Annotated in this window: 54 protein-coding genes and 1 pseudogene (1 of these 55 only partly in view); 24 read left to right on the forward strand and 31 right to left on the reverse strand. The window is 67.3% G+C overall.

The annotated features are described in order from the left end of the window. Window positions 1-74: 74 nt before the first annotated feature. On the forward strand, window positions 75-806 hold the full coding sequence (locus KK141_RS15270; protein WP_214571423.1) for a hypothetical protein: 732 nt from the start codon (window positions 75-77) through the stop codon (window positions 804-806). Window positions 807-1035: 229 nt separating this feature from the next. Here the strand turns inward: KK141_RS15270 and KK141_RS15275 are convergent. Together KK141_RS15275 and KK141_RS15280 are read right to left on the reverse strand one after the other, a co-directional pair. Further along, a pseudogene (locus tag KK141_RS15275) lies at window positions 1036-2733 on the reverse strand (monovalent cation:proton antiporter-2 (CPA2) family protein); the annotation flags it as partial. 108 nt (window positions 2734-2841) lie between these two features. Beyond that, the gene (locus KK141_RS15280; protein WP_214571425.1) at window positions 2842-3078 is read right to left on the reverse strand and encodes a hypothetical protein; all 237 of its coding nucleotides are present in this window, start codon (window positions 3076-3078) and stop codon (window positions 2842-2844) included. A gap of 258 nt (window positions 3079-3336) precedes the next feature. On the opposite strand from KK141_RS15280, the gene KK141_RS15285 reads away from it, so the two are divergent. Then, window positions 3337-4950 (forward strand): family 43 glycosylhydrolase, encoded by a 1614-nt coding sequence (locus KK141_RS15285; RefSeq protein ID WP_214571426.1) that lies wholly within the window; start codon window positions 3337-3339, stop codon window positions 4948-4950. Here KK141_RS15285 and KK141_RS15290 read toward each other — a convergent pair. Continuing rightward, window positions 4925-5836, reverse strand: a complete 912-nt coding sequence (locus KK141_RS15290) for a LysR family transcriptional regulator (RefSeq protein ID WP_214571427.1) — start codon at window positions 5834-5836, stop codon at window positions 4925-4927. The two genes, KK141_RS15285 and KK141_RS15290, sit on opposite strands and share 26 nt — an antisense overlap. A gap of 105 nt (window positions 5837-5941) precedes the next feature. Between KK141_RS15290 and KK141_RS15295 the strand changes: the two genes are divergently transcribed. Further along, complete coding sequence (locus KK141_RS15295; RefSeq protein WP_214571428.1) at window positions 5942-7012, forward strand: alkene reductase; 1071 nt, start codon at window positions 5942-5944, stop codon at window positions 7010-7012. Window positions 7013-7070: 58 nt separating this feature from the next. Here the strand turns inward: KK141_RS15295 and KK141_RS15300 are convergent, their stop codons facing one another. Next, window positions 7071-7526, reverse strand: coding sequence for a helix-turn-helix domain-containing protein (locus tag KK141_RS15300; RefSeq protein ID WP_214571429.1), 456 nt, complete (start codon window positions 7524-7526; stop codon window positions 7071-7073). 206 nt (window positions 7527-7732) lie between these two features. Here KK141_RS15300 and KK141_RS15305 point away from each other — a divergent pair, with 206 nt between their 5' ends. Together KK141_RS15305 and KK141_RS15310 are read left to right on the forward strand one after the other, a co-directional pair. Then, the gene (locus KK141_RS15305) at window positions 7733-8653 is read left to right on the forward strand and encodes an alpha/beta fold hydrolase (protein ID WP_214571430.1); all 921 of its coding nucleotides are present in this window, start codon (window positions 7733-7735) and stop codon (window positions 8651-8653) included. A gap of 140 nt (window positions 8654-8793) precedes the next feature. Further along, window positions 8794-10011 (forward strand): serine hydrolase, encoded by a 1218-nt coding sequence (locus KK141_RS15310; protein WP_214571431.1) that lies wholly within the window; start codon window positions 8794-8796, stop codon window positions 10009-10011. Between the two features lie 10 nt (window positions 10012-10021). On the opposite strand, the gene KK141_RS15315 is transcribed toward KK141_RS15310, so the two are convergent. Continuing rightward, the gene (locus tag KK141_RS15315) at window positions 10022-10597 is read right to left on the reverse strand and encodes an ABATE domain-containing protein (RefSeq protein WP_214571432.1); all 576 of its coding nucleotides are present in this window, start codon (window positions 10595-10597) and stop codon (window positions 10022-10024) included. A gap of 66 nt (window positions 10598-10663) precedes the next feature. Between KK141_RS15315 and KK141_RS15320 the strand changes: the two genes are divergently transcribed. The 4 genes from KK141_RS15320 (at window position 10664) to KK141_RS15335 (ending at window position 15950) form a co-directional block, all read left to right on the forward strand. Beyond that, entirely contained in the window at window positions 10664-11545 is an 882-nt protein-coding gene (locus KK141_RS15320; protein WP_214571433.1) for an EamA family transporter, read from the forward strand. 11 nt (window positions 11546-11556) lie between these two features. Then, entirely contained in the window at window positions 11557-12528 is a 972-nt protein-coding gene (locus KK141_RS15325) for an aldo/keto reductase (RefSeq protein WP_214571434.1), read from the forward strand. 390 nt (window positions 12529-12918) lie between these two features. After that, window positions 12919-13422 (forward strand): hypothetical protein, encoded by a 504-nt coding sequence (locus KK141_RS15330; RefSeq protein ID WP_214571435.1) that lies wholly within the window; start codon window positions 12919-12921, stop codon window positions 13420-13422. Beyond that, window positions 13419-15950 (forward strand): XVIPCD domain-containing protein, encoded by a 2532-nt coding sequence (locus tag KK141_RS15335; protein ID WP_214571436.1) that lies wholly within the window; start codon window positions 13419-13421, stop codon window positions 15948-15950. The genes KK141_RS15330 and KK141_RS15335 overlap by 4 nt, the downstream gene beginning before the upstream one ends. Window positions 15951-16013: 63 nt before the next feature. On the opposite strand, the gene KK141_RS15340 is transcribed toward KK141_RS15335, so the two are convergent. Further along, window positions 16014-17216, reverse strand: coding sequence for an aminotransferase class V-fold PLP-dependent enzyme (locus KK141_RS15340; protein ID WP_214571437.1), 1203 nt, complete (start codon window positions 17214-17216; stop codon window positions 16014-16016). 126 nt (window positions 17217-17342) lie between these two features. On the opposite strand from KK141_RS15340, the gene KK141_RS15345 reads away from it, so the two are divergent. After that, window positions 17343-18071 carry a hypothetical protein gene (locus KK141_RS15345; RefSeq protein ID WP_214571438.1) on the forward strand — a complete coding sequence of 243 codons (729 nt, stop codon included), beginning with the start codon at window positions 17343-17345 and terminating at the stop codon, window positions 18069-18071. 181 nt (window positions 18072-18252) lie between these two features. After that, window positions 18253-19326: a serine hydrolase domain-containing protein gene (locus KK141_RS15350; RefSeq protein WP_214571439.1), complete on the forward strand. Its 1074-nt coding sequence runs from the start codon at window positions 18253-18255 to the stop codon at window positions 19324-19326. A 23-nt stretch (window positions 19327-19349) separates the two neighbouring features. Here KK141_RS15350 and KK141_RS15355 read toward each other — a convergent pair whose 3' ends face one another. The 15 genes from KK141_RS15355 to KK141_RS15425 form a co-directional block, all read right to left on the reverse strand. After that, a complete protein-coding gene (locus KK141_RS15355) occupies window positions 19350-20075 on the reverse strand; it encodes a hypothetical protein (RefSeq protein WP_214571440.1) in 726 nt (241 codons plus the stop codon). 44 nt (window positions 20076-20119) lie between these two features. Next, on the reverse strand, window positions 20120-20845 hold the full coding sequence (locus KK141_RS15360; RefSeq protein ID WP_214571441.1) for a LytTR family DNA-binding domain-containing protein: 726 nt from the start codon (window positions 20843-20845) through the stop codon (window positions 20120-20122). Next, entirely contained in the window at window positions 20842-21936 is a 1095-nt protein-coding gene (locus tag KK141_RS15365) for a histidine kinase (RefSeq protein ID WP_214571442.1), read from the reverse strand. The genes KK141_RS15360 and KK141_RS15365 overlap by 4 nt, the downstream gene beginning before the upstream one ends. A gap of 62 nt (window positions 21937-21998) precedes the next feature. Continuing rightward, the gene (locus KK141_RS15370) at window positions 21999-22499 is read right to left on the reverse strand and encodes a nuclear transport factor 2 family protein (RefSeq protein WP_214571443.1); all 501 of its coding nucleotides are present in this window, start codon (window positions 22497-22499) and stop codon (window positions 21999-22001) included. 99 nt (window positions 22500-22598) lie between these two features. Then, window positions 22599-23234, reverse strand: a complete 636-nt coding sequence (locus KK141_RS15375; RefSeq protein ID WP_214571444.1) for a paraquat-inducible protein A — start codon at window positions 23232-23234, stop codon at window positions 22599-22601. Next, entirely contained in the window at window positions 23231-23830 is a 600-nt protein-coding gene (locus KK141_RS15380) for a paraquat-inducible protein A (RefSeq protein ID WP_214571445.1), read from the reverse strand. Before KK141_RS15380 ends, KK141_RS15375 begins: the two co-directional genes overlap by 4 nt. A gap of 13 nt (window positions 23831-23843) precedes the next feature. Next, window positions 23844-24479, reverse strand: a complete 636-nt coding sequence (locus KK141_RS15385) for a DUF3313 domain-containing protein (protein ID WP_250901799.1) — start codon at window positions 24477-24479, stop codon at window positions 23844-23846. A 183-nt stretch (window positions 24480-24662) separates the two neighbouring features. Beyond that, on the reverse strand, window positions 24663-25808 hold the full coding sequence (locus tag KK141_RS15390; protein ID WP_214571446.1) for an ATP-binding protein: 1146 nt from the start codon (window positions 25806-25808) through the stop codon (window positions 24663-24665). Continuing rightward, window positions 25805-26467: a response regulator transcription factor gene (locus KK141_RS15395; RefSeq protein WP_214571447.1), complete on the reverse strand. Its 663-nt coding sequence runs from the start codon at window positions 26465-26467 to the stop codon at window positions 25805-25807. Before KK141_RS15395 ends, KK141_RS15390 begins: the two co-directional genes overlap by 4 nt. 76 nt (window positions 26468-26543) lie before the next feature. Beyond that, window positions 26544-27344 (reverse strand): alpha/beta hydrolase, encoded by an 801-nt coding sequence (locus KK141_RS15400; RefSeq protein WP_214571448.1) that lies wholly within the window; start codon window positions 27342-27344, stop codon window positions 26544-26546. Window positions 27345-27363: 19 nt separating this feature from the next. After that, window positions 27364-28791 (reverse strand): nitrilase-related carbon-nitrogen hydrolase, encoded by a 1428-nt coding sequence (locus KK141_RS15405; protein ID WP_214571449.1) that lies wholly within the window; start codon window positions 28789-28791, stop codon window positions 27364-27366. Next, complete coding sequence (locus KK141_RS15410) at window positions 28775-29356, reverse strand: TetR/AcrR family transcriptional regulator (protein ID WP_214571450.1); 582 nt, start codon at window positions 29354-29356, stop codon at window positions 28775-28777. Before KK141_RS15410 ends, KK141_RS15405 begins: the two co-directional genes overlap by 17 nt. 156 nt (window positions 29357-29512) lie before the next feature. After that, entirely contained in the window at window positions 29513-29905 is a 393-nt protein-coding gene (locus KK141_RS15415; RefSeq protein ID WP_214571451.1) for an STAS domain-containing protein, read from the reverse strand. Window positions 29906-29919: 14 nt separating this feature from the next. After that, window positions 29920-32226, reverse strand: coding sequence for a SpoIIE family protein phosphatase (locus KK141_RS15420; RefSeq protein ID WP_214571452.1), 2307 nt, complete (start codon window positions 32224-32226; stop codon window positions 29920-29922). Between the two features lie 122 nt (window positions 32227-32348). Further along, window positions 32349-33248 (reverse strand): helix-turn-helix transcriptional regulator, encoded by a 900-nt coding sequence (locus KK141_RS15425; RefSeq protein ID WP_345777586.1) that lies wholly within the window; start codon window positions 33246-33248, stop codon window positions 32349-32351. Window positions 33249-33302: 54 nt separating this feature from the next. On the opposite strand from KK141_RS15425, the gene KK141_RS15430 reads away from it, so the two are divergent. Further along, a complete protein-coding gene (locus KK141_RS15430) occupies window positions 33303-34208 on the forward strand; it encodes an SDR family oxidoreductase (protein ID WP_214571453.1) in 906 nt (301 codons plus the stop codon). 114 nt (window positions 34209-34322) lie between these two features. Next, the gene (locus KK141_RS15435) at window positions 34323-35582 is read left to right on the forward strand and encodes an MFS transporter (protein WP_250901780.1); all 1260 of its coding nucleotides are present in this window, start codon (window positions 34323-34325) and stop codon (window positions 35580-35582) included. A 48-nt stretch (window positions 35583-35630) separates the two neighbouring features. Here the strand turns inward: KK141_RS15435 and KK141_RS15440 are convergent, their stop codons facing one another. The 4 genes from KK141_RS15440 to KK141_RS15455 form a co-directional block, all read right to left on the reverse strand. Beyond that, window positions 35631-36563, reverse strand: coding sequence for a DUF2268 domain-containing putative Zn-dependent protease (locus KK141_RS15440; RefSeq protein WP_214571455.1), 933 nt, complete (start codon window positions 36561-36563; stop codon window positions 35631-35633). Between the two features lie 150 nt (window positions 36564-36713). Continuing rightward, window positions 36714-40181 carry a methylmalonyl-CoA mutase family protein gene (locus KK141_RS15445; RefSeq protein ID WP_214571456.1) on the reverse strand — a complete coding sequence of 1156 codons (3468 nt, stop codon included), beginning with the start codon at window positions 40179-40181 and terminating at the stop codon, window positions 36714-36716. Window positions 40182-40275: 94 nt separating this feature from the next. Beyond that, complete coding sequence (locus KK141_RS15450) at window positions 40276-41406, reverse strand: PepSY-associated TM helix domain-containing protein (protein WP_214571457.1); 1131 nt, start codon at window positions 41404-41406, stop codon at window positions 40276-40278. A 164-nt stretch (window positions 41407-41570) separates the two neighbouring features. After that, entirely contained in the window at window positions 41571-42500 is a 930-nt protein-coding gene (locus tag KK141_RS15455) for a transporter (protein WP_250901781.1), read from the reverse strand. Between the two features lie 173 nt (window positions 42501-42673). Between KK141_RS15455 and KK141_RS15460 the strand changes: the two genes are divergently transcribed. Then, window positions 42674-44149: a PLP-dependent aminotransferase family protein gene (locus tag KK141_RS15460; protein ID WP_214571458.1), complete on the forward strand. Its 1476-nt coding sequence runs from the start codon at window positions 42674-42676 to the stop codon at window positions 44147-44149. Window position 44150: 1 nt separating this feature from the next. On the opposite strand, the gene KK141_RS15465 is transcribed toward KK141_RS15460, so the two are convergent. Further along, window positions 44151-44777 (reverse strand): YceI family protein, encoded by a 627-nt coding sequence (locus tag KK141_RS15465; RefSeq protein ID WP_214571459.1) that lies wholly within the window; start codon window positions 44775-44777, stop codon window positions 44151-44153. Between the two features lie 27 nt (window positions 44778-44804). Between KK141_RS15465 and KK141_RS15470 the strand changes: the two genes are divergently transcribed. Beyond that, window positions 44805-45854: a hypothetical protein gene (locus tag KK141_RS15470; RefSeq protein ID WP_214571460.1), complete on the forward strand. Its 1050-nt coding sequence runs from the start codon at window positions 44805-44807 to the stop codon at window positions 45852-45854. A 21-nt stretch (window positions 45855-45875) separates the two neighbouring features. Here the strand turns inward: KK141_RS15470 and KK141_RS15475 are convergent, their stop codons facing one another. Together KK141_RS15475 and KK141_RS15480 are read right to left on the reverse strand one after the other, a co-directional pair. Beyond that, the gene (locus tag KK141_RS15475; RefSeq protein WP_167254100.1) at window positions 45876-46652 is read right to left on the reverse strand and encodes a LytTR family DNA-binding domain-containing protein; all 777 of its coding nucleotides are present in this window, start codon (window positions 46650-46652) and stop codon (window positions 45876-45878) included. Then, the gene (locus tag KK141_RS15480) at window positions 46649-47707 is read right to left on the reverse strand and encodes a histidine kinase (RefSeq protein ID WP_214571461.1); all 1059 of its coding nucleotides are present in this window, start codon (window positions 47705-47707) and stop codon (window positions 46649-46651) included. The genes KK141_RS15475 and KK141_RS15480 overlap by 4 nt, the downstream gene beginning before the upstream one ends. Window positions 47708-47893: 186 nt before the next feature. On the opposite strand from KK141_RS15480, the gene KK141_RS15485 reads away from it, so the two are divergent. Next, window positions 47894-48244, forward strand: coding sequence for a hypothetical protein (locus KK141_RS15485; protein ID WP_214571462.1), 351 nt, complete (start codon window positions 47894-47896; stop codon window positions 48242-48244). Between the two features lie 91 nt (window positions 48245-48335). Here the strand turns inward: KK141_RS15485 and KK141_RS15490 are convergent, their stop codons facing one another. Both KK141_RS15490 and KK141_RS15495 read right to left on the reverse strand, forming a co-directional pair. Then, window positions 48336-49277 (reverse strand): alpha/beta fold hydrolase, encoded by a 942-nt coding sequence (locus tag KK141_RS15490; RefSeq protein WP_214571463.1) that lies wholly within the window; start codon window positions 49275-49277, stop codon window positions 48336-48338. A gap of 18 nt (window positions 49278-49295) precedes the next feature. Next, on the reverse strand, window positions 49296-49898 hold the full coding sequence (locus tag KK141_RS15495; RefSeq protein WP_214571464.1) for a TetR/AcrR family transcriptional regulator: 603 nt from the start codon (window positions 49896-49898) through the stop codon (window positions 49296-49298). A 112-nt stretch (window positions 49899-50010) separates the two neighbouring features. Here KK141_RS15495 and KK141_RS15500 point away from each other — a divergent pair, with 112 nt between their 5' ends. From KK141_RS15500 to KK141_RS15510, 3 genes are all read left to right on the forward strand, one after another. Further along, entirely contained in the window at window positions 50011-50814 is an 804-nt protein-coding gene (locus tag KK141_RS15500; RefSeq protein ID WP_214571465.1) for a M48 family metallopeptidase, read from the forward strand. Between the two features lie 142 nt (window positions 50815-50956). Then, window positions 50957-51286: a YXWGXW repeat-containing protein gene (locus KK141_RS15505; RefSeq protein WP_214571466.1), complete on the forward strand. Its 330-nt coding sequence runs from the start codon at window positions 50957-50959 to the stop codon at window positions 51284-51286. Window positions 51287-51360: 74 nt separating this feature from the next. Then, window positions 51361-51711 (forward strand): YXWGXW repeat-containing protein, encoded by a 351-nt coding sequence (locus KK141_RS15510; protein ID WP_214571467.1) that lies wholly within the window; start codon window positions 51361-51363, stop codon window positions 51709-51711. 12 nt (window positions 51712-51723) lie between these two features. Here KK141_RS15510 and KK141_RS15515 read toward each other — a convergent pair whose 3' ends face one another. Then, window positions 51724-52452 carry an AraC family transcriptional regulator gene (locus KK141_RS15515; RefSeq protein WP_214571468.1) on the reverse strand — a complete coding sequence of 243 codons (729 nt, stop codon included), beginning with the start codon at window positions 52450-52452 and terminating at the stop codon, window positions 51724-51726. A 140-nt stretch (window positions 52453-52592) separates the two neighbouring features. Between KK141_RS15515 and KK141_RS15520 the strand changes: the two genes are divergently transcribed. The 5 genes in view from KK141_RS15520 to KK141_RS15540 are tightly spaced (each overlapping or abutting the next) and all read left to right on the forward strand, a layout consistent with a single transcriptional unit that may run on beyond the window. Further along, window positions 52593-53534: a 4-hydroxyproline epimerase gene (locus KK141_RS15520; protein WP_214571548.1), complete on the forward strand. Its 942-nt coding sequence runs from the start codon at window positions 52593-52595 to the stop codon at window positions 53532-53534. Further along, the gene (locus tag KK141_RS15525) at window positions 53531-54637 is read left to right on the forward strand and encodes an FAD-dependent oxidoreductase (protein ID WP_214571469.1); all 1107 of its coding nucleotides are present in this window, start codon (window positions 53531-53533) and stop codon (window positions 54635-54637) included. Before KK141_RS15520 ends, KK141_RS15525 begins: the two co-directional genes overlap by 4 nt. Next, on the forward strand, window positions 54634-54879 hold the full coding sequence (locus tag KK141_RS15530; protein ID WP_214571470.1) for a 2Fe-2S iron-sulfur cluster-binding protein: 246 nt from the start codon (window positions 54634-54636) through the stop codon (window positions 54877-54879). The genes KK141_RS15525 and KK141_RS15530 overlap by 4 nt, the downstream gene beginning before the upstream one ends. After that, window positions 54872-56161: an FAD/NAD(P)-binding oxidoreductase gene (locus KK141_RS15535; RefSeq protein WP_214571471.1), complete on the forward strand. Its 1290-nt coding sequence runs from the start codon at window positions 54872-54874 to the stop codon at window positions 56159-56161. The genes KK141_RS15530 and KK141_RS15535 overlap by 8 nt, the downstream gene beginning before the upstream one ends. Then, window positions 56158-56474: the 5' end (the start) of a dihydrodipicolinate synthase family protein gene (locus tag KK141_RS15540; RefSeq protein ID WP_214571472.1), read on the forward strand. It continues 589 nt past the right edge of the window; 317 of the gene's 906 nt are visible here — the first part of the coding sequence; it begins with the start codon at window positions 56158-56160; its stop codon lies off the right edge, out of view. The genes KK141_RS15535 and KK141_RS15540 overlap by 4 nt, the downstream gene beginning before the upstream one ends.

A 56474-nucleotide genomic window follows, 5' to 3' on the forward strand; every position in this document is an offset into this window, starting at 1 on the left:
TCCAAGCTGGACTGGCGGAAACCCACCGTCCCCACCCCACGCTTCCGCGCATGCATACCCACAAGGAGAGCGTTATGCACAAGACGTTCTGCGGTCTGCTGTTCGCCTGTACCACCCTGGTCACGGCGCAGGCGGCCGAGCCGCCGGGCAACGACCTGCTCGGCTTCGGCCCCAATCCCCAGCTCTACCCCAAGGACTCGCGCCCGTTCGGCAAGAGCATCTATGGCTGGGCCGATCGTTCGATCCAATGGCTGTATGCGCAGCCGGATGCCAGCAACCCGCTGTTCGACAGCACCGGCGCGTTCTGCGCCTCGGGCCAGGATGGCCCGGTATGGAACCTCGCACCCGCCGCCATGCCGATGATGATGGCCGGCGACGTCGCACGCACCTGCACGGTGCCGCACAGCAAGGCGCTGCTGCTGATGGTCGGCTTCGTCAGCGATACCTTTCCATGTCCGGATCCGAACTTCGGGCCGAAACCGGGACAGTCGCTGTACGACTTCCTCGTCGCGGATGCGAAGACCTATCCGATGATGGGCAATATGCAGGTGACGCTGGATGGGCGCCCGATCCGCGCCGTCAACGATTATCTCTACACCTCGGAAAACCTGTTCTCGCTCAAGGGCGATCCGAGCCTGCAGAGCACGCTCGATCCCTGCATCACTACCGGCTGGCAACCCGTGGTGAACTACGGCTACTACCTGATGTTCCGGCCGCTGCGTCCGGGTCAGTACACGCTGGTAAGCCGCATGACCGACATGACGGGCATGACCAGGTCGCTGACCTATTTCCTCACCGTGCAGTAGCGGTACGGCCGTGGGGGGGGGGGGGGGGGGCCGCCCCCCCCCCCCCCGCCCGCCCCCCCCCCCGCGCGCCTGGCGCCGGCACAACCCGGTCGCGGACCTATTTCCTCCCCGTGCAGTAGCGGTACGGCCGTGGCGCGGCGGGACATGCCGCGCCACGTCAGCTCTCGCCGGCATCCGCCGCATGGCGCTTGCCGCGGAATAACGCGCGTCCCGCGAACATGCCGCCGGTGAGCTCCAGCTGCAGGCGTTCGCGGTCACGCTCGCGCAAGCGCCGCGCGATCTCTTCGATCTCTTCGCGGTCGACGCCCAGTTTCTCCAGCGCCGCCTCGCCCAGCAGCACGGCCGACTCGAAGGTCTCGCGCACTTCCAGGTCCGCACCGGCCTTGATCAGGTCGATGCTGTGGCGGCGGTCGATCGCGCGTACCAGCACCGGCACCAGCGGGAACTCGGCCTTGACCAGCTCGGTGATGCGCGTGCCCTCGTCGGCCTTGTCCACGCATACCAGCACCACGCCGGCACGCCCCGCGCCGGCGGCTTCGAGAATGTCCAGGCGGGTGCCGTCGCCGTAATACACGTTGAAATCCAGGCTGCGCGCGGTGTCGATCATCTCCACGTCGGTGTCGATGATGGAGATCTCATAGCCGCGCTCGAACAGGAACTGGCTGGCGATCTGCCCCACCCGCCCGAAGCCGATCACCAGGGCCGCGCCATTCAGGCCGTCGGGGCGCTCGTAGCCCTCGGTGGACGGATGCATGCGCGCGCGGATCGCACCCATCGCCGCGATGGCGATCGGCGTCAGCACCATGGAAAGAATGATGATGGCGGTGAGCTGCGCATTCTGTTCGGCATTGATGATGCCGGCCGCCGCGGCCGCCGCGTACAGCACGAAGGCGAACTCGCCGCCCTGCGCCATGAACACCGCGCGATCCACCGCCTCGCGATGCGAGGAACGGAACAGCCGCGCCACCGCATAGATCACCAAGGCCTTGGCGGCCATGTACAGGAACACGTAGCACAGGATGCTGCGCCAGCTCACCGCCACCACCCGCAGGTCCAGCGACATGCCCACCGCGATAAAGAACAGGCCCAGCAGGATGCCGCGGAACGGTTCGACGTCCGCTTCGAGCTGATGCCGGTACGAGGACTCCGACAGCATCACGCCCGCCACGAACGCGCCCATCGCCATCGACAGGCCGCCCAGCTGCATCGCATAGGCCGAGCCGAGCACCACCAGCAGCGCGGCGCCGGTCATCACTTCGCGTGCGCGTGCATTCGCCAGCAGGCCGAAGAAGGGATTGAGCAGATAGCGCCCGGCCAGCAGCAGGCCCGCGATCGAGGCCGCACCGATGCCGATCGCGCGCCAGTCGATGCCGTGATGCGCCACCGGACTGCCAGGGGCGATGGGCGCCAGGAACGCCACCGCCGCCAGCAGCGGCACGATCATCAGGTCTTCCAGCAACAGCACGCAGACGATGCGCTGGCCGCTCGGCTCGTTCACTTCGCGCCGCTCTTCCAGCAGCTGCATCACGATCGCGGTGGAGGTCAGCACGAAACCCGCGCCGGCCACGAAGGACGGCGCCACCGGATAACCGGTGAGCACGCCCACCGCAGTGAGCGCCACCGCACAGACCGCTACTTGTGCCAAGCCCAGGCCGAAGATCTGCCGGCGCAGGCTCCACAGGCGCGAGGGATGCATTTCCAGTCCGATCAGGAACAGGAACATCACCACGCCCAGCTCGGCCACCTGCAGGATGGCCGCCGGATCGGTAAAGACTTTCAACCCGAACGGCCCTATGGCCAGGCCGCCGGCCAGATAGCCCAGCACCGCACCCAGACCCAGCCGCTTGAACAACGGCGCCGCGACGACACCCGCCGCCAGCAACGTAATGACCGGCAGCAACGCCACCCCTTGGTGTTCCACCGCCATGCGCCTGGCTTCCCCTCGCCGGAATCGTGGGCGGAGCGTAGCAAAGCAGGCCGCGCGGCAGGTGGCCAGGTCACGCCGGGCGTGACATGCCACTCGTAGTTGACGGGCTTACAGCAGGCCCAGCGCGCTCGCCGCGGACTCCGCCGCGCGCATGGCCGATGCGCGGCTGAGCGCCACGTCGCCGCGGATATAGGCGTCGGCGCCGGAAGCCAGCACTTCCCACTCCCAGGCCGAAGGCTCGCGAGCCGGCCACACCGCCAGCGACAGCGCGTCGGCGCCGAGTTCGCGCAGCCACACTTCGCGTCCGGCCAGGCTGGCCGCATGCCAATCCAGATTGCCTCTCATCGTTCACCTCGCAGGGGATGCGCCAGCCGCCATGCACCGAAGCGCACGGGCCAGCCGATAAGCTAACCACGCCCGCGCGAGGCGACTAGCCGTCCATCGCTGCATAGGCTTATAAGCCTGGCTCATCAATCCAGCCCCGTTGCGCGGTGCTTTGCGATATCCGCCGTCGCTGCTTACGTTTTTCCCTCTTGCCGCTCCCTCGCGCGATGGGCATCGATACGATCCGACGCCACCGCCCCTTACGAGCGAGACGCCGCCATGGTCGATACCCGCCGCCGCCAGACGCTGCAGCTGATGCTGGCAGGTGTGGCATCCGCACCTTTCGCGCTGGAAGCCGCTGGCGTGCGCAAGGCTGCCACCGCAACCGCAACGTGGCGCCAGGGTGTCGAAGGCCAGCGCCAGGCGGATCTGGGCAACGGCACTTACCGCAACCCCATCGTCGCCGGCGATCACCCGGACCCCACCATCCTCAAGGACGGCGACGACTACTACATGACGTTCTCGCCGTTCTCCGCCTGCCCCGGCCTGCTGATCTGGCATTCCACCGACCTGGTGAACTGGGCGCCGGTGGCGCCGGCGCTGACCACGCCGGTCGGCTCGGTCTGGGCCGTCGATCTGTGCAAGCACAACGGCCGCTACTTCATCTATCTGCCGGCCGCGCCGGAAGGCAAGCCGTGGTCGCTCTATGCGATCTGGGCCGACCGCATCGAAGGACCATGGAGCGAGCCGGTGGACCTGAAGATCCCCGGCTGCATCGACCCTGGCCATATCGTGGGCGAAGACGGCAAGCGCTATCTGTTCGTCAACGGCATCCGCAAAGTGCGCCTCAGCGACGACGGACTTTCCGCCGACGGCGAACTGCAACCGGCCTACAACGCATGGCGCTATCCGGACGACTGGGTAGTGGAAACCTTCGCGCCGGAAGGACCCAAGCTGCTGCGGCGCGGCGAGTGGTTCTATCTGATCACCGCGGTGGGAGGCACTGCCGGCCCGCCGACCGGGCATATGGTGATCGCCGCGCGTTCGAAGTCCGTGCACGGGCCATGGGAGCACTGTCCGCACAACCCCCTGGTGCGCACGAAGAGCGCGGACGAACCATGGTGGTCGCGCGGACATGCCTCGCTGGTGGAAGGGCCGGCGGGCGACTGGTGGATGGTCTATCACGGCTATGAAAACGGCTTCCGCACATTGGGCCGGCAGACCTTGCTGGAGCCGATCGAGTGGACCGACGACGGCTGGTTCCGCGCACTCGGCGGCGATCTCTCCAGGCCGCTGGCGAAACCCAAAGGCGGCCGTGCGAGCGCGCAGGGCATGAGCCTGTCGGGCGGATTTTCCACGCAACGGCTCGGCATGCCCTGGTCGTTCCACGACGCGACGCCGACGGAAATGCAGCGCGCCAGCGATGTCGCCGGCGGCCTGCGGCTTGCCGCGCAAGGCCAATCGCCCGCCGACAGCACGCCGCTCGTGTGCACGGTGGGCGATCGCTCGTACGAAGCGGAGCTGGCGCTCGAACTGTCCGGCCACGCGGAAGGCGGCCTGTTGCTGTTCTACAACGCCAAGGCCTTCGTCGGCGTCGGCTTTACGCCGGAGACGATGAAGACCTTCGAATATGCACAGGAGCACCCGTGGATCCGCCAGCCCATGTCCACCTCACGCGTGCGTATCCGCCTGACCAACGACAGCAACGTGGTGACCTGGCATTACTCGCATGACGATGGGCGCACGTGGGTGCTGCATCCGCTGCGCATGGAGGTCTCCGGCATTCACCACAACGTGTTCGGCGGTTTTCTGGCGCTGAAGATCGGGATCTACAGCGCGAACGAAGGAAGCGTCGTGCTGCGGGATTTCAGGTATCGCGCGCTGGAGGCTTAGGCGTTTCGCCCTGCCCCAGACGCTCCTTCAGGAACTCCAGAAACCGCTGCGCCTTCGCCGGCAACAGGCGGGTTTCCGTCATCGCATAGACCGGAACCGCCGCCGAACGCCAGGCGGGCAGCACTCGCTGCAGGCGCCCGTGGGCCACATCTTCCGCCGCCAGCGCATCCGCGAGAACGGCAATGCCCAGGCCTTGCCGCGCCAGCCGGTGCACCATGCCGACGCTGTTGACGCGGATCCGGCCCTGCACGTCGATCCGCTGCACTTCCGCGCGGCGATGCAGGATCCATTCGTCGGCACGGCCGCCCAGAAAACGCAGGCACTCATGCTTGGCCAGATCCGCCGGCCGGCGCGGCGTCCCCGCGCGCTCCAGATAATCCGGCGCGGCGAACAAGGCCTGCGGCACGCGCGCCAGCAATCGCGCCACCAGGTTGGAAGCCGGCTGCTCGCCCATGCGGATGGCGATATCGAAAGGCTCGGCCACCAGGTCGACCTTTCTCGGCGTGAGATCGAAATCGAAACCGATGCCGGGATAGCGCGCGGCGAATTCGGGCAGTAACGGCGCAAGGAAGAACGTGGCGAAATCCACCGCCGAAGACACCCGCAGCACGCCGCTGGGCTGCGCCAGCATGTCGCCCAGTTGCTCGTGGGCCAGCCTGGCCTCGTCGACGATGCGCTTGCAGCGCTCGTAATAGAGCTGTCCCGCCTCGGTCAGCTCGACCTTGCGCGTCGTGCGATGCAGCAGCCGCAGGCCGATCGCTTTCTCCAGCAGCGCGATGCGGCGCGACAGCGTGGAACTGGGCATCTCCAGCGTTTCGGCGGCGCGGCGGAAGTTGCGTGCTTTGACCACCTCGACGAACAGGCCCATGTCCTTCAGCAGCTCCATGATGATTGCTCCATCAATGGATCAATGTTTTCGATTCTACCGTCTTTATCCCACGGCCTGGGTGGCGGAGCATGCCCGCCAACACCCCCTTTCGAGGATTTCCCCATGAGCCGTTTGTTCACCCCCGTCCAGATCGGCCGCTACACGCTGCGCAACCGCCTGGTGATGGCGCCGATGACCCGCTCGCGCGCCGACGACACCGGCGTGCAGAGCGAACTGGCCGTGACTTACTACGCCCAGCGCGCCGAGGCCGGCCTGATCGTCACCGAAGGCGTATTCCCCGATGCCGCCGGCAAGGGCTATGTGCGCACGCCCGGCATCGCGACCGCGGCCCAGGTCGAAGCGTGGAAGCGCGTGACCGCTGCCGTGCATGCGCGCGGCGGCCGCATCTTCATGCAGCTGATGCATGCCGGGCGCATCTCGCATCCGTCGATGCAGCCGGACGGCCGCCTGCCGGTGGCGCCTTCCGCGGTCAAGCCGGCCGGCCAGGCCTGGACCGACCAGGGGCAGCAGGATTTCGTCACGCCCCGCGCGCTGAGCACCGACGAAGTCGCGCTGGTCATCGAGGACTATCGCCAGGCCACGCGGCGTGCGCTGGAAGCCGGCTTCGACGGCGTGGAACTGCATGGCGCCTCCGGCTACCTGCCCGAGCAGTTCCTTTCCTCCAGCACCAATCATCGCGACGACGCGTACGGCGGCACGGTCGCCAAGCGCGCCCGCTTCATGCTCGACACGCTGCGCGCCATGGTGGAGGAAGCCGGTGGCGATCGCGTGGGCCTGAAGATCTCGCCCGAGATGAATTTCAACGACATCGTCGATGCCAACCCGCAGGAGACCTACACCTACCTGGTGGAGCAGCTCAAGCCGCTGGGGCTTGCCTACCTGCACGTGGCGCTGTTCTCGAAGGAAGTCGATTACCACGCGCTGCTGCGGCCGCGCTTCGACGGCGCCTACCTGATCGGCGGCGGCCTCGATCAGTCGTCCGCCGAAGCGGCCCTGGCCAACGGACGTGCCGATGCCACGGTCTTCGGCAGCGCCTTCCTGGCCAACCCGGACCTGCCGCAGCGCTTCCGCCAGGGCGCCCCGCTCAATACGCCGGACCGGGCGACCTTCTTCGCACCTGGCGCGGCGGGCTATATCGACTATCCCGCTTTGGCCGAAACGGCAATCGCCTGACCGTCATGCACGAGCCCCGAATGCGATCCGGGGCTCGTGCACAGGCGCCCTGCGGCCGTCAGCGCCGACGAGCAGGCATGCGCACTTCCGTATCCTCGGGCGCCACTTCCCGCCCATCCAGTGCGCGCGGCTGCAGCTTCTTCAGCGGACGCCCCGTCTGCTTGTCCACCAGCATCACGCGCGCCTCCTTGCGCTCGAACAGAAAGTCTTCGCCCCACTGCCGCAGCGCCACCAGCACCGGGAACAGGCCTCGCCCCTTCCCGGTCAGCACGTACTCCTGGTAAGCGCCGCCATCGGCGGCGGCCACTGCTTCCATGATGTCGTGCGCCACCAGGTGGCGCAGCCGCGCGGCCAGGATGTTCTTGGACAGCCCCAGGCTCTTCTGGAATTCGCCGAAGCGGCGCATGCCATTGAACGCATCGCGCACGATCAACAGCGACCAGCCATCGCCGATGGCGTCCATCGGGCGAGCGACGCCGCAGAGCGAATCTTCCTGAGTGACGCGTTTGACCATGCCGGTATCCAGGCCGTCCGCCGGCCGAATGGTTGCAAGATAGAACCTGCGCTGCTACAAAGGCAATGGGTTTCAATTTGAAACCAACGCCACCGCCCCGAAGGCGTGCGATGGCGCGCGACTCATTACGCAACCGACAGCATCCGCGGCGGGTGAGGCTGAGCCGTGCCCGCGCGGATGTCCCTGCCCTCTTCCGAGACCCGCTCATGATCCGTCCAGACGAAACTTTCGATGGCAGCTTCCCGTTCGCCCCGCATTTCACCGACGCCCCCGGCTTCGCCATGCACTACGTGGATGAAGGCCCGCGCGATGGCGACATCGTGCTGTGCCTGCATGGCGAACCCACCTGGGGCTATCTGTTCCGCCATCTGATCGGCGCGCTGCGTGCCACGCATCGCGTGGTGGTGCCCGACCATATGGGCTTCGGCAAGAGCGCCACGCCGCCGGAGCGGCGCTACTGGATCCAGGACCATATCGACAACCTCGAACGCTTCGTGCTCGCCCTGGACCTGCGCGGCATCACCCTGGTGCTGCACGACTTCGGCGGACCGATGGGCATGGGCCTGGCCGCCCGCCACCCGGATCGCATCCGCCGCATCGTCTCCGTCAACGGCCCGACGCCATTCGGCCATGCCGGCCTGGCGGACCGCGTGACCGCCAACGCACAGGTGGCGCCGTGGTTCCGCTGGATCGTCCAGGCCCACGCGGAAGGCCGGCTGGAAGGCGTGCTGGACGAACTGGGCTACAACATCCTCAGCACGCTCAAGCTCAACGGCTTCGAGAACAACGCGCTGATCGACGACACCTGGCTGCGTGCCTACGGCGCACCCTTCGCCACGCCAGCCGAATGCGCCGGCGCGCTGGGATGGGCCAAGGGCTTTGCGCTCGGCGCGCATGAGTTCCCCGTAGCGGATGAAGCCGCATGGCAGGCGATCAGTGCCAAGCCCGCCATCGCGATCTGGGGCATGGCGGACCGCACGCTGCACGCGGAACACTTCCTGCCGCTGTTCACCGAGCTGTTCCCCGGGGCGCCGGTACATCGGTTGCCGGACGCGGGACACTACAGCTTCGAGGATGCGCCGGACGAGATAGCGCAGCTGGTAACCGCCTTCCTGCAGCAGACCTGAGTACGCCATCCCGGGGGGCGCTTCGCATCGCTTTCACAACGGCCATCGCGAAGCGCCTCGCATGGGTCGTCAGTCACCTGTTCATGCCGCCGGCCCAGCACCTAGGATGCACGCCATCCAATGACGTAGGGAAACGGCAGATGAAGCGGCTCGGCTCGTTGTTCGCGCTCACCGTGTTGGCACTGTCCGCGAGTTCCGCCTTTGCGGGCAGCAGCGACAAGGCGCTCAAGACCATCGTCGACAACGCCAAGGCCGCGCAAAGCGATACGCTGCTGGTGGTGCACGACGGCAAGACCCTGGTCGACTACCGCCGCCCCGGCGCGCCCGCCGGCCCGATCGAAATGATGTCGTCCACCAAGTCGCTGATCGGCCTGGCCGTCGGCCGCCTGGTCACGCAAGGCAAGCTCAAGTCGATCGACGAGCCGGTGAGCGACTTCTATCCGGAATGGAAACAGGGCAACAAGGCGAAGATCACCGTCCGCATGCTGCTCAACCACACTTCCGGCATGCAGAACGTGCCGATGGCACCGGTGGAGATCTATCCGGCGCCGGATGTCTACCAGCTCGCGCTCGCCGCGGAACTGAGCGATCCGCCGGGCACGAAGTTCAGCTACAACAACCAGGCCATGAACCTGATCGGCGGCGTGATCGAGAAAGCCTCCGGCAAACCGATGGACATCTATATCGCCGACGAGCTGCTCGCCCCCATGGGCATCAAGGCGGCGCCGTGGAACCCGGATAACCGCGACAAGGCCGGCCACCCCATGGCCATGGCCGGCTGGATGTCCACCGCGCAGGACGCCGCCAAGATCGGCCAGCTGGTACTCGACAACGGCCGCTGGCAGGGCAAGCAGCTGATCGATGCGGATTACATCAAGCAGATGGTCGGCCAGAGCACCCCGCTCACCACTGGCTACGGCCTGCTCTGGTGGCGGCGCGGCGACGGCACTCGCTTCAACCCCGCCGTGGTCGAGCGCGTGCGCGCGGGAGGCGACACCGCCCTTGCCGACAAGCTGGCGCGCGTCGCGGCGAAGGTCTATCCGACCGGGCGCGACGTCGTTGCGGCCATCACCGCGGAAGGTGTGTCCCGCGCGGATATTCACGACATGATGAAGGCTAACCATGTCACCGAAGACGACCTTTTTGCCAATACCCCGATCGTCGCCTGGGAAGCCAACGGCTATCTCGGCAACTACATCGTGATCGTGCCCAAGGCGCATCTGGTCGCCGTGCGGCAGATCGCCGAGCGCAAGGATGCGGACGAGGACCACTGGCCGTATGGCTATGCGAAGTTCAGCGCGGACGTGATCGGGCTGGGGCACACCTACGCCAAGGATCTGACGGTCGACGCCCCATAGGCAGACCAGGCTAGCTCTTCGTCCGGTGGTAATACCGCCGCGCCTTGTCGCGGCTGCCGCAGTCCGCCATATCGCACCAGCGGCGCTGGCCGTTGCGCGTCTGGTCCTCGAACAGCCAGTCGCAGGACGGGCAATAGCGCAGGCGCTCGTGATCGGCGGCCGTCACCAGTTCCGCGGCATCGAGCAGCAGCGGCGCCAGCGCGTCCTGCGCCGTGGATGGCTCCGGCCAATGCCAGGCGAGAGTGCGCGGGTCGATCGTTCGCGACTGATAGGCCTTGGCCACCGCCTTGCTGAGTTCGGCCAGCGCGGCTTCGGACACCGTCTGCTCATGCGCCAGCGGACGCAGCACGCGCGTCAGCAACTGGCGCGCCTTGTATAGCGCAGCGATATCGATCGCTTTGCCGCGCGGAAACGGCAATTCCATGGCGGCGAACCAGCGCCGCGCATTCTCCGGCAGCGCCAGCCAATCGTGCTCGCGCTCGGTGTCCGGCCAGCTGATCGTGTTCACGAAATCCAGGCTGGGCCGTCCGCCGACCAGCTTATAGGTGCCGCCGTAGCCATCCGGGTTCAGGTCGAGTGCGTCCATGCGGCGCATCTTACCAGCTATTCGATTTTGACAGGTGAGTTTCGCGAGCGTATAAACATCACCATCATGAATACGATAGATGGTAAAAACGAAACCAGGCTGCCGCTGGCCGAACGGATCCCTCCGCATGCGTTCTTCGTCGGCAGCGCGATCTTCCATTACCTGGGCCCGTCGTTCGCCGTGCTGCTATTCGCACGCGTACCGGTGACGGGCGTGGCCTGGCTGCGCATCGTGTCGGCGGCGCTGGTGTTCGCCTTGTGGCGCAGGCCGTGGCGGGCGTTCCTGGCGTCGACGCGGCGCGCCCAGGCCACCATGGTCGCGCTGGGCGGCGTGTTCGCGCTGATGAACTACTCGTTCTACAAGGCCATCGCCGCCCTGCCCCTGGGCACGGTGGCCGCCATCGAATTCATCGGGCCGGTAGCGCTCGCGCTGGCCGGGGTGCGTTCCCGCCGCAATATCGTCGCGCTCGGGCTTACCGCGGCCGGCGTGTCGCTGCTGACCCAGGTGCGTTTCGGCGGCGCACCGGAGGCATTCTTCTGGGCCTTCGCCAATGCCGCGCTGTTCACGGCGTACATCGTGCTGGCACATGCGGTATCCCGCGCCGATCCGGCCACCAGTCCGATCGACCGCCTGGGCGCGGCGATGATCGTCGCCGGCGTGGCGATCTCCCCGCTCGGTTTCCGCGACGCCGCACCGGCGCTGCTGGATCCGATCGCACTCGGTGCGGGCCTGGCAGTGGGACTGAGCTCCTCCGTCATCCCCTACGTGTTCGACCAGCTCGCGATGGCACGCCTGCCGCGCGCGACCTACGCCTTGTTCGTCGCACTGCTGCCGGCGACCGCGGTGATCGTCGGCGTGCTGGTCCTGCGCCAGATGCCGACGCCGGTCGATATCCAGGGCGTGGCACTGGTAGCCGCTGGAGTTGCGCTACACCGGCCACCGGAATGAGCGAGGCAGCCATGCAATACGTCAATCTCGGCCGCAGCGGCCTGAAAGTATCGCGCCTGTGCCTTGGCGCCATGAGTTACGGCAACCCGCAGGCCAAGCCGTGGATTCTCAGCGAGGAACAGGGCCGCCCCATCCTGCGCCGCGCGCTGGAACTGGGCATCAATTTCTTCGACACCGCCGACATGTATTCCGGCGGCGACAGCGAACGCGTACTGGGCCGCGCACTGCGCGACTTCGCACGGCGCGAGGAAGTGGTGGTAGCGACCAAGGCCTACTACCCCACCGGCGCAGGCCCGAACCAGCGCGGCCTGTCGCGCAAGCATCTGCTGCACGCCATCGATGCCTCGCTCGCGCGCCTGGGCATGGACTACGTCGATCTCTACCAGGTCCACCGCTGGGACGACGACACGCCACTGGAGGAAACGCTGGAAGCGCTGCATGACATCGTGCGCAGCGGCAAGGCGCGCTACATCGGCGCATCGAGCATGTATGCCTGGCAGTTCCAGAAAGCGCTGATGACGTCGGAGCGGCACGGCTGGACGCGCTTCGTTTCGATGCAGAACCACTACAACCTGGCGTACCGCGAGGAAGAGCGAGAGATGCTGCCGCTGTGCCGGGATGCGGGGGTTGCGGTGCTGCCGTGGAGTCCGCTGGCCCGTGGGTTTCTGGCCAGGAAGCGGGACGAGGCGGATACAAAGCGTGCGCAGAGCGATGCCTTTGCGCAGGGGTTGTATTACAGCGAGGACGATTATCGGGTGGTGGATGCGGTAGCGCAGGTCGCAGCGGAGCGCGGTGTGACGCAGGCGAAGATCGCGTTGGCGTGGCTGCTCGATCGGGCCGAGGTGACGGCACCGATCATAGGAGCGACGCGAATGGAACATCTGGAACAATCGGTGGAGACCTTGGCGCTGAAGATCGCGCCGGAGGAGCGACCCAGACTGGAGGCTCCTTATCGGCCACATCGGGTGCTGGGGCACGAATAGCGCGATTTATCGGGAGCTACATTCATCCCACGCCCCGACCAGCAGGAACTTGCGAATGTGATCGGCATCGCACCTAGCCAAGATGGCAAGGCTAAACACCCCGACCCCACCGGCGCACACCCGCCTGAAACCCGCGCCAGAACTGCTTTCCAGACAAATCACTAGGCAGTACTACAGCGTTGCACCGCCCCCCATAGCGGCGTACCTTCCTGCTCCAGGCCGGCCCAAGGAACCGCCGATCCCCGCTTGCAGGAGGCGAGCCCCATGCTCAACGCAGCTCTCCCCGATCTTCAGACCGAAACCTCGCATGCGACCGAGGACGCACACCCGCGCCTGCAGCTTCTGAAGGCAAGCCCCTGACCCGCCCCGCGCCCCCACCGGATCATCGCCATGTCATTCACCCCCTTGTGCTTCGAAGCTAACGACGGCTCGGCCGTGGATCGCCAGCACGGTATCGAGATCTTCGAATCCCGCATCCAGCCGGCCGAACAGGCGGGCGAGACGGAATATCAGTTCGGCGTCTACCAGGGCGACAAGCGCTTCGGCTTCGGCTGCAACGGCACGCAGCGGATCGCCCAGGAGGGTGGGCGTACGCAGCGCACGTTCGTGCTGAACCTGGGCCAGGACGCCACCTTCGAATGGGCGTTGCAGCTCAAGGGCTGGCTGGAGTTTCCGGGCGACGACCGGAGCTTCCTGTGGGGACTGGCCGATGGCCTGGTCAAGACCTTCCAGGACCGCACCGACAACTACGACGAAGACGTCCGCTACGAAGTGGTGATCGACGCGGGCGCCCTGCAGCGCCATGGCATCGCGGCGCCGCAGGATGCCGGGCAGGAAATCCTCGTCGCCGCGGTCGACATCCCGATGCATCCGCTGTCGGGAGTGCGCTCATGACGACGCCTCCCTTCGTGTTCGAGGACGTGGTGCGCACCACCATGGGCGGCGCCACCAATGCCCATGGCAACAAGCTTTCGGCCGCCGAGATCGACCGGGTCATCGCCTATCTGAAGTCGCCCGGCTCCGGCCCCGACGCCACCAGCAGCTATGCCGACTACGTGGCCAAGGAGATGGCGGCGCATCCGCCCAAGCTTCCCGCGGGCGTCGATTACGTGGCGTTCTCGGGCAGCGATGCGGCCGGCAAGAGCAACTACAAGAACGCTTCCGAATACGTCGCCGACACCAAGGGCCGCGCGGACATCATCGGCCACACGCCCTGGGGCGAGTACATCGAAAGGTGCAAGGCCACCGCCGAGTTCAAGACGGTCAACCAGGAGTTTACGAAGTACCTCGCCTCCGAAGGCATCGAGGTCTACGGCAAGAACACCGCCGGCGCGCTGCAGGACATGATGTGGAATGCCGGCAGCGCACCGTATATGGAGAACGCCGTCCATAGCGGCCGCCCCATCGTCGCCTTCGTCGAGAACGCTCCGCCGAATCGCGGCTTCTCCAACTTCGAACTGCCCGAAGCACTGAAGAGCCCGAAGACCATCGTCAACGGCCATCCGATGAGCGACTTCGGTCCGGATCCGCTCACCTACGCGAGCAAGTCCGCCGCTGAATTCCAGAAGCTGGAGAAATCGCTGGCCGACGTGACGGTGAAAGCGAACGGCCAGCCGGCCTCGCTCGCCGAGTTCCGCGCCAACGTCAACCTCATCAACGACTACAACGCCGCGCAGAAAACCGTGTTCGGCCAGCCGTTGAGCGATTTCTCCAAGCTCAACCTCGACCAGATGTCGGCGGCGAGCAAGGCGTGGAAGGTTTCGCATACCGGCGTGGTCGTCCATCCGCCGGCAGAACCGAAACTTGGCGAGACGCGCACCAAGGCTACGGAGATGCATCCGCCCACCGGCCCACCCAAGGGCGTGGTGGGCGAAACGGAAACCAACGTCCGCATCCGCCCCGGCGAGGCCGCCAAGAGCGCCGCCCGCGGCGAAGTCAGCGCCGGCTCGGTAGCGAAGGGCGCGCTGGGCGTGGTCGGCACCGCGGCCGTGCTGTACGACGCCGCGCACACTGCCTCGCGCGCTTCCGATATGCGCCAGCAAGGCAACGTGGTCGGCGCGAATTCCGAAGTAGGCCATTTCTACGCACGCACCGGCGGCATGCTGGCTGGCGCCGAAGCGGGAGCGGCCGGCGGCGCGCTGGTGTTCTCGGAGACTGGCCCCGGCGCGCTGATCGCCGGCGGACTCGGCGGCATCGTCGGCGCGATCGGCGGCGAGAAAGTGGCGCAGGCCATCGACTACCACCACATCTACAACCAGTCGGACAAGCAAGGGAATCACTGGCATTTCGATCCCAAGCATCCGGACCAGGGCTGGACGCGGCTGCACCCCACCGGCGAGCTGGACTACGAGGCCATGCGCTACAGCGAAGGCATGCCGGTGCAGAAGTACGAAACGCTGACCGCCAGCCCCGCGCTGAAGAACGAGCTGGACTACAAGGCCTCCAATGTCGCCATCGGCCTGACCCTGGCGCACCCGCCGACGCCGCGCGATCCCTACACCCTCCCGGCCAGCGAGCACGACACGCACAGCCTGCGCGAAGCGCCGTGGACGCGCAGCCCCGACACGCACCAGTGGAGCCGCACCGTGGCTTCCGGCCTGATCGACTACCGCGTGATGGACTACCGCACCGAAGTCGCCAGCCCGCAACGCGCCGCGGAACTCGAACGCACCTCGCAGCAGATCGTGAAGGACAACCTGGCGCATTCGGCCCAGCACATCGCGCAGGACTACAAGACCGCCTACGAGCAGCGCGGCTGGAACCAGTTCGGCGGCGTGCCGCCGGTGGTGAACAACACGCTGAAGACGCAGGGCAGCGTGCTCGAAGCTTCCGACGGCCACACTTATACGCGCGACGCCAAGGGGCAATGGAATACGCCGGGGATGCTGTGGGGCACGAATGCCGCGGAAGGCAATATCAAGGAGGAACTGAACGCCACGCGCCAGGCGCAGCAGGCTCCCGCTGCAAGCACTCCCCCTGCCCCGACGACCACCTCGACCACCGCACCGACTGCACCGGCGGCGCCACTGCGCCTGGACGATCCGCAGCATCCCGATCACCAGCTGTTCGGCCAGACGCGTGCACAGGTCGCCGCCATCGACCAGCAGCTGGGCCGCAAGCCGGATCAGCACACCGACAACATCACGGCGGCCGTTGTGGTTCAGGCCCGCGCGGATGGACTGAGCCGGATCGACCACGTCGCACTGAGTCCAGACCACAGCAAGCTATGGGCGACGCAGACCACGCCGGGCGCGAAGGATCATTTCCTCGACCGGCAGACCAGTGTGCCTACCGCCGCGGCCAACATTCCGTTGGAACAGAGCTCGGCGCAGTGGCCTAAGGCGATGCAGCAGCATCAGGAAGCGCAGGCGCAGCAGACGCAGGCGCAACCGAACCAGCAGCAGGCCGGGCCAGGGCGATAGCGGACGCTTTGCCCGCGAGCACTCAGTGCGTGTCCGGCGTAGATGCCGGACACGCCGCCGGCATCAGTCCGCCATCAGCCACGCCGCACAACGCTCCACATCCTGGCCCGAATGCCAGCCATGGAAAGCCACGCGCAGATAACCTTCGCGGATGCTGGTGCTGATGCCGTTCGCCTCCGCATCTTTCAGCAGCCGGTCGTAGCGGTCTGCGGGCGGGACGAACGAGAGGATCGATCCCAGGCGGCCTGCCTGCAGCAGATCGCTTAAGCGCGCAGCCTCGCCCTTCCAAGCTGCGGACGTCGCCAGCTCGATCAACAAGGCTCGCTGCAACTTTTCGACATGAGCCTGGACGGCAGCCACACCGCCATGATCGAGCAGCACCTGGATCGAACTCGCCAGCACCGCGCACGACAGGATCGAGGGGCTTCCTGCCTCCAAGCGGCGACCATCGGCCGCCCATGGCGAACTTGCCTTGGCCTGCGTGCCCGACTGCGAAAACGCATCCGGCGCCGACAGCCAGGTTCCGACCGGCATCAGCTGCTCGCGGAACGAGGCATCGGTCCACAGCAACCCCTGCCCTTGCAGGCCGAGCAGGCCTTTATGCCCACCCGTCGCAAAGGCGCTGACGCCCTCGAACGACGGCACAGCCGTACCGCCCCCCTGGATACCATCCACCACCAGATGGACGCCGCGTTCGCGGCAGCCTCGCCCGAGCTTGGCCAGGTCGAGACGAAGGCCGTCCTGGTAGCGCACCCACGATACGGAGACGATGCGGGTGTTCGGCGCGATGGCGTCGAGCAAGCGCTGCTCCGGTTCGATATCGGCATGCGGCGGCATGGCCGCGTTGACAGCCTGACCGGGCCACAACGCCACTTCCCTGCAACGCACACCGCGCTGCGCCAATGCCAGCCACGGCAGCCGGTTGCTGGGAAATTCGCCTACGGGGATAAGCACCTCGTCGCCGTCCTTCCACGGGTAGCCCAGCGAGATGGCTTGCAGGCCGGTGGAGGTGCAGGTGGTGAGGCTGATGTCCTGCACGTCCGCGCCGAACAAAGCTGCGCCGGCGTGGCGCAGCGATGCCTGGATGTCGAGGAAATCTTCGTTCCAGCGGAGTGACCAGGGCTGCAGCTCGGTGTCGAGAAGACGAGTCAGCTGCTGTGCCGCCACACGGGGAATCGGGCCGTCCTTGCAATGGGAGAGCCAGAGAATATCGGGTGAGAGGTCGAAGAGATCGCGCGGAAGCAAGGGAGGGATGGCGAGCGTCACGACGCGGATTTCCTGGGCGAGAGGGTTTCAACGCTGGCGATGTCGCCTCGTTGCAAGTCCCCGATGATACTCGCCGGCAGCCCGGCGAAGGGCGCTATGCTGGAAGCACGACAGGGGAGAAAACGCATGGATCGGCAAGCCGAGCTGACGTTCAAGGCATTGAACGAGCGCATTGATCAGCTACCCGAACACCCGAGCGTAGCCGTAGGGTTCTCTACGAAGGAAAAGTATGGCTACGCCACCGCCTTGCTGGCGATTGCCTGCTATTTTCTTTCCATAAAAGCGCTGCCCGATGGCCGGTGGTACACGCTCGCCATAGCTGCCTCCTTCGTCGTAGTGGAAGTCATTGCCGTGGCGTTCGCCATCGCTTCGAGCTGGCCGCTGCATTTGCCAAGCTTCAAGGAGGAACGCGCCGAATATGCCGAACAACTCGACTACGACTTCGGACACTACAGAGATTTAATTGCGTGGATCGTGCAATTCCCGCGCGACGAGATCGCGGAATTGGCGGACTATGCAGAGATGCGGCAGGAGCGTTTCCGCGAAAAACAGCCGTTATTGGTGGGCGGCGTTGAAAAGCTTGGAATCCTCCCGATCCTGATCGCCATCGCCGCGCAGTTCAAAGGCGTGCACTGGCCGCCCGACATCAGCTGGCCCGAAATCGTTATCTATCTGGTGCTCGCCTGGTTCTACTGGCTTTGCCTGATCAGCATCGGCGCAAGACACCGCGGGCGATTTCTCGAAATCGCACTCAAACGCGCGCTGGCTATCAAGGACAGACAACCCGTGGAAGCTACGGCCACGAAAGAAATCGCGCCGACAGTGAGCGACAAAGCTTCGACGGCAGCCGCGTGACCCATAAACCCCGCCATGACCTCCGACACAAGGCCAGGCGCCGGCCATAAGAGACGATGGCGTCGCCCCCCGTCCCCCGGAGCAGACCATGCGGCCATCCCCTCAAACCAGGCAGCTGTTCGGCCTAGCCGCCTTGCTATGCGCTACCGCGCTGGTCGCAGGTGAACCGGCTCGATCCTCCGTGCAGAGCGACAACCCGCATCGCTCGCCCCTCGATCGTGCCGTCGACGATGCCGCCGCCGGCTACTTTCAGAATCGCTGCCACGTCGGCCTCTCCCTCGCCGCGGTAACACCCGAAGGCCGCTTCTTCTACAACTACGGCACGACCAAACCGCACGGCAGCCAGCTGCCGACCCGCCGGAGCATCTACGAGATCGCCTCCGTCACCAAGACCTTCACCGGCGCACTCGCCGCGCGTGCCGTCGAAGAAGGAAAAATGCGTGCCGATGCCGACTTCCGTCCCTACCTCCCGGGCGACTACGCCAACCTCGCCTGGCAGGGCAAGCCGATCACGCTGGCAACCCTGATCACTCACCGCGCCGGCATGCCGCGCGACATCCCCGACTCGGACGCGATCTTCGCCAAGAAGGATTTCAACACCCTGCCCTATGAGCTGATGGCGCTGCAGAAGGGGCTGAATCACGACACCTTGCTGTCCGCTCTGCACAGCACCCAGCTGCGCAGCGAACCCGGAAGCAAAGAGGCTTACTCCAATGCCGGTTATCTGGTCATCGGCCTGGGGCTGGAGCAGGTCTACGGCAAGCCATTCGAAGCGCTGATGCGTCATCAACTGCTCAAGCCACTGCGCATGGACTCCACCGGCTTCGCCGTGGAAGGCGCCGACCGCGCACGCCTGCTCCCGGGCTTCAATCGCGAGGGCCGCCCGATGCCTTATCACCTGCGCAACGCCGGCGCAGCATGGGGCTTGTACTCCACCACCGAGGACATGGCGAAGTACGTGCATTGGCAACTCGATGGAAAGGACCCGGTCGTCCAGCGCATGCGCCAACCCTTGGTCGGCACGCCTCAAGAGGGCGTAGCCATGCCTTGGAATCTTGCTTATGCAAGCGGCCAGCCGATGCTTGCGCACGGCGGCGGCAGCGGCGGCATGTCCAGCCAGGTCGTGCTCTTTCCGACCCAGGGCGAAGGCTTCGCCCTGTTCGCCAACGACACTTGCGAAGGTACGGAAAGCGCGCTCAAGACCATCGCCGTAGCGGTTCATGCCGCGGCCGGTGCCGGCCACGAATCACCCTGATCGGACGAACGCCAACCGGGCGCCTAGCGGCAACCGAACTTGGACATCTGCGGGCAGTTGGGTATCGGTATCGGATGCTCCACCGGCGCCGGCACCAGTTGCCGCACCAAAGCGCTGCCCTGCTCGAAATCCGCGATACGCCGCGGCTTGCCCGCGGCCAGCGCCGCCAGCACCGGCCTGACGCTTCCGTAAGTCGCCGCCGGATCGACCTTGAGTTCGACTGGCGTATCCGCGCCACGCGGATAACCGGGCGCCGCCGACACCTTCAGCCACTCGCCCAAGGCACGCCCGTCGAGCGGCGTGTCGTCCAATGCCATCCGCCCGTCAGCTTCGATGGACAGAACATGCGGCCCCGGCGGCGGCAATACGTCGGCCGGCGTCAATGAAGCAAGCGCCAAGGCCTGCCCCTCCCGGTCGACCGCATAGCCGATATCCGGTATGCCCCGCCGCCGCGCCTCGCCCAGAGCCTCCTCGACCAGCGCATACGGAACGCCGTCATCCGCCCCCACCCGGACCGGCGCCCCGGCATTCAAGCCCAACGCAAGCCGCCAGTTGTCCTGCCAATGCGTCAGCAGCGACTTCCGCTCATCGATATGGACGATGCCGCCCGCCCCGAACCAAAGCAGAACCGGCTGCGGCTGCGCTGTCTCGTTGGCATGCCGCCGGGCGGAGTGGCCAAGGCCAACCGCCAGGATCCCTCCGGCGAGCAGGACCACGATCAAGCCCCAGCCCAAGATGTTCCTGATCACAACGCTGCCCTTCCCCGCTCCTGGCATCCGTCGATCCTACGCCATCAACGGGCTGCCAGGGCCGCGTTGAGCTGATCGATGTAGGTGCGGCTCACCCGCAGCGGCGTGCCATCGCGCAGGCGCAGCAGGCAGTCGCGGTTGACCAGGGGCTCCAGCTCCGCAACCCGGTCGAGCTTGACGATCGCCGAGCGATGGATGCGCACGAACTGCGCCGGATCGAGCCGCCCGGCCAGCTGATGCAAGGGTTCGCGCAGCAGATGCACACGCGGCCCCACATGCAGGCCGGCGTAGTCGTCGCTCGCTTCGATCCAGTCGATCTCGTCGGCGTCGATCACCGCAATGCGCTGACCGGTGCGCACGCTGAAACGCCTGGCATAAGCCGCCGGCGCGGCCTCGCCCACCGTGCGATGGCGAAACGCCGCGCGTGCACGGTCCAGCGATTCGCGGAAGCGCTCGTCGTCGACCGGCTTGAGCAGGTAGTCCAGCGCCTGGATCTCGAAGGCGCCGACCGCGAAGTGGTCGTAGGCGGTGAGCAGAATGGACAGCGGCCGCTCGGCGGGCGGAAGCAGGCGCAATGCGGCGAGGCCGTCGAGGCCGGGCATCTGCACGTCCATGAATACGAGGTCCGGCCGCAGCGCGGAGATGCTCTTGATCGCCTCCTCGCCGTCAGCCGCTTCGCCCACCAGCTGCATATCGGCATGCGCGGCAAGGCGTGCGCGGACGCCGCCGCGCGCCAGCGGCTCGTCGTCCACCACCAGCACGCGCATCATGCGCTGAGCGCCTCGGCGCCGCGGGACGATGAGGACAAGCGCAGCGGCAAGCGGATGCTGACGCGGCAAGCGCCATCGTCCGCCAGGTTCATCTGGAAATCGTGCGTGCCGGGATAGAGCGCCAGCAAACGTTGCCGCACATTCGTCAAACCCACCGCGCTGGAACGGCCATTGCGCTCGCCGCTTCCCTCAACCGGCGCCACGCCATCGTTGCGCAACTCGATATCCAGCCATTCGCCTTGCCGCTCCACTTGCAGCGCCAACGTGCCGCCCTCCACACGCGGAGCAATGCCATGGCGGATCGCGTTCTCGACCAGCGGCTGCAGCAGCAGCGGCGGCACCAGCGCCTGCAGCACGCCGGCGCCGATGCGCATGTCGACCTTGAGCCGGCGACCCAGGCGGGCCTTCTCGATATCCAGGTAATGCCCGGTGGTGCTGAGTTCTTCGGCCAGCGTCACTTCCTGGGCGTCGCTGCGTTCCAGCGAGTCGCGCAACAGATCGCCGAGCCGCGCCAGCATGCGCGTGGCATCCGCGCCGCGGCCGTCGGCCACCAGCGAGGAGATGCTGTTGAGCGTGTTGAACAGGAAGTGCGGTTGCAGCTGGTATTGCAGGGCGCGCAACTGCGCCTCGCGGGCGAAACGCGCGGCTTCGGCTTCGCGCAGGCGCGAGTGCTGCAATTCCGTGTAGTGCAATACCAGCGCATGGATCGCGCAGAAGGCGATCAGCGCCAGCCAGCAGCCATCCAGTCCGGTGAAGATCCGCTGCAGCGGCAGCGAAGGCAGCAGCCCCACGCGCACGGCCGCCCATCCGCCGATGGCGTTGTTGATCACCGACGGCACATAGGTCGCCACCAGCAGCACGACGGCCGTAAGCCAGGCCGACGTGCGCCGTTGCCACAGCTTCCGCTGAAGCACACTCAGCGGCACGATCCAGAACAGATAAGCCACCGCAAAGAACAGGCGATAGGCGCCGGCATACGCGCGGCCAAGCTCGGGCAAGGCCATCACCGCCATGCACAAGGTAATCGGCAATCCCGCGACCAGCGGAAGCCAGAACGGTGGAACGGCGGGTCGCGTCGGCGAGGCTTGCATGGCTTGGGTGCCCAAAAGGTGCGCCGGTCCGTCGCCGGCTACGGCGCACCCTAGCCCGAAGCTCAGTGCCTGTCATCCAGCACGACGGAGTACAGCATCGCGCTGATCTTCCAGCCATCCGGCGTGCGCACCAGCTGCCAGGTTTCGGCGCCGTGGTTGGTGGGCTTGCCCGATTCCAGGAACACGTAGTCGAAGTACACCGTGCCGATGCTGCCGTCGGTTTCGATGCGCACGTTGTCGAAGGTCTCCTCGATAGGCTTGCTCGCCTTGCCCACGAACTGCGAGAACTTCTGGAAATCACCCGGCGTCACCTGCCGGGCGTTGGGTTCCTTCACCTTGATCTTCTCGTAGGAGGCATCGTCCAGGGTCTGGAACCAGGAGCTGCCGGGCATGAACAGCTTGGCCATGCTCTCGCCATCGTGCGCCTTGATCGCGGTCTTGAACTGCTCGACCAGTTGCTGAATCTGGGTGCGGGACTGCGCCACATTGGCCGCATCCTTGGCCTGCGCGGCGGGAGCCAGGGATGCGGCAAGTACGAACAGCGCGGGAAGCAGGATTTTCACGGCGACTCCGATCAGGTGGGGTGCGCCGATTAAGCGGGACGGCCACGGCCTCGATCCAGCGAAATGCGGCGGCACGTGCATGGCCTGCGGCGAACCGTTTCAGCCCTCGCCCCCTTCCGGCCCATCCCAGATCGCCCGCTCGTCGAAGCTCTGCGTCGCCAGCATGGTCAGCACCACCGACATGCCGAAGAACAGGATGCCGGCGCGCGGCTGGATCTCGCCCAAGGCCTGGAACTGCACCAGGCTGACCAGCAGGCCGACCACCAGCACATCGAGCATCGACCAGTACCCCGCCGCTTCCAGCAGCCGATAAAGCCGTGCGCGCGCACGCCTGGCCCAGCCGTTGGCATGGCGCACCGTCAGCAACAGAAACGCCAGCGCGAGATATTTGACGCCCGGGATGAGCACGCTGGCGACGAACACCACCGCGGCCACCCCGTACGAGCCATCGCGCCACAGATCCGCCACGCCGCCCAGGATGGTCGCCGCGTGCTCCACGTCACCTAGCGTGCGGATATCCATCACCGGCAGCAGGTTCGCCGGGATGTAGAAAATCAACGCCGCAATCCACAGCGCCCACGCGCGCGCCAGCCCACCCGCAAGGCGAGGCTGCAGTTCGGCGCGGCAGCGCGGGCAGAACGACCGCCCGCCGGTCTGCAGCGAGGCCGATACCACCAGCCCGCAGACACGGCAGCCGATCATGCCCAGAGGCTGCGCGCGCGGCCGCGGGCTCATTCGGTCGCCTCCCACAGCCAGCGCGGATCGCCTTTCGCGGTGACCGCGGTGACGCCGATCAATGCCGCCATCGCCCACAGCCCCGGGCCGATCGCCACCTCGGCCATGCCCGCCAGCTTGACCGCCGCCACCGCCACGCCCAGCAGCGCCACATCGAGCATGCTCCACGGCCGCAGCCAGTCCAGCGCCTTCATGGCGCTGCGAAAGCCCGGTGCACGCCGCCCATGCCACGCATAGGCGAGCACCCAACCCAGCAGTGCGATCTGCGCCAGCGGCGCCACGATGGCCACCGCCACGGCCGGCAAGGCCAATGGCGCCCAGGCGCCATGCACCAGCGAAGCGGTGGCCTGCCACAAGGTGGCGTCGTTGCGGAACGGCTGCAGACCCACGCTGATCACTGGAAACGTATTGGCCAGCACGAACAGGATCGCCGCCGCCACGGTCAGCGCCGCCCAGCCGTTGATATCGAGCCGCGCGGCGCGGTGCAGCACCGCATCGCATTCGCCGCAGCGCGCCACCTGCCCCGCGGCGAGCGCGGGGCGGCGATACACCGCATCGCAATGCGGGCAGACGATCAGGGAAGGATGCGTGCGCATGGCCCGGCGCCGTTCACTGCATGCTCTGCAGCAGGTTGTCGGCGCCCTTCTGGATGCCGGTCCTGGCCGCACTCATCGCGCCGAACGTGGCCTTCATATTCATCGCGTTCGGATACTGCTTGTCGACATAGGCCTTGAGCAGGCGCTGCGATTGGGCGTCGTAGATCTCCACCGCGTAGCTGACCGAACCAGTAAACAGGCCTTCCCTGCCGCGCATGGCCTGCACGGCGTTGTACGGCGCACCGCCGATATCCATCTTGGTGAAGGTGCTGATGAACTTGGTCGAAGCGCGCGCGCCGGTGAGCGTGATGCGGATGCGCAGCGTGTCGCGCCGCGGCTCGAACACCTGCGCATAGCGTTCGCGCAGCCTGGCCTGGAACTGCTCCTGCATGTAGCCGGCCAGCGCCTGCTTGTCCTGTTCGGAAACCTTCTCGAACTGCTGATCCGGACCGCGGTAGATGTCCACCGGGTCGAGCACGAAGCTGCGGTAGCGGCTCCACTCCACCGGCGTGTCGTAGACATAGGGCTGGTGGCCGCGGTGCGAGTCCTCATTGGGCCGCAGATAGCTGGACGACTCGATACCCTGGTACGGCATCGGCCGCGTGGTGGCGCAGCCGGACAAGGCCAGCGCGGCGGCGCAGAACAACATGGCGCCGGGCGCCTTCGGGTGGATACGCATATTCCCTTCCTGTGCATGGGTGACGCGGCGATCGCCGCGCGACGAAGTCTTCGGATCGAGCGGCGTGGTTCGCCGCTGCGGAGTGAAGGCTAGGAAGAGGGTTTTAGGATTTGATTAGACCTGTGCTTGGCACTTGAACGGATGCTGACGGGTTCAGCCTTGCGCCGGAAACACCACGCGGACGCGCAGCCCCGATCCACCCGCTCCCACGCCGGCCTCGATCGTCGCCTCGTGCAGTTCCGCAATGCGCGCCACCAGCGAAAGCCCGATGCCGCTGCCGCGCACCACCGCGCCCTTGGCGCGATAGAAGCGCTCGAAGATCGCCGCCATTTCGCTCTCGGGCACACCTGGCCCGTCGTCGACCACTTCCAGCACCGGGTGGGTGCCGCCGTCACGCACGACGTGACCGCAGGTCACTTCCACCGTGCCGTCCGGGCGCCCGTGCCGCAGCGCGTTGTCGATCAGGTTGCGGATCAGGATGCCCATTTCGTCGACGTCGCAGCGCACCCAGCAGGAGGTGCCGTCGATCGACAGCCGCGTGCCGCGATCCGCGGCACGCACGGCGAATTCGTTGACCACGTGGTTGGCCAGCTCCAGCAGATCGGTGCGCTGCACGCTCAAGGCGTGCAGCCCCGCATCCAGCCGCGCCAGGTCCAGCAACTGCTCGGCCAGGCGGTGGCTGCGCTGTGCGATGTCGAGCAGCTTGCGCAGGGCTTCGTCCTTGCGCTCCGGCGTACCGGCAAGCAAGGCGACGTCGGCCTGCACGTGCAACGCCGCCAGCGGTGTGCGCAACTCGTGCGCGGCGTCGGCGATGAACTGGTGTTCCGCCTTCATCGCCGTATCGACGCGGCCGAGCAGCGCATTGAAACCGACGATCAAGGGACGCAGTTCGGACGGCACGCGCTCGGTGGGCAAAGGCGTGGCATCGAAGGCCTTGCGCCGGCCGATCTCCGCCGAGATCGCCTTCAGGGGCCGCAGCGAGGCCACTACCGCCCACCACATCAGCAGGCCGACGATGGCCAGTTCAACCGTATTGAGCACCACGGCGGTGAGGATGCCGCCGGGATCGCCTTGCGCCATCGGCGGCGGCACCGCTGCCGCCGCCTGTGCGGGCGTATCCGGCTTGAGCTGGTCCGGCAGGCTGCCGACCAGGGTCTGGCCCAGGCGATCCAGATGTTCGTGCCAGAAATTCGCGCGGCCGGAGACCAGCACCGCGGCGAACATCGCGATCGAGATCGACCAGGCCAGCACGATGACCAGGCCCAGCGCCGCCAGCATGCGCCACTGCAGCGATCTCACAGCATGCCTCCGAGGGTGTAGCCATGGCCGTGCACGGTGGCGATCAGGTCGTCGCCCAGCTTGCGCCGCAACTGGTGCACGAACACCGAAACGGTATTGCTGCCCACCGCGGCGCGGTCGCCATAGATGGCCTTTTCCAGTTCGTCGCGCGTCACCACGTGGCCGGCACGCTGCAGCAGGGTGAGCAGCATGCGGTACTCATAAGCGCTGAGCGCCACCGCTTCGCCATCCTTGGTCACGCGCCGCCGTACCGGGTCGAGCACCACGTCGCCGTGCCGCAGCGTCGGCACCACCAGGCCTTCGCTGCGCCGCGCCACCGCGCGTACGCGGGCCAGCAGTTCGCCGAGCTGGAACGGCTTGACCAGATAGTCGTCGGCGCCGGCATCCAGTCCGCGGATGCGGTCGCTCAGCTGCCCGCGCGCCGTGAGCACCAGCACCGGGATGGCGTCGTAGCGCTCGCGCAGGAAGCGCAGCACGGTCAGGCCGGAATCGCCGGGCAGGCCGATATCCAGCAGCACGGCGGTATACGGGTGGTCGACCAGGGCCGCCCTGGCCGAACCGGCGTCGTTCACCCGGTCGACCGCCCAGCCCTGTTCGCGAATGCCATCGCAGATGGCTTCGCCCAGCATCGCATCGTCTTCCACCAGCAGCAGATACACAGGCACACCCGGCCAGGACAGGAAGGCAGGAGCATGCGCCAGGGCCGTTAGGTTTTGATTAATGGCGCGGCGGCGCTCAACCGCCGCCGTTCGCCTGCAGCCAGGCGGCCACCAGCGCCGTCACCGCGGCGGCGTTCTCGCGATGCGGCACGTGGCCGTAGCCCTCCCACACGTGCTTCGCCACCGGCCCTGCGGCCAGGCTAGCGATGCGCCCGGGATGGCGCGGCGAGCCGAATTCGTCCCGGTCGCCGTGGATGGCCAGGACCGGGCAGGTCACCTGGCGCAAGGCGCGATCGAGGCTCCAGTCCGCGAAGTCCGGCGCCAGCCAGGTCTCGGTCCAGGCTTGCAGCACCCAGGCCGCCTTGTCGCCGTGGTATTTGCGCAGGCGGTCGAGCTGGCCCGGCTGCGCGAACGATTGCTTCGCCTCGCGGATGCCTTGCAGCGTGCGGTCTTCGACGAAGGCCTGCGCGGATTCGGTGATCAGCGCCACGCAGTCTTCCGGCCACGCCGCGGCGCAGGCCACCGCCATGCCGCCGCCGACGCTGTGGCCGAAGGCAACGAAGCGGTCCAGGCGCAGGGCTTCGCGCAGAAAGCGGAAACCATGGCGGGCTTCCTCGTCGACGAAGCCCGCATCCAGGTGGCCGGGGTGCGGATCGGATTGGCCGAAGCCAAGCCGGTCGTAGGCAATCACACCCCGCCCGGTTGCTTCCGCCAACTGCGCGGGGAAGTCGCGCCACAGCGCCACGCAACCCAGGGAATCGTGGAACAGCACGATGGGTGCGTCTGCGGCGTTCTCCGCGGCGGGATACCAGTGCTTTACATAAAGCCGGCCACCCTCCGCGGCGATCCAGAATTCCTCGTCAGTGGGGGCAGGCATCCGCATCTCCGGCAACGGTTCAACTCGAACGGGGCGGCACCACGAAGGCCCACACCAGCAGGATGGCCAGCAGCGCCAGATCCGCCCAGGCGAACCAGTCGCCCCATTGCGCATAGAACGTGCGCGATGCGTGCAGCGGCAGCTCGCCGACCAGTTCCGCATCATGCTGTTCGCTGGACGCTTCCGCCACCACCCGGCCACGGTCGTCGCTCAGCGTAAGACGACCGGCGCGCGCCGCGCGGGCAATGGCGAAGCCGCTTTCCACGCCGCGCATGATCGCCATGCGCCCGTGGAACCAGCCGTCGACACCGAAATCCCAGGCCGGCACCAGCAGCAGCTGCGTCTGGCGGTCGGCGTAGGCGCGGCCGATATCGTGGAAGTCCATGTCCTTGCAGATCGCCAGGCCGATGCGCGGAGAGCCGTCGAGCATGGTGTAAGTAGCGCCGGGCGTGTACTGGTTTTCGAAGCCGGGGATCAGGTGATGCTTGGCATAGGTGGCCGGCGACTGCAGCCCGGGACGGAACACCCACTGCGCATTGCGCTCGCCGTCCGCGCCGCCTTTCGCGTCGATGCCCGTGGCCAGGATCAGGCCATGGCGGCGCGCCGCTTCGGCGAAGGCCGGGACGGTGGTTTCGCCGGTGGCGAAGGCGGTTTCGGGCGTGACGATCACGGTGGCGCCGCCGGCGGCGAGGCGATCGATCGCGGCGAGATAGCGGTCCAGCAATGCCTGCCCTTCCGGCGCCGATAAGGCGGGGCGCACCGGCTTTTCCATCGAGGCGAGGCCGATCTTGATCGAGCCGGTCGCCGGTGCATGCAGGCGTGCGTAGCCATAAGCGAGCGTCGCGCCCATCGCCACCACCATGATGGCCACGGCGGCGAGACGTGCGTGCGTTGCGGCCTTGCGCGTCAACGCCACCGCCAGCGCCGCCGGGATCAGCAGCAACAGGAAGCCGATGCCCCACAAGCCGGTGATCGAAGCCAGCTGCAGCACGGGCAACATATCCATCTGGCTGTAGGCGAGACTGCCGAAGGTGCCATGCGGCGAAGTCTGCGTATTGGCGTATTCGATCGCCACCCATAAGGCCGGCATGGCCAGCATGGCGGCGATGCCGTGTCCGCGCCGCAGCAGCCGGCGGAAGAACAGCAGGCACAACGCGAGCACCACGCCCGGCAATGCGGTAAACGGCACGATTACCGGCATCGGCAGGCCGATCACGCCGTGCAGGTAATGCCACTGATTGAGCGCCCCCAGCGCCCCGGCCACGAAGGCCGCGAGCGCGAGCCAGCGCGCTTTGACATGCGGCGCCAGCAAGGCCAGCGGCAAAGGCGCCAGCCAGGTGAGCCAGGGCAGGGGCTGCAAGCCGGTACCGAAACCATAGGCCAGCGCGGACAGCGCGGTGGCGGCGAGGCCGGCGATGAGCCGGCGCGAATCAAGGCTTGATGCCATCGAACACGGTCTCCAGTGATTGCAGATAGAAGGCGCGGAACTGCCGCTCGTCGTAGCTGAAGCGGCCGGCGCGGTAGAGCGAGATCAGGCCGTGGCCGAGGCCCCATAGGGTCATGGCCACGTCCCAGGGATCCGCCTTTCGGAACAGCCCCTGCGCCATGCCCTCGGCCAGCTTGTCGGCGATGACGGTGAGCGTGGGCGACTGGCGGTCGCGGAAATCCTCGGGAAAACGGCGTGCGTCGTCGCGGCGCACGGAGAAGGCGTGGTCGAACAGGTTCGGATGGGTCAGCGCATAGTCGAGGTATTGCTCCAGCGACTGCAGCAGGCCCCGGTAGACATCCGGATGGCTCGCGCGCTCCGACCAGTCCTGCGCCACGCTGGCGAAGCTGTCGTCGGAGATGCGCTTGAGCAGCGCCTCGCGGTTGGGGAAATGGCGGTAGATCGCCATCGGCGTAATGCCCACCGCCTCGGCGACGCGGCGCATGGTGACGGCATCCGCGCCATGGCGGTCCATCAGCTTGTGCGCGGCGCGGAGGATCTTCTCGGGGGTGGTGAGTTTCGGCATGTATACAGTGTATACATGCCTTGCGCGAGTTGGCAAAGGTGACTGATGGCAGGGACAGGTCCCGTAGGTTGGGGTGAGCCTATGGCGAACCCCAACGAGGTTCCCGCCCATATCGCTGCGTTGGGGTTCGCTTTGCTCACCCCAACCTACGCCTGCCTACACGTCGTCATCGTCTCCGCCCAGCACCCTCTTCTGAATCCGGTCCAGATACTCATCCAGCTCTTCCACACTGGAAAACACATCGCTCACCGGCACCGCCTTGACGATCTCGAACACCTTGCGCACCTGCGGCTGCGGATTCACCAGCAAGGTATGCCCTTCGCGCGCACGCATCGCCTTGCGGATCTTGGCAATGCTGCGCAAACCCGCGCTGCTGATGTAATCGAGCGCGGACAGATCCAGCACCACCGTGCCGCCCTGCCCCATCTGCTCCAGCACGGGCGCGGCGCCGCCGTCGAAATCGCCGAACGTCAACGCATCGAGCCGGCCATGCAGGCGCAAAGTGCTGCGCTCGGGCGACAGGGCAGCGGTATCAAGACTGAAGCTCATGGTCGTGCCTCCGCTCAGGAAGGAAGGATGAAACGCAACTGCAGGTGGTTGCCCTGCTCGTCGTGTGCGTAGCTGAAATCGCTGGCCATGGCGCGTACCAGGTGGATGCCCAGGCCGCCGTCGATCTCGCGGTCGGCGATGTCGCCGGTAAGTTGCGGCAGAGGCGACAGCAAAGGATTGAAGGCCTGGCCGTCGTGATGCAAGTCGACCAGCACGGCATCGGCGGCCAGGGCCATGCGCAGCTCGATCCGCGCCTCGCCGTCAGGCGGGCGCCCATGCTCGGCCATATTCACCATCAGTTCTTCCAGCACCAGGCGCACATCGTCGCGCACGCCCTGGGCGACGCCGGCACCCGCGAGTTGCTCGTCGCAATGCCTCAATGCGTCGAATACCGCTTCGATCGAAGCGGGCATGGTCAGGTCCAGCATGGACGCGCTCCCGTCTGCCCCGGCGTGGTGCCAGCGTAGCGCCAGCACGGTGATGTCGTCGGCCTGTCCATGGCCCGCGGCGAACGCCTCCACGTCGGCCAGCAGATAGCCGGCCGGATCGCCCTCGGCCTGCACGGCATAGCGCGCGAGACAGGCCAGCATCCGTTCCTGGCCGTACATGCTGAGGCTGGCATCGGTCGCCTCGGTGATGCCGTCGGTGTACATCAGCAAGGTCTCGCCCGGCCGCAGGCGTACGCGGCGCGAACTGTAGGCAGCCTCTTCGTCCAGGCCCAATGCCGGCCCCGTTTCGATGTCCAGCAACTGCGGCGCGCCGTCGCCCCACAGCACCGGCGGCTCATGGCCTGCGCTTGCCATCGAGAAATGCCCGGTGGCGGTATCCAGCAGGCCGCACAGCAGGCTGACGAACATGCAGCCGTCGTTGTTGCGGCACAGGTCCTGGTTGAGCAGCTGCAGCAGTTGCTGCGGCGATTGCGCGCGCGGCGCCAGGGCCTTGGCGAGGGTGATCGCGCGGGCCATGAACAGCGCGGCGGGAATGCCCTTGTCCGAGACGTCGCCGACCATGATGTAGAAGCGCTGGTCGTGCAGCATGAAATAGCTGTACAGATCGCCGCCGACCGTGCGCGCCGGCTTCAGCACCGCATGCAGCTCGAAGTTGTTGCAGCGCGCGTCGAGGAAATGCGCGCCGGGCAGCAGGGCCGTCTGGATCTGCTGGGCGATCTCCAGTTCGCTGGCCAGGCGCTGCTGCTCGCGCGCGACGCGGCCCAGCTCGGCCAGATGATCGGCCAGCTCGTGGCGCATGCGGTCGAAAGCATGCGTGAGGCGGCCGACTTCGTCGTGGTGGCGCACGACGGGCAAGGCGAAATCCAAGGCGCCTTTCGCCACCTGCTCGGCGCGTTCGGTCAACACGCCCAGCGGACTGAGCACGCGGCGCGTGACCACCAGGGTCAGCAGCGTGAGGCTCAATAGCGCCAGCGCACCTACCGACAAGGCCACCGAAAAGGTGCGCCGCACGCCGGCGTAGATCTGCTCCTCCGGCACCACCAGGCCGAACTGCCAATGCGTGCCGTCGATCGGTGCGTGATAGATCCACACCGGCGCGCCGGCATGCGCGGCCAGGATGCCGGTATGCCGGATCGGATCGGCCGTATCGCCGCGCAGCGCCGCAACCAGCTCGTCCTGCGCACGGCGGCCGGCCAGCGCCGGGCCATCGGTGGCGAGATAGACGCCTTGCTGGTCGATCACGAAAGCCTCGGTGCCCTTGGGCTTGTTCAAGTTCTGCAGCACGCCCTGCAGCCACTCCAGCGTGACATCGGCATTCAGCACACCCACCGCGCGGCCGCCTGCCAGGATGGCCGCCGAGTAGTTGACCAGTTGGCGTTGCCGCGATTGCGAGAAGAACGGCTGCTGCCAGCAACCGACGGCACAGCCGAGTCCCGTGCGGAACCACGCCTGTGTCCAGTACGGCGCGGGATCCTTCAGCAGGTCGCGCGTGACAAGCTTGCCGTCGCCCTGGCGGCTGACGAAGGGCGAGCGGACCGGTGCGGTCGCGTTCATCGATACGGGCACATAGGCCGCGGCGAGTCCGGCGAGATCGCCGTTGTGCCGCAACGCATCGCCGATCAGGGTTTCCGCGTCGTCCGGCCGCGGCCCGATCAGCGCCGCCAGCGTCTGCGCGGTATCGGCCACCTTGTCGAGGCGGTGCTGGATGCGATGGCTGACGTCGCCGGCGAGCACCGCGGATTCGCGATGGGTCTGTTGCAGAATCTGCTCGCGGATGACGCGGAACAGCAGGAACCCGCCGGCCACGACCACGAGCAGGGTGCCGGCCAGCACCCAGGCGGCCAGTCGCGACGCAATGCTGCGCAACACCATGTGACGCTCCCCCTAGTGCGTCGCATCTTGCGATCCGCTACGGCTTGCAGGAAGAGAGCGCTGTCACAATCGCGCGATGTGGATTCCCTTAGGGAACGGGCGACCTTCACACCGCTTACACATCACCGGTTACGGTCGGGCTCCGATGCTTCGATCAAACGGCGGATGCGTTGCGCATCCTCCGGCGTGGCCGGGTTGTAGACCACCATGTTGAGGTCGGGGCATCCGTCGACGGCGAAGGCCGAGTACTCCATCGCGATCGCGCCGAGCGTCGGATGCCGCAGCTGCTTGGTGCCGCCACCGTGCTGCTGCACGTCCTGGCTTTGCCACATCGCGGCGAACTCGGCGCTGCGTTCGCTCAGCTCGTCCACCAGCGCCTGCACGCTGCGCGCCGCGCCCGCGCGCGCCGCATCCAGGCGGAACGCGGCCACCACGAAGCGTGCGACGCTTTCCCAGTCGACCTGATGCGCGCGTACCTCGGGGTTGCAGAACATCAGGCGCAGCACGTTGCGCTCGGCGGGTTCGAGCTTGGCGTAGTCAGTAAGCACCACGGCTGCGGCGCGATTCCAGGCCAGCACGTCCCAGGTGGTGGTCTTCACCATCGCAGGGCTGCACGGCAAGGCATCGAGCACGCGCTGCAGGCGCGGCGTCACGCCTTCGCTGGCCTGGTAGCGGATCTCCGGCGGGCGCCCCAGCGCCAGCAGGAACAGATGTTGGCGTTCGATCTCGCTCAGCAGCAGCGCGCGAGCGATGCGATCCAGCACTTCGTCCGACGGTGCTCCGCCACGCCCCTGCTCCAACCAGGTGTACCAGGTGGCGCTGACGTTGGCGCGCTGCGCCACTTCCTCGCGGCGCAAGCCCGGCGTGCGGCGGCGGCTGGCGGGATAGCCGAGCGCCGCCGGATCCAGCCGTTCGCGTCGATCGCGCAGATAGGCGCCGAGCAGGTTGTCGTTGGCCACCGTCGTATTCATCTGCTTGCCGAGCCTGTTAGTTCGTATACCCGTATAACGCCACGGCTTCATCCATGCGTGCCGTGCGAGGACGATGCCGCCCATCCCAAACCTGGAGGATGCATTGTGCGTGTATTCGTTACTGGCGCGACAGGGTTCGTCGGTTCCGTCGTCGTCGATGATCTGCTTGCCGCGGGCCATAAAGTGCTGGCCCTGGCCCGCTCGGAGGCTTCGGCCGCGGTACTGGCCGGACGCGACGTCGACATCCTGCATGCCTCGCTGGAACAACCGGAACGGCTGGCCGAAGCGGCTACCGCCTGCGATGGCGTGATCCACACTGCCTTCAATCACGACTTCTCGCGCTACGCGGAAAACGCGGTGACCGAGCGCCGCGCGGTCGAAGCGATGGGCGAAGCGCTGGCCGGTTCCGGCCGGCCGCTGATCGGCACCACCGGCACCGGCATGCTCGCACCGGGCCGCATCGGCACCGAGGACGACATCGCCGATGCCGCCTCGCATGGCTCGCCGCGCTTGCCGATGGAAGTGATGACCGTAGCCATGGCCGAACGCGGCGTGCGCTCGGGCATCGTGCGCCTGTCGCCGACCGTGCATGGCGACGGTGATCATGGCTTCGTGCCGTGGCTGATCCGCATCGCGCGGGAGCGTGGCGTGTCGGCTTATATCGGCGATGGGCAGAATCGCTGGCCGGCGGTGCATCGCCTGGATGCCGCCCGTCTCTACCGGTTGGCGCTGGAGCACGGTGCGGCTGGCAAGTGCTATCACGCGGTGGCGGAGGAAGGCGTGGCGACGAAGCGGATCGCCGAAGTCATCGGGCAGCGCCTGGGCCTGCCGGTGGTGGCCAGGACGCGCGAGGAAGCGCAGGAGCATTTCGGCTTTCTCGCGTATTTCTTCGGTGCCGACATCCCCGCATCGAGCGCGAAGACGCGCGAGGCGCTGGGCTGGATGCCAACCGGGCCGGGCCTGATCGAGGATCTCGACCGCGAGGCCTATTTCCCGCGCATCGCAGCCTGATCGCGGCTTGACGGGCCAGGTACGGCGGATCGCGCTAGGATCGCGGTTCCCGTACCCGGCCGCCGTCACCGCATGACCGAAAAGCCCGGCACTGCCGAAATCTCCCGCGCCTCCATGGCGGTCGCCGCCCTCTCGACCGTGGTCGAGTGGTACGACTTCACCCTCTATCTCTATTTCGCCACCGTGCTGTCGCGGGTGTTCTTCGGCGGCGGCGAGAGTTCGCTGCTGGCCACCCTCGCCGGCTTCGCCATCTCCTACGCGATGCGGCCGCTCGGCGCGATGGTGTTCGGCCATATCGGCGACCGCATCGGGCGGCGCCGCACCCTGCTGCTGTCGATGATGCTGATGACCCTGGCCATGCTGGCCACGGCGCTGCTGCCGTCGCATGCCAGCATCGGCTCGACGGCGGGTGCGCTGCTGTTGCTGCTGCGCTGTTTCATGGCGTTCTCCGTCGGCGGCGAATACACCGGCGTGGTGGCTTATCTGCTGGAAGGCGCACGCAAGGACCGGCGTGGCCTGATCACCTCGCTGGCCTCGGCCGCCAGCGAGATCGGCGCGCTGCTGGCGGTGGGCGTTTCCGCATTGACGGTGAGCGCCATGAGCACGGCGCAGTTGGATGCCTGGGGTTGGCGCATCCCGTTCTTCGTCGGCGCGGCGCTGGCCGGCTGCGTGTGGATCGCGCGCTCCACCATGGAGGAGTCGCCGGACTTCGTGCGCCAGATGGAGCAGCACACCGTGCCGGATTCGCCGCTCGGCCACACGCTTGCCCACCACCGCCCCGCCCTGTTCCGCACCTTCGCCATCTCGGCGCTGGGTTCGATCACCTACTACGTGGGCATCACCTATGTGCCGGCCTTCCTGAGCTCGTCGGGCATCCTCGCCGAAGAGCGCTCGCTGTGGCTGTCGACCGTGGCCGCGGTGGCGGTGATCCTGGTCACGCCGCTGGCAGGTGCGCTGTCCGATCGCGTCGGCCGCCGGCCGGTGCTGGTGTGGCTTGCCGCGGCGGGGGTGCTGTTGCCCTTGCTGATGTTCGAGTGGATGGCGCGCGGGACGGAGGTGGATATCGCGCTGAGCGCGATCGTGCTGGCGTGTCTTGCGGGTGGCGTCAGCGCGGTCGGCGCGCCGGCAACCGCCGAGCAGTTTCCCGGCGAAGGCCGGCTCAGCGGCTTGGCGCTGGGTGTGACGATGGCGACGGCGATCTTCGGTGGGCTGACGCCATTCCTGGCCGAGTTGCTGATCGGCGTCACCGGGTGGAAGGTGATCCCTGGCGTAATGATCGCCGCGGTGGCTCTGCTGGTGCTGCCGGTGCTGGTGCGGATGCCGGAGACGCTGCCGGCATCGACGGATGCGCTCACGCAAGCCGATCGCGCCTGATGCCGCAGGACGTCATTCCGGCGCGGGCCGGAATGACGAAAACGCGCCTCAGGGAAACCGCATCCCCGGCGTCCATCCGCTTGCCGCGAGAAATGCCTTCGCATCCTTCATCTCGAGGATGTCGCGCACCGCCTGCCGCTTGTCCTTCGCATGCAGGTAGTACGACTTGACGATGCGGTAGCCCACCCAATAACCGATGTCGCCCGGCTTGGTCAGCGTGCCGTTGTAGAGCCACGCCGATAGATCGGTCTTGTCCTGGTCGGCGAGGAAGGCGGTTTCCAGTTCCTTCTCGCGCCCCTTGGTCATCGCCGGCAAACCGGTATACGCCACGCTGCCGGACACCTGCTCGCCGACGAATTCCGCCGCGCCTTCCAGCAGGGACTGCTGCAGCACGGTCGGCTTGTCCCCATTGAAGAACGCCGGCGATTTGCGCGCCTGTTGCGCGTGAGCGTACTCGTGCGCCATCACATGCACGAAGCGGTCTTCGGGATTAGCTTCGAGGTAGCTGATGGCGCATAGGGCTTCGAGACCGATGATCACGCCCTGGTCGTCGGTGACGCCCACGGGCTTGCCGCGGCTGACGGCGACGGTGGTGGGCACCGCCTCCATCGGCGGGTAGAGCTGGCGAAAGCGCGCCAGGGCCGTGATGAGGCGCGCGCGGGCGCCGGGCAGCACCGCCATGCAGCGCTTGGCATCGGCATAGACGGCGGGTTGCGTGGCCATGAACTTGGCGATCGCCTCGCCGGTGACCTTGCGCAGTTCGGCCAGGCGGTGGAGGCCTGCGGAGCCGGTGTCGAGGTAGTCGTGCTGGAGCTGTTCGGCGGCGGGGTGGCCGCTGGTGGCGTCGTAGAGGTGGTAGAAGCGGTAGACGTCGTCGACGTCGATGGTGGGGCCGGGAGTGGCGGTGCTGGTCGAGTCAGCGGCGAACGCGCTGGAGCAAAATGCGGCGAACAGGGCAATGGCCAAGTACAACTTCGTCATGCGTTTCCCCCTGATGTTGGTTTGGCGCTGCTGACAGATCCTTCGGTCGCAGCGTTATCGCTAGAGCGGCCCCTCACCCTGCCCTCTCCCCGGAGGGGAGAGGGGTGAAAGCCTGAGGGATAAAAAAAGGGGCCTCGCGGCCCCTTTCGCTTACATGTTGCGGCGGTACTCGCCACCCACGTCGTACAACGCATGGCTGATCTGCCCCAGCGAGTTGTACTTCACCGCCTCCATCAGCTGCTCGAACACATTGCGGCGTTCGCGCGCGGTGTTCTGCAGGACCTTGAGGCTTTCCGGGGCCAGGCCGTTGCGGGCCTTGGCATAGGCCTGCACATTGTCGATCTGCTGGCCCTTCTCTTCTTCGGTGGAGCGGATCAGCTCGATCTCGGTGGCGATCTCGCCGCCGTGGTCCTTCGGCAGGAAGGTATTCACGCCGATCAGCGGCAGGCTGCCGTCGTGCTTCTTCTGCTCGTAGTACATCGACTCTTCCTGGATCTTGCCGCGCTGGTACATGGTGTCCATCGCGCCGAGCACGCCGCCGCGCTCGCTGATCGCCTCGAACTCGCGGTAGACGGCTTCTTCCACCAGGTCGGTAAGCGCGTCGACCACGAAGCTGCCCTGCCAGGGGTTCTCGTTGAAGTTCAGGCCCAGCTCGCGGTTGATGATCAGCTGGATCGCCACCGCGCGGCGCACGCTCTCCTCGGTCGGCGTGGTGATCGCCTCGTCGTAGGCATTGGTGTGCAGGCTGTTGCAGTTGTCGAACAGCGCGTACAGCGCCTGCAGCGTGGTGCGGATGTCGTTGAACTGGATTTCCTGCGCGTGCAGCGAGCGGCCGGAAGTCTGGACGTGGTACTTCAGCATCTGGCTGCGCGCGCTGGCGCCGTAGCGTTCGCGCATGGCGCGGGCCCAGATGCGGCGGGCCACGCGGCCGATCACGGTGTACTCCGGGTCCATGCCGTTGGAGAAGAAGAACGACAGGTTCGGCGCGAAGTCGTCGATGTTCATGCCGCGCGCGAGGTAGTACTCGACGATGGTGAAGCCATTCGACAGCGTAAAGGCCAGCTGGCTGATCGGGTTCGCGCCGGCCTCGGCGATGTGGTAGCCGGAGATCGACACCGAATAGAAGTTGCGCACCTTGTGGTCGACGAAATACTGCTGGATGTCGCCCATCATGCGCAGCGCGAATTCGGTGCTGAAGATGCAGGTGTTCTGCGCCTGGTCTTCTTTCAGGATGTCCGCCTGCACGGTGCCGCGCACGGTCTGCAGGGTTTCTTCCTTGATGCGCGCGTACGTCTCTTCGTCCACCAGCTGGTCGCCGGTGATGCCGAGCAGGCCAAGGCCCAGGCCTTCATTGCCCTTGGGCAGCTCGCCCGAATAGCTCGGACCGCCGTGCGGATGCAGCGCGGCGATCTTCTTCTGCGCCGCGCTCCAGCGCGCCGGATCGGCCTTGAGATGCTTCTCCACGTTCTGGTCGATCGCGGTGTTCATGAACATCGCCAGGATGATCGGCGCCGGACCGTTGATGGTCATGGACACCGAACTGCTGGGCGCGCTGAGATCGAAGCCGGAATACAGCTTCTTCATATCGTCCAGCGTGGCGACGTTGACGCCCGAGTTGCCGATCTTGCCGTAGATGTCCGGACGCGGCGCCGGGTCCTCGCCATACAGCGTGACCGAGTCGAACGCGGTGGACAGGCGCGTGGCCGCGCCACCCTGGCTCAGGTAATGGAAGCGGCGGTTGGTGCGTTCCGGCGTGCCTTCGCCGGCGAACATGCGGGTGGGGTCTTCACCGGTGCGGCGGTACGGATACACGCCGCCGGTGTAGGGGTAATAGCCCGGCAGGTTCTCGCGCATCAGGAAGCGCACCAGGTCGCCCCAGTCCCTCGTCTTCGGCGGCGACACCTTCGGGATCTTCTGGTGGCTCAGCGATTCGCGATAGTTCTCCACGCGGATCGTCTTGTCGCGCACCTTGTACTCGTTGTACTCGTCGGTGACCGACTTGTAGCGCGCCGGCCAGTCGTGCAGCAGGTGCACGGCCTCGTGGCTCAGCTCCTTCACCGCCTGGTTGTAGCGCTGGCGCAGCGTGAGCAGGGTGCGGTCGGCGCCCTCCTCGTGCAGCGACTCGCTGTCGTAGCGCGACAGCTCGCGCGGCAGGCGCGCATCGCCCAGGTCCTTCAGCGACTCGTAGTAGTGCTGCGCCTTGCTGGCGAATTCCGCCTCGCGCTCGATCTCCGTATTGATGCCACGGCCCTGCTCGGCGATCTCGGCCAGATAGCGCACGCGGCTGCCGGGAATCAGCACGGTGGCGCGCGGCTCCTTCAGCGAGGTGTCCAGATCGGGCGTCCACTTCGGCGCGGGCAGGCTGAGCTTGTCGCGCAGCAGGCGGCACAGGTTGGCGAACATCCAGGTCACGCCCGGATCGTTGAACTGGCTGGCGATGCTCGGATAGACCGGCACTTCCTCGTCCTTCAGGGCGAAGGCGGTGCGGTTGCGCTTCCACTGCTTGCGCACGTCGCGCAGCGCGTCTTCGGCGCCGCGCTTGTCGAACTTGTTGAGCACCACCAGTTCGGCGAAGTCCAGCATGTCGATCTTTTCGAGCTGGCTGGCCGCGCCGTAGTCGCTGGTCATCACGTACATCGGGAAGTCGACCAGGTCGACGATCTCCGAATCGCTCTGGCCGATGCCAGCGGTTTCCACGATCACCAGGTCGTAGGGCTGCGCCTTGAGGAAGTCGATGCAGTCGTGCAGCACCACGCTGGTGGCGGCGTGCTGGCGGCGCGTGGCCATCGAGCGCATGTAGACGCGATGGCTGCGCAGCGAATTCATGCGGATGCGGTCGCCCAGCAGCGCGCCGCCGCTGCGGCGGCGGGTCGGGTCGACCGCCAGCACTGCGATGCGCATTTCCGGGAACGCGTGCAGGAAGCGCAGCAGCAGTTCGTCCACCACCGAGGACTTGCCCGCGCCGCCGGTACCGGTGACGCCGAGCACCGGCGTCTGCTTGCCGGCCATCTTCCACTGCTTGCGCAGGTGTTCGAGCTCGGCGTCCGGCAGCTCGCCTTCCTCGATCGCCGAGAGCATGTGGCCGATCGAGATCTCGTCGTCGATATCCACGCGCGGCGCGACGGCGGTGGCCTGCTCCGCGTGGGCGCGCTTGTCGGCGGCCTCGCGGGTGCGGCGCATCACGTCCTCGATCATCTCGGTGAGGCCGAGCTTCATGCCGTCGTTCGGGTGGTAGATGCGCTCCACGCCGTAGGCCTGCAGCTCGCGGATTTCTTCCGGCGTGATGGTGCCGCCGCCGCCGCCGAACACGCGGATATGCGCGGCGCCGTGTTCCTTGAGCATGTCCACCATGTACTTGAAGTACTCGACGTGGCCGCCCTGGTACGAGGACAGCGCAATCGCGTCGGCGTCTTCCTGCAAGGCGGCGCGGACCACGTCCTCCACCGAGCGGTTGTGGCCCAGGTGGATCACCTCCGCGCCCTGCGACTGGATGATGCGGCGCATGATATTGATCGCCGCGTCATGGCCATCGAACAAGCTGGCGGCGGTGACGAAGCGCAAGGGACGGCCTTCGTGCACTGCAGCACTGGCGGAAACATGCTGGGCGGGGGAACTCATGGCGACTCCAACTCAAGGATGTGCGTAAGACCCGCAATTCTAGTGTGGAATGCCGTTAAGCGCTTGCTGCAACGCGCGTACCTGGGCGTACGGCTCAGGCCTTGCCAAGCGCCTGCTGCGCATGTTTGCGGTGGCGCGTGCGCGTACGCCAGAACAGAAAACCGGTGACCAGGAAGAACGCCGGCAGCACACCCACCACACCAATCACGAGTTGCCACGGCACGCCGCCCACCTGGCCGGAATGCACCGGGTAGATCTTGTCGACCAGCTTCGCGCCGCCGCCTTGCGTCTGCGCGTCGTACACCGACAACACCTTCGCGCTGTACGGATCGACCACCACCACGCTGCGGCCCACCGCATTCCACTCCTGCGGGCCGCGTGCGCGGACGGTCAGCGCGGCGTTCTGGTCGTTCGGCAAGGTGATGCGGCGCAGTTCGGCCTGCGGCAGCGCGGCCTGCGCGGCGGCGAGCGCGGCGGACCATTGCAGCGGCGCGTCGCTCGGCGTGACGGCCGGCGCTTTCGGCGGCTTCGACGACTTGTCGCCGAACAGCGCGGCGAGCGCGCTGCGCGTGGTGTCCTTGTAGATCAGGGTGACGCCGGTAAGCGTGCTGAGCAGCAGGAACGGAAACAGCAGCGCGCCGACGCCCTGGTGCCAGCTGCGCCAGCGGCGCGTCGGCGGTTGCGCGTACATGCGCACCGCATGGCGCCAATGCCCGCGGCGCGGCCACCACAGGGTGAGGCCGATCAGGATCAGGCTCAGCTCCGCCAGGCCGAGCACGCCAAGCGCGGTTTCGCCATTGTGTCCGCTGAGCAGATGCGTATGCAGATCGCGCAACCAAAGCACGAAATCGTCGTTTTTCGAGCGCACCAGCAACGGATGTCCATCCCTTGGATCGAGATAAACGCGTTTTTCCCCACCGAGGGAGAGTTGCCACATCGGCATGTCGGCAGTGGGCGTATCGATTGCGCGCAAGGGCGCCGGCCAATGCGTGGCGTGGATGCGTTCGAGGATGGCAGCTCGCTGCTCCGGCGTCGGCACCGCATGCGCGAACAACTCCGGATGGCGCCAGCGCAGCAGGTCCGTCTGGAAGGCCAACACCGTGCCGGACAAAGCCAAGACCACGAACGCCAGGCCGACGCTCAAGCCCAGCCACAGATGCAGCTTGCGCAGCAGGTCGCGGAGGCGCCAAGGGTGGCGTGCGGTCGGGTGGGACGTGGCGGGCATCGGTCGCGCTGGCCTGGAATCAGGGGCGCGACCTTAGCATAGGGATGAGAATGGTTCGCATCTTACCGGGGTTCCTTCTCTCCGTTTTCTCGACCCTCCGCTCGCTGCTCCGCCCGCCCCCTGACCCCAGCCCTCTCCCCGGAGGGGAGAGGGGGCAACAAGAATCAATGCACGTAATTAAGTGCGATGGCCGGCGTCACCGAGCGCTTGGTGTTGTTGCCGCCGGCAATCACCCGCACGCCGAACAGCACGCCGATATTGGGCGACCAGTTGTATTCGATCGCCGGCGCATAGCCCACCGCATCGCTGCGGCCGAAGCGGTTGCTCACCCGCACCGGCTCCATTCCCGGTACCACGTTGAAACCCTTCACCCAGGTGTTGCCGTTGTGGCTGTAGGTCAGGTCCAGCGCCAGCACCCAGCGCGTGGTCAGGCTGTATTCCAGCGCGGCGCCCACGTAGAAGTTGTCGCCGCCGCGCGCATGGCCGCGGAAATCCTGGCCGGTGCCGTAGGTGCTGATGCCTTCGACGTCCGCGCGTCCGGCAAAAGTGGTGGTGGCATTCAGGCGCGCACGCAGGATGCGCCCGTTCGGCATCCAGAAAAAACTCTGCATGTTCACGCCCACGGTAGTGGCGTAGGCGCCGCCGCCCATGCCATTGGCGGGGCGCCGGCCCAGGCGGTCGTAGCGCCCGGTGGGCACGGCCTCCTGCACCATCAGCGACACGGTCGGCACCCAGCTGCCTTCGTGGAAGCGGATCAGCCGGTACTGGAACTGCAGGATCTGGTCGCCCAGGCCAATGCCGGAACTGTTCGGGCCGTTGCTTACCCGGTTGTAGCCGATGATCGGAATGGCGCCGACGGTGATGCGGTCGGTCAGGCCGTACAGCACGTAGGCGCGCGAACCGAACGCATCGACGCCGGGCGTCATCACGTCATAGATGTACGGCTCGATCAGCATATGGCCCTGCGGCAAGGTCTCGGCGCCGTTGGCCAGCATGGGGCCGGTCCACCAGGCGTCGTCGCGCGACTGGCGGATGGGCGCGCCGGCGTCCTGCGCCATCGCCGCCGATGCCAGCAGACATGCCAGTAGAACCAACAGCCCACCCGGCAACCCAAGCCTCGCCCTGCCCTTCATGATCTGCCCCACGCTCAAGTCCGTCTCCGCTCTCCTGCCCGGCCACACGCCGCCGGGCAACACTACGAATGGCAGTGGCGAGGGCGAATAGCCACTTGGCTATCATCCGCCATGACCACTTGAGGCCCACCCGCATGCCGCGAGCGTCCACTTCGTTCCTGCCCCCGATCGCGCTGGAAAACGGCAGCGGCGTGCCGATCTACCAGCAGCTTTCCGAATGGTTCCGCCGCGCCATCGCCGACGGGCAGTTGCGCCCCGGCCAGCGCGTGCCATCCACCCGCAGCCTGGCCACCGAGCTGCGCGTGTCGCGCCTGCCGGTGCTCAGCGCCTACGAGCAGTTGCTGGCCGAAGGCTATCTGCAGAGCTTCGTCGGCGCCGGCACCTGCGTGGCCCGCTCGATCCCCACCGCTGCGCTGAAGCCCGCCCGCCCCCGGCTGTCCGTCGTGCCGGTCGCCAGGCAGCAAGCCAACCGCCGGGTGGCGCAGCGCGTGGCCGCCATGCGCACGCCGGAACAGACCTGGCTGGACAGCCAGGGCGCGTTCCGCGTCGGCCTGCCCGCGCTGGAGCATTTCCCGACCGAGCTGTGGGCCAAGCTGCTCAATCGCCACGCGCGCACCCCGAGCACGGAGTCGCTGGTCTATGGCGATCCGCGCGGCTGCCCGCTGCTGCGCGAGGCCATCGCCGACTATCTCGGCGCGGTGCGTGCGGTGCGCGTGGAAGCGGCGCAGGTGCTGATCACCACCGGTTCGCAACAAGGCGTGCAGATCTGCGCGCATGCATTGCTCGACGCCGGCGACCGCGCCTGGCTGGAAGACCCCGGCTATCCCGGCGCGCGCCAGGCCTTCGGCACCATCGGTGCGCGGATCGTGCCGGTGCCGGTGGACCAGGAAGGCCTGGACGTGGCCGAAGGCATCCGCCGCGCGCCGGATGCGCGGCTGGCCTATATCTCGCCCTCGCACCAGTTCCCGCTGGGCATGACCATGAGCGCGGCGCGGCGCATGCAACTGCTGCGCTGGGCGGCGCGCTCCGGCGCGTGGATCGTGGAGGACGACTACGACAGCGAATACCGCTTCGGCGGTCGCCCCGTCGCCTCGCTGCAAGGCCTGGATACCGAAGAGCGCGTGATCTACGTCGGCACCTTCAGCAAGGTGATGTTCCCTGCCCTGCGCCTGGGCTATCTGGTGGTGCCGAAGGATCTGGTCGACACCTTCGCCGCCTGCCGCGACGCGCTGGATACCTGCACCGCCACGCTGCCGCAGCTGGCCATGAACGACTTTATCCGCGAAGGCCATTTCGCGCGCCATATCCGCCGCATGCGCGTGCTGTACGCGGAACGGCGCGCGGCCCTGGTCGCCTCGATCCGCACGCATCTGCCGCAGCAGCTCGAAGTGATCGGCGCCGAAGCCGGCATGCAGCTGGTGGCGCTGCTGCAGCCCGGCGTGGACGACGTGGCGCTGTCGCGCCGCGCGGCCCTGGTGGGCGTCTCCGCGCGGCCGCTGTCGCTGTGCTACGCGGAGCCGCCCGCGCGGGGCGGGCTGATCATGGGCTACGGCGGCGCCGACGCACGCGCGCTCGACGAGGCAGTGCGCCGGCTGACGAGCTGCCTGTGAATCAGGGCGCGGCGGCTTTCCTGGCGCCGGTTTCATCGGCGATCGCCTCGACCTGGATGCGCAGCGCCACGTCCATCTTGAAGCCATAGTCCTTGCCCCCGGCCATGCCGAAGGCATCGCGCTGGAACGTCGCGGCGGCGTCGGCGCCGCACACCTCGCGCTTGTACAGCGGATGCGGCATGCACTTGAAGGAGTTGATGGTCAGCTCCAGCGGACGCGTCACGCCATGCAGGGTCAGTTCGCCCACCACCTTGGTGGGCTTGCCGTCGACGAAGCCGGCGAGCTTGCCCTTGTAGGTGGCCTTCGGGTACTTGGCGGTTTCGAACAGCTCGGGGCCGCGCGCGGCTTCGTCCATCTTGTCCAGGCCGAAGTTGGCGCTGTCCATGTCTACCGCGATGTCCACCGTGCCGGCGCCCGCGGCCTTGTCCAGCGTGATCTTGCCGCTGGTGCGATTGAACTTGCCGCGCCATACCGACAGGCCGCCGAAGTGATCGGCCTCGAAGCTCGGATAGGTGTGGGCGGGGTCGATGGTGTAGGTGGCAGAAGCGGCGTGCGCGGATGCGCCGGCCAGGGCCAGGGCGGCGGTGGCGAACAGGGTGCGCAGGGGGCGGTGGGCGATGGCGTGCATGGTCGGCGTTCCTCAAGTAGACGATGGATGTTTCGCCGGTGCGATGACCGGCTTGCCAAGGCGACGAACTACGGCGCCGAAAATCGACACGTCACCTCTAGCGGGTTGTCATCGCCGCACGACATACTCGAGCCTCGGCAAGACAATCAGGGGAAATCGATGAAACGTTTAGGGCTGTTGCTGCTCTGCGCAGCAACTTGCGGAATAGCTGTGGCGCAAACCGCCAGCGAAGTGCGCGCAAAGGCTGAGTCCAGCCTGCTGGTCAATGGTCACGTCGTCGTGGCACCGGACGGTACGGTAAGTTCTTTCGACCTCGACCGGCAAGAGTCGGAAGCGGTGACCGCGCTGATCAAGCAGTACTCCTCCAGCTGGCGCTTCGAACCGGTGCTGGACAACGGCAAGCCGGTTGAAGCGAAGGCCCCGATGCACCTGCGCGTAGTGGCCTCGCCCGATGGCGACGGGTATCAGCTGCACGTCGTCAGCGCCTCCTTCGGCAGCCCGAGCGACCATCGCGATGAGCTCGTCACGATCAAGGACCACAGCGCACGCCCTACTTTTTCCGCCAGGGCAAACTTTCAGATGCAGCAGGGCGGCAGCATCCGCCAGGCCGGCCCCGCACGCCCGGCAGGCGGTACCTATCCGACCGGCACCGTCTTCATGGTTGCGCGCGTCGAGCGTGACGGCAGCATCAGCCATGTGACCGCCGAACAAGTCAATCTCGACAAAGTGGGTTCCGAGCCGGTCATGCGCGAGATGCGCAAGACGCTGGCCGAAGTCAGCACCCGCGCAGTGCGCCTGTGGACCTTCAATCCGCCATCTGCCGGTCCGCTGAAGGATGCCGACGGCTGGATCGTCCGCGTGGCGATCTCCTACCACCAGTACGCGCCAACCGAGAAGGATGCGCGTGACGCCACCTGGCACACCTATATCCCCGGCCCGAAGGAACCGGTGCCGTGGATGGACGAGTACCGCAGCCAGCAAAAGCCCGGCGGCGTAGGCATCGATGCCTTGCCTGACGACGGCGTGCTCACTCTTGGCACCGGCCTGCACCTGCTCAATCAATCGGACCACACCTGATCCGCTCCTGCGCGGACGCCGCTACGGCGTCCGCGCATTCAGCCGCACCAGATCGCGGAACGCATCGTGCTGGTAGCGGCTCATGCGCAATTCCTGCCCGGTACTCAGCACCAGCATGTGATAGCCCTTGAACCACGGGTGGATCGCCTGGATGCGGTCGATGTTGACGATGGCCGAGCGGTGCACGCGCGCGAACTGGCGCGGGTCGAGGCGTTCTTCCAGCGCGGCCATGGTCTCGCGCAACTCGTAGGTGTCCTTGCCCACGTGCAGGCGCACGCAGTTGCGGTTGGCTTCGATCCAGTCGATGCGCGCCACCTCCAGCAGGATCACGCTGCCGTCCAGCGGAATCGGCAGGCGGCGCGCATAGCTCTGTTCGCGCCGCAGCTCGGCCAGCGCCTGCCACACCCGCGCGGGCGCGGCATCGCCGCCCTCGCCCGCTAACCGCCGCCGCACGCGCCGTAGCGCGGCATCGAAGCGTTCGCTGCTGAAAGGCTTGACCAGGTAGTCCACCGCGTTCGCTTCGAACGCGCGCACGGCGTATTGCTCATAGGCCGTGACAAATACGGTAGCCGGCAGATTTTCTTCGCCCAGCGCCGCGGCGACGTCGATGCCGGTCATCTCCGGCATCTGGATGTCCAGGAACACCAGGTCCGGCCGCAGCTGGCGGATCGCTTCCAGCGCGCTGGCGCCATCGCCGAATTCGCCGGCGATGGCGATCTCCGGCTCCTTGCGCAGCAGGCGCGCGATGCTGTGCCGCGCGATCGGCTCGTCGTCGACGATGAAGGCGCGGATGCTCATGCGGCCGCCGCGCCCAGCGCGCGGAACGGCAGGCGCAGGCGGCAGGTCACGCCCTGCGGCGACATCGCGTCGATATAGACCGTGGCGAGATCGCCATACAGCTCTTTCAGCCGCAAGCGCGTGTTGGACAGGCCGATGCCGCGCGTGAAGGCTTCTTCCGGGGTCACTTCCAGCACGCCGTTGCGGTTGCGCACTTCCAGGTAAAGGCTGTCGGTATCGCGGTGCGCGAACACTTCCACCGTGTCGCTGCCGGCATGCCGCCCGATGCCGTGATGGATGGCGTTTTCCACCAGCGGCTGCAGGATCAGGCCGGGCACGGCACCGCCGAGCGCGGAGACGGCCGCGTCGACGCGCGTATCGAGGCGGTCCTTGAAGCGCACGCGCTGGATGCCGAGGTACAGCTCCAGCAGCTCCAGTTCGCGGGCCAGTGCAATCTCCTGGCGGTCCTCGTCGAGATAGACGCGCAGCAGTTCGCTCAGGCGCAGCAGCATGTCCTCGGCGACTTCCGGCTCCTCGCGGATCAAGGTCGTGATCGCATGCAAGGTGTTGAACAGGAAATGCGGCTGCAGCTGCATCCTCAGCACCTGCAGGCGCGACTGCGCCAGCAGCGCCTGCAATTGGTCGGCGCGGCGGTCCTTCTCGCGGAAGAAGCGCATGGCATGCCAGCCCACCACCAGCACCCAGTAGATAAAGAAATCGATGAAGACGTATTTGTCGATGAACTGCTGCAGCTGGTCGTCGAACGGCGGGTTGCCGGGTTCCAGCAGATGGCCGAGCGTGGCGCCGATCAGCACGGCGCAGGCGGAGAACACCAGGCTGCCGGCGATGTAGACCGGCGCGTAGCGCCACTGCGCGGTGGTGTCGACGGTGAAGCGCCGCGCCAGCGCGAACACGCCCGGCGCCAGCACGGCCAGCGTGTACCACTGCACCATCGCCCAGCGGATATAGTCTCCCGCGTTCCAGGTATGCCCGCGCATCGCATCCATGCTGTAGCCCTGGATGGCGAACAGCACGGCCGGCACGCTCCACGCGGCCAGGTAACGCCAGAATCGCATCGCACTCCTCCATCCACGAGGCGTCCGCATCCTACACAGGCCGAGCCGCTGGCGAACAGACTCGGAGGTCACGGCTGCCATTCGTCCCGCGCCGGCTACGATCCGTCCCTCAACGGCCATGCACGAAGGGCGCTTCGCGCCCAATCCGCGCATCGCCGCCCGGGCGGCATCTGTGGAGAGGAAGCCATGAACCGTCGCCTTGCGCTGCTGCTTGCCGGTGTGTCGCTCGCCTGCGCGCTGCTGCCAACCGTCGCCGCTGCGCAGACGCGCTATCTGGAGGTCTACAACGACGCGCCTTCCAGCCTGGTGACGCTGGCCGTTGCGCCGGCGGGGACGGAGGCGTTCCGTGCTGTCCCTATCGGCGATCGTCCGCTGATCGGTGGTGGCAACGCGGTAACGGTGGCGATCGATGGCAAGGAAGGTTGCCGCCGCGATCTACGCGCCACCTTCGCCGACGGGCGCTCGCTGTTGCAGCGCAACTTCGACGTGTGCCGCTATCGCAGCTACCGCACGGGACGCGTACTGCCGCCCAAGTAGCACCATGCAGGTTGGGGTGAGCCGGCAGGCGAACCCCGACAACACGATGCGGCTACCCCGCAAGCGACGATGTTGGGGTTGTCACCCCAACCTACGCCACGCCGTAAGGCAGGTTTGGCGTCGCGACCACGCGTTCGCCCACCGTCTCGCCGCGCAGGAAAGCAAAGGTCGCCTCGATCACTTCGGGAGCATCGAGCACGCGGTGATGTCCCAGCCCCTGCGTGGTGAGCAGACGCGCGCCCGACCAGTAGCGGGCATAGCGCTCGCCCTCTTCCCACGGCACGTCGCGGTCGTCGAGGTCGTGCACCACCAGCCCGGACTGGCCCAGCGCCGGCAAATGCTTGTGCACCTGCAGCTCGCGCACGGTCACGCCGGTGCGGCGCTCCAGCCATCCATAAAACGCCTCGCGCAGATGGTCGCCCAGCTTCACGAAGCGGAAGAAGCGGCCGGTGGCGGCTTCCATATCGGCCGCGGGCGCCACCAGCACGAGTTGGCGTGCCAACCAGGTTTCGCTCTGCGCCAACGCCAAGGCGGCGCCACCGAGCGAATGGCCGATCGCCAGCGCGGCATGCCCGTAGTGCTGGCCGACCGCGCGGATGGTGGCGATGAAATCCGGCAGCGTGCACAGGCGTCCGGTGCTGCGGCCATGGCCGGGCTGGTCGAATGCGACCACCGCCAGGCCTGATTCGCGCAAACGCTGCACCCAGGGCAGATAGCGCAGGCCGAAGCTCGACCAGCCATGCACCAGCAGCGCATAAGGCTGCGTCGCCGGATCGCCCCATACATACGTGGCGATCTTTTCTCCGCCGACCTCCAGCTCACCCTGCCGCATCGCTTCGTCCGGCTGCGCCGCCAGCGCGCGGCTGCGGCTGCTGGCGAACGGCGTGGCGAACAGGCGCGCGGCGCGGTCCACCGTGCGGCGCGGGGCGATACGCCCGCCCACGGCAAAGCTGGCGCGCACGGCGCCGAGTTTCAGCAGAAGGCCGGCGCTGGGGCGGCCGTGCGGGCGATGGGCGCGTTGCGTGCGGGGCATGGGGGAGCTCCTGGGGGTTCAGGTGCGATAACTGGCGAACAGGCGATCGACGGCCGCCAAGGTGCGGCGGCGCGCTTCCTCGAAGCCGAACAGGCCGGCGTCGTGATGCAGCACGAGCATGAAGGCGTAGATCTCGAAAGCGAGCTGGCTGACGTCGGTACCGCGGCCGAGATGCGCTTCGTCCACCGCCTGCCCGATCGCCTTTTCCAGCTGGCCGCGCCAGCCGGACTGCTGCCGCACCACCGCGTCGTGCAGCGCGCCGTCGCGGCCGTCGTATTCGCCGACGGCGGACAGCAGCACGCAGCCGCGCTCGTAGCGCTGCGCCCAGTCGCACCAGTTCTCGACGATGGCGCGCAGGCGCGGCAGGCCGCGCGAGGTCTTCAGCGCGGGCAGCAGCACATTGTCCATGAAGCGCTGCGCGCCCAGCTCCAGCACGGCCAGCTGCAGGTCTTCGCGCGAACCGAAATGCGCGAACACGCCGCTCTTGGACATGTCCGCCGCCTGCGCCAGCGTGCCGATCGACAGGCCTTCCACGCCGTCGTTGCAGGCCATGGCGTAGGCACGGTCCAGGATCATCTCGCGGGTGGCGGCGCGCTTGCCGGGGGTGGTGGTGCTGTTCATGGGGCTGGAAAATAGAACGACCGTTCGTTCTTTTCAAGTGCCGAACTGGCACACAATGCGCCGCCGAACGCAAGGTTATGCTTCGGACCAGTTTTCCAGGGAGGTAAAACGCATGAAATTCCGCCTGCCGCTCGTGCTGGCCCTAGGCGCCCTGCTCTGTGGCTGCTCCACCTCGCCCACCGGGCGCAAGCAGCTGATGATGGTCTCCGACGGGGATATGTCGAAGATGGGCCTGGCCGCATTCAACGATATGCGCACCAAGGGCAAGTTCGCCGACGCGCCGAAGGAGCGCGCCTACGCCACCTGCGTCGCCAACGCCCTCGTGGCCGTGCTGCCGGCGCCGTGGAATACCCAGCAATGGGAAGTGCAGATCATCGACGACAACACGCCCAATGCCTTCGCGCTGCCGGGCGGGCGTATCGGCGTGAATCGCGGCATGTTCAAAGTGGCGTCCAACCAGGACCTGCTCGCCGTGGTGCTGGGCCATGAGCTGTCGCACGTGGTGTCGCGCCATGGCGCCGAGCGCATGTCCGACAACATTGCCGCCCAAGTGGCCGTGGTCGCCGGCACCGCCTATGCCGCCACCCGCGGCACCAATGTCGGCTACGCCGCGGCGGCGCTGGGCGTGGGCGCGGAGGTCGGCATGCTGCTGCCGTTCTCGCGCATGCAGGAAAGCGAGGCGGACACGCTGGGCCAGCGCTACATGGCGCAGGCCGGCTTCGATCCGCGCTCCGCTCCCACGCTGTGGGAGAGGATGGCGGCGCAGGCTCCCGGCGGCCCCAAGCAGCCGGCCTTCATGTCGACCCATCCGGCTTCGTACAACCGCCAGCAGGCGCTGACCAAGCAGGCCGACCAGCTGATGCCGGTGTACGAGCAGGCGCGCGCCAGCGGGCACAAACCGAACTGCGCGATGTAGCGGCTTGCGCGGCCGCGCCCAGCCGCGGCCGCGCGTTCCACCCTGCCCATTTCTGAACGAGCCGGCCGGCCGCGGTCAACAGGCGCAGGCCCATGCCGTTTTTCCGTGCGAGCCACACGCTGCGTGGCCGAGGAGAAACCGCATGAAAACGCTGGCACGAACCTTCGCCGTGCTGACCGCGCTGGGCCTGGGCCTGGGCGCTTCTGCCTACGCCCCCGATGCCGCCGCCCGCACGCAGATTTCCGTGGGCATCAATGTCGCGCCGCCCGCGCCGCGCTACGAAGTAGTGCCTCCGCCGCGCGTCGGCTACGCCTGGGCGCCGGGTTACTGGCGCTGGGATCCGTATGCACGCCGCCACGTGTGGGTGGTCGGCCGCTGGCTTCCGGCGCGCCACGGCTACGTCTATCGCGCACCGCGCTGGGAACCGTACCGCGGCGGCTGGCGCTTCCACGACGGCTACTGGGGCCACTGAGCCCGGCTTGATTCCGACGCGGCTGCCTTGAGGCAGCCGCGTTTTTCTTGACTCTCGAAGAAGGGGTACTTCCGATGCAGATTCGAATCGCGGCGCTCGCCGCGCTGACCATGCTCGCCAGCGGCTGCGTGGAAGAACGCGTGGTGCACGAGCGCCCGGTGGTGGTGGAACGTCCGATCGTCCGCCGCGACGTAGTCGAGGTGATCGCACCGCAGCCGCCGCCGGAGCGAATCGTGGAAGTGGAACCGGCACGCCGCCCGGGCTATGTGTGGGCGCGCGGCTACTGGCGCTGGAGCGGGCGCGAATACGTCGCCGTGCCGGGGCATTGGGAAGTCGAGCGTCCGGGCTATCACTATGTCCATCCGCACTACGAACACCGCAACGACGGCTGGCATCTCAACGTCGGCGTGTGGGTGAACGGCTGAGCTCGATCCGCTTTACGCTGCCGGCGCCGCACGCGTGGCGCCGGCAGCCATCGCCCGGTAATCCCGCGGCGTCATCCCCACCGTCGCCTTGAACTGCCGCGCGAACGCGCTCTGGTCGGCAAAGCCGCAGGCAAGGCCAATGGCCGCCACGCTCTCGTCGCCGCGCAGCAGGCGCATCGCCGCCTCGATGCGCAGCTTGGTCTGCACCTGCTGCGGCGTCAGCTGGAACACGCGGCGGAAATGCCGCTCCAGCTGCGCCACCGACACGCCAGCCAGCTCGGCGAGCTTCGCCACCCGCACGCCTTCGGCGTAGTGCTCCTGCAGATAGGCAAGCACGCGGCGCAGCCGCACATAGGTGGGATGGCGGCCATCCGGCTTGCCCAGGTCGCGCGAGATGCCGACGATGCCGTGCACCTCCCCGCGCTTCAGCAGCGGCCGTTTGCAAGTGAGGCACCAGCCGGGCACGCGGTTGGGGAACATGTGCACTTCGAGCTGGTTCTCGATCACTTCGCCATCGAGCACGCGCCGGTCCTGCGAGGCGTAGGAGCCGCCCAGCGTCGCCGGAAACAGCTCGACCACGCTGCGGCCGATCACGTCCGCGCGCTGCTTCAGGCCCAGCCGGCGCACCAGGGTGAGGTTGGCATGGGTGTAGCGGCCCTGGCCGTCCTTCACGAAGAACACCACGTCGGGCAAGGCGTCGAACAGCGCCTCCAGCTCGTCGGCCGAAATCTTCATGTCCATCGCAGGTCCTGCCCCGTCGCGAAGCCTTGTGCAATCGCAGCATGGCATAAAACCGGCCTGGCGCATTGTGCCGATTTCCGCATCGAGCGATGCCAAGCCTTGCTAGACGCTCGACCGCCGCGGCGGCGAGCATGTCCGGCATGCATACCATCGACGTAATCGACTCGCACACCGGCGGCGAACCCACCCGCACCGTCATCGCCGGCTTCCCCGACCTCGGCGCCGGCACGCTGATGGAACAGCGCGAACGCTTCCGCCGCGATTTCGACCGCTGGCGCGCCGGCATCGCCTGCGAGCCGCGCGGCTCGGCCACCGTGGTCGGCGCCCTGCTGCTGCCGCCGCAGAGTGCGGAGGCCTGCGCCGGCGTGATCTTCTTCAACAACGTCAGCTATCTGGGCATGTGCGGCCACGGCACCATCGGCGTGGTGCGCACGCTGCAGCACCTGGGACGCATCGGCCCCGGCCTGCACAAGATCGAAACGCCGGTGGGCACGGTGGGTGCGGAATTGCATGCCGACGGCCGCGTGTCGATCGACAACGTCGAAAGCTACCGCCACGCCAAGGACATCAGGATCAGCGTGCCCGGCTACGGCGACGTCACCGGCGACATCGCCTGGGGCGGCAACTGGTTCTTCATCACCAAGGACACGCCGCTCGCGTTGGACATCCAACACCAGCGCGAACTCACCGCCTACACCGAAGCGATCCGCCGCGTGCTCGAAGCGCAAGGCATCACTGGCGCCGAAGGCGGCGAGATCGACCATATCGAGATCAATGCCGACCTCGGCGCCAAAGCCTGCCGCAACTTCGTGCTGTGCCCCGGCCTGGCCTACGACCGCTCGCCCTGCGGCACCGGCACCAGCGCCAAGCTGGCCTGCCTGGCGGCGGACGGCAAGCTCGCGCCGGGCGAGGTGTGGCGGCAGGAAAGCATCCTCGGCCAGGGGAGCGAATTCGAAGCCACCTACGCGCCGGGCGCGCGCGGCGTGAAGCCGCGCATCACCGGCAGCGCGTTCGTGGTGGCGCGTTCAACTTTGCTGTTCGACGAAGCCGATGCTTTTACCTGGGGCAGCGGCGCGGAATGAGCGTAGCGGTCTACGACTTGGTTGTGATCGGCGCGGGCATCGTCGGCGCGGCCTGCGCGGACGCGGCCAGCGGCGATGGCCTGCGCGTGGCGATCGTGGAACCCGGCCCGATCGGCGGCGGCGCCACCGCGGCGGCGATGGGGCATCTGGTGGCGATGGACGACGATCCCGCCGAGCTGGCGCTGGCCCGCTACTCGCTGCGCCAATGGGAAGCCTTCGCCGACCTGCCGGAAGCCGAATTCAGCCGCTGCGGCACCTTGTGGGTGGCGCGCGAGGAACGCGAACTGGCCTCCGCCGCGGTACGCGCCGCGCGCCTGGGCGCGGCCGGCGTGGAAGCGCAACTGCTGGACGACCAGCAGCTCTACGAACTGGAACCCGAGCTCGCCCCCGGCATGAGCGGCGGCATGCTGGTGCCGCGCGAAGCCGTGGTGTATCCGCCGCGCATGGCGCGGCACCTGGTGGGCCGCGCGCAATCGCGCGGCGCGGTGCTGTATGCCGGCCGCCGCGTGCAGGCGCTGCGGCGGGGCGGCGCGCAACTGGACGATGGTTCTTCGCTCAGCGGCCCGGTGCTGGTCGCCACCGGCTGCGCCCTGCCTGCATTGCTGCCGCAGTTGCCGATGCGCGCTCGCAAGGGGCATCTGGTCATCACCGACCGTTATCCCGGCCTGCTGCGCCACCAGCTGCTGGAACTGGGCTATGCCGACAGCGCGCACGGCGATGCGGACAGCAGCGTCGCCTTCAATGTGCAGCCGCGTCCCACCGGGCAGATCCTGCTCGGCTCCTCGCGCGAATTCAGCGCCACCGATGCGGCCGTCTCGCCGGCCATGCTGCGCCGGATGCTGGAACGCTGCTTCGCCTTCGTACCCGCGCTGCGCGAGCTGCAGGCGCTGCGCGCGTGGACCGGCTTCCGTCCCACCACGCCAGATGGACGTCCCTACCTCGGCGCCGTCCCCGGCGCCACCGACCAATGGGTGGCCGCCGGCCACGAAGGCCTGGGCGTCACCACCGCGCTGGGCAGCGCGCGCCTGCTGCTGGACCTGATCCAGCAGCGCCAGCCGGCGATCGATCCCGCGCCTTACGCACCGTCGAGGCTGGCCGCATGAGCGGGACGGTGCGATTGCAGGTCAACGGCCAATCGGTCGAGGTGCCGGCCGGCGCCAGCGTCGCCGCCGCGGTGGCGCATTGGACCTTGCATTTCCGCACCTCGGTCAGCGGCGAAACGCGCGCACCGCTGTGCGGCATGGGTGTGTGTTTCGAATGCCGCGTGCGCATCGACGGCGTCGCACACCAGCGCGCATGCATGACGCCCGCACGCGACGGCATGCAGGTGGACAGCCATGACTGAGCGCTACGACGTGCTGGTGGTCGGCGCCGGCCCCGCCGGCCTCGCGGCGGCAAGCACCGCGGCGGCGCATGGCGCGCGCGTCGGCCTGCTCGACGCACAGCCGCGCGCAGGCGGCCAGGTGTGGCGCCACGACGTACGCAAGCCGGCGCCGCGCGCCGCACGCGAAGCCATCGCCGCCTTGCACGGCGTGAACCTGCTGGCGCAGCACAGCGTGATCGCCAGCGAAGACGGCGCGCTGCGTGTGGAAACGCCGGAAGGCTCCGCCCTGCTCACCTACGGCGCCCTCGTGCTTGCCACCGGTGCACGGGAATTGCTGCTGCCCTTCCCCGGCTGGACGCTGCCGGGCGTGAGCGGCGCGGGTGGCTTGCAGGCGCTGACCAAGCAAGGCTGGCCGGTGGCCGGCAAGCGCGTGGTCATCGCCGGCAGCGGCCCACTGCTGCTCGCCGCCGCGGCCACCTTGCGCACGCACGGCGCCAAAGTCGTCGGCATCCACGAACAGGCCTCCGCCGACAGCGTGCATGCCTTCGCGCGGCAACTGCTGCACTGGCCCTCGCGCGCGGCGCAGGCCTTGTCCTTGCGCGCAAAACTCATGGGCGTGCCGTATCGCTTCGGTTCGGTGGTACGCCACGCGCATGGCGAAGATGCCGTGCGCCTAGTGGAAATCGAAGACGCGCACGGCACCACCTGCGTGGACTGCGATCTGCTCGCCGTCGGCTACGGCCTGGTGCCGAACGTGGAACTGGCCCAGCTGCTCGGCTGCGCGCTCGACCACGCGCCAACCCATCCGCAGGTGCAGGTGGACGAACTGCTGCGCACCAGCGTATCCGCCATCTTCGCCGCAGGCGAAGCCTGCGGCATCGGCGGCCTGGCGGCCGCGCGCATCGAAGGCGCCATCGCTGGCCATATGGCCAGCGGCCATGCCGACGAAGCGCGCGCCCTGCTGCCGGAACGCGATCGCGCCCGCCGCTTCGGCGCGCTGCTGGCCAGGCATTTCGCACCCGGCGCACGCGTACACGCACTGGCCACGCCGCACACCCTGATCTGCCGCTGCGAAGACGTGACGCTCGGCGCGCTCGACGGCTATGCCGACGCACGCGAAGCCAAGCTCGCCACCCGCTGCGGCATGGGCGCCTGCCAGGGCCGCATCTGCGGCACCGCGCTGGCGGAACTGGGCCGCTTCCCGCGCGGCGCCGGCCGTCCACCTTTGTTTCCCGCGCGCCTCGCCACCCTGGCGGGGCTTGCCACTTCCCCTTCCGACGACGCATCGAGGTCAACGACATGAGCACTGCATCCATCTGGCGCGGCGTGATTCCCGCCATCACCACGCCCTTCACCGCTGACGGCCAGGTCGACCACGCCTTCCTTGCCAAGCACGCCAACCAGCTGATCGACGCCGGCTGCACCGGCATCGTGCCGCTCGGTTCGCTGGGCGAAGCGGCCACGCTCAGCTTCGACGAGAAGCTCGCCATCATCCGCACCCTGGTGCAGGCGTTGAACGGCCGCGCGCCGGTCATTCCCGGCATCGCCGCGCTGTCCACCGACGAGGCCGTGCGCCTGGCGCAGCAGGCGAAGGCGCTGGGCTGCTCGGGCCTGAT

The sequence above is a fragment of the Dyella sp. LX-66 genome, from assembly GCF_018599165.1.
GTDB classification, from domain to species: Bacteria; Pseudomonadota; Gammaproteobacteria; order Xanthomonadales; family Rhodanobacteraceae; genus Dyella_D; species Dyella_D marensis.

Bases quoted from the DNA above. Each gene is read 5' to 3' on its own strand.
- KK141_RS15270 (WP_214571423.1), top strand. From the start codon at position 75: ATGCACAAGACGTTCTGCGGTCTGCTGTTCGCCTGTACCACCCTGGTC.
- KK141_RS15280 (WP_214571425.1), bottom strand. From the start codon at position 3,078: ATGAGAGGCAATCTGGATTGGCATGCGGCCAGCCTGGCCGGACGCGAA.
- KK141_RS15285 (WP_214571426.1), top strand. From the start codon at position 3,337: ATGGTCGATACCCGCCGCCGCCAGACGCTGCAGCTGATGCTGGCAGGT.
- KK141_RS15290 (WP_214571427.1), bottom strand. From the start codon at position 5,836: ATGGAGCTGCTGAAGGACATGGGCCTGTTCGTCGAGGTGGTCAAAGCA.
- KK141_RS15295 (WP_214571428.1), top strand. From the start codon at position 5,942: ATGAGCCGTTTGTTCACCCCCGTCCAGATCGGCCGCTACACGCTGCGC.
- KK141_RS15300 (WP_214571429.1), bottom strand. From the start codon at position 7,526: ATGGTCAAACGCGTCACTCAGGAAGATTCGCTCTGCGGCGTCGCTCGC.
- KK141_RS15305 (WP_214571430.1), top strand. From the start codon at position 7,733: ATGATCCGTCCAGACGAAACTTTCGATGGCAGCTTCCCGTTCGCCCCG.
- KK141_RS15310 (WP_214571431.1), top strand. From the start codon at position 8,794: ATGAAGCGGCTCGGCTCGTTGTTCGCGCTCACCGTGTTGGCACTGTCC.
- KK141_RS15315 (WP_214571432.1), bottom strand. From the start codon at position 10,597: ATGGACGCACTCGACCTGAACCCGGATGGCTACGGCGGCACCTATAAG.
- KK141_RS15320 (WP_214571433.1), top strand. From the start codon at position 10,664: ATGAATACGATAGATGGTAAAAACGAAACCAGGCTGCCGCTGGCCGAA.
- KK141_RS15325 (WP_214571434.1), top strand. From the start codon at position 11,557: ATGCAATACGTCAATCTCGGCCGCAGCGGCCTGAAAGTATCGCGCCTG.
- KK141_RS15330 (WP_214571435.1), top strand. From the start codon at position 12,919: ATGTCATTCACCCCCTTGTGCTTCGAAGCTAACGACGGCTCGGCCGTG.
- KK141_RS15335 (WP_214571436.1), top strand. From the start codon at position 13,419: ATGACGACGCCTCCCTTCGTGTTCGAGGACGTGGTGCGCACCACCATG.
- KK141_RS15345 (WP_214571438.1), top strand. From the start codon at position 17,343: ATGGATCGGCAAGCCGAGCTGACGTTCAAGGCATTGAACGAGCGCATT.
- KK141_RS15360 (WP_214571441.1), bottom strand. From the start codon at position 20,845: ATGATGCGCGTGCTGGTGGTGGACGACGAGCCGCTGGCGCGCGGCGGC.
- KK141_RS15365 (WP_214571442.1), bottom strand. From the start codon at position 21,936: ATGCAAGCCTCGCCGACGCGACCCGCCGTTCCACCGTTCTGGCTTCCG.
- KK141_RS15375 (WP_214571444.1), bottom strand. From the start codon at position 23,234: ATGAGCCCGCGGCCGCGCGCGCAGCCTCTGGGCATGATCGGCTGCCGT.
- KK141_RS15380 (WP_214571445.1), bottom strand. From the start codon at position 23,830: ATGCGCACGCATCCTTCCCTGATCGTCTGCCCGCATTGCGATGCGGTG.
- KK141_RS15385 (WP_250901799.1), bottom strand. From the start codon at position 24,479: ATGTTGTTCTGCGCCGCCGCGCTGGCCTTGTCCGGCTGCGCCACCACG.
- KK141_RS15400 (WP_214571448.1), bottom strand. From the start codon at position 27,344: ATGCCTGCCCCCACTGACGAGGAATTCTGGATCGCCGCGGAGGGTGGC.
- KK141_RS15405 (WP_214571449.1), bottom strand. From the start codon at position 28,791: ATGGCATCAAGCCTTGATTCGCGCCGGCTCATCGCCGGCCTCGCCGCC.
- KK141_RS15410 (WP_214571450.1), bottom strand. From the start codon at position 29,356: ATGCCGAAACTCACCACCCCCGAGAAGATCCTCCGCGCCGCGCACAAG.
- KK141_RS15415 (WP_214571451.1), bottom strand. From the start codon at position 29,905: ATGAGCTTCAGTCTTGATACCGCTGCCCTGTCGCCCGAGCGCAGCACT.
- KK141_RS15420 (WP_214571452.1), bottom strand. From the start codon at position 32,226: ATGGTGTTGCGCAGCATTGCGTCGCGACTGGCCGCCTGGGTGCTGGCC.
- KK141_RS15425 (WP_345777586.1), bottom strand. From the start codon at position 33,248: ATGAAGCCGTGGCGTTATACGGGTATACGAACTAACAGGCTCGGCAAG.
- KK141_RS15435 (WP_250901780.1), top strand. From the start codon at position 34,323: ATGGCGGTCGCCGCCCTCTCGACCGTGGTCGAGTGGTACGACTTCACC.
- KK141_RS15440 (WP_214571455.1), bottom strand. From the start codon at position 36,563: ATGACGAAGTTGTACTTGGCCATTGCCCTGTTCGCCGCATTTTGCTCC.
- KK141_RS15445 (WP_214571456.1), bottom strand. From the start codon at position 40,181: ATGAGTTCCCCCGCCCAGCATGTTTCCGCCAGTGCTGCAGTGCACGAA.
- KK141_RS15450 (WP_214571457.1), bottom strand. From the start codon at position 41,406: ATGCCCGCCACGTCCCACCCGACCGCACGCCACCCTTGGCGCCTCCGC.
- KK141_RS15460 (WP_214571458.1), top strand. From the start codon at position 42,674: ATGCCGCGAGCGTCCACTTCGTTCCTGCCCCCGATCGCGCTGGAAAAC.
- KK141_RS15465 (WP_214571459.1), bottom strand. From the start codon at position 44,777: ATGCACGCCATCGCCCACCGCCCCCTGCGCACCCTGTTCGCCACCGCC.
- KK141_RS15470 (WP_214571460.1), top strand. From the start codon at position 44,805: ATGTTTCGCCGGTGCGATGACCGGCTTGCCAAGGCGACGAACTACGGC.
- KK141_RS15475 (WP_167254100.1), bottom strand. From the start codon at position 46,652: ATGAGCATCCGCGCCTTCATCGTCGACGACGAGCCGATCGCGCGGCAC.
- KK141_RS15480 (WP_214571461.1), bottom strand. From the start codon at position 47,707: ATGCGATTCTGGCGTTACCTGGCCGCGTGGAGCGTGCCGGCCGTGCTG.
- KK141_RS15485 (WP_214571462.1), top strand. From the start codon at position 47,894: ATGAACCGTCGCCTTGCGCTGCTGCTTGCCGGTGTGTCGCTCGCCTGC.
- KK141_RS15490 (WP_214571463.1), bottom strand. From the start codon at position 49,277: ATGCCCCGCACGCAACGCGCCCATCGCCCGCACGGCCGCCCCAGCGCC.
- KK141_RS15495 (WP_214571464.1), bottom strand. From the start codon at position 49,898: ATGAACAGCACCACCACCCCCGGCAAGCGCGCCGCCACCCGCGAGATG.
- KK141_RS15500 (WP_214571465.1), top strand. From the start codon at position 50,011: ATGAAATTCCGCCTGCCGCTCGTGCTGGCCCTAGGCGCCCTGCTCTGT.
- KK141_RS15505 (WP_214571466.1), top strand. From the start codon at position 50,957: ATGAAAACGCTGGCACGAACCTTCGCCGTGCTGACCGCGCTGGGCCTG.
- KK141_RS15510 (WP_214571467.1), top strand. From the start codon at position 51,361: ATGCAGATTCGAATCGCGGCGCTCGCCGCGCTGACCATGCTCGCCAGC.
- KK141_RS15515 (WP_214571468.1), bottom strand. From the start codon at position 52,452: ATGGACATGAAGATTTCGGCCGACGAGCTGGAGGCGCTGTTCGACGCC.
- KK141_RS15520 (WP_214571548.1), top strand. From the start codon at position 52,593: ATGCATACCATCGACGTAATCGACTCGCACACCGGCGGCGAACCCACC.
- KK141_RS15525 (WP_214571469.1), top strand. From the start codon at position 53,531: ATGAGCGTAGCGGTCTACGACTTGGTTGTGATCGGCGCGGGCATCGTC.
- KK141_RS15530 (WP_214571470.1), top strand. From the start codon at position 54,634: ATGAGCGGGACGGTGCGATTGCAGGTCAACGGCCAATCGGTCGAGGTG.
- KK141_RS15535 (WP_214571471.1), top strand. From the start codon at position 54,872: ATGACTGAGCGCTACGACGTGCTGGTGGTCGGCGCCGGCCCCGCCGGC.